This is a genomic window from Acinetobacter sp. UBA6720, assembly GCF_002454215.1.
Taxonomy (GTDB): domain Bacteria; phylum Pseudomonadota; class Gammaproteobacteria; order Pseudomonadales; family Moraxellaceae; genus Acinetobacter.
Genome location: NZ_DKIK01000044.1, coordinates 1 through 49210, shown reverse-complemented (window position 1 = coordinate 49210; position 49210 = coordinate 1). Strand labels below are relative to the sequence as shown.

The 49210-nt window shown below is 39.1% G+C and carries 47 protein-coding genes and 1 pseudogene; 20 read left to right on the top strand and 28 right to left on the bottom strand.

All coding sequences use genetic code 11. From position 1 onward, the window contains the following. Window positions 1-123 (top strand): annotated as a pseudogene (locus B4F08_RS03915) (TetR/AcrR family transcriptional regulator); the annotation flags it as partial. Window positions 124-199: 76 nt separating this feature from the next. Here B4F08_RS03915 and cysK read toward each other — a convergent pair. The 8 genes from cysK to rutD all read right to left on the bottom strand — a co-directional run bounded on the left by cysK (window position 200) and on the right by rutD (window position 7680). Further along, complete coding sequence (cysK, locus tag B4F08_RS03910) at window positions 200-1198, bottom strand: cysteine synthase A (protein WP_291373292.1); 999 nt, start codon at window positions 1196-1198, stop codon at window positions 200-202. A 162-nt stretch (window positions 1199-1360) separates the two neighbouring features. Then, entirely contained in the window at window positions 1361-2197 is an 837-nt protein-coding gene (locus tag B4F08_RS03905; protein WP_414632443.1) for an NAD(P)-dependent oxidoreductase, read from the bottom strand. A gap of 45 nt (window positions 2198-2242) precedes the next feature. After that, window positions 2243-3598 (bottom strand): pyrimidine utilization transport protein G, encoded by a 1356-nt coding sequence (gene rutG, locus B4F08_RS03900; protein WP_086210037.1) that lies wholly within the window; start codon window positions 3596-3598, stop codon window positions 2243-2245. A gap of 36 nt (window positions 3599-3634) precedes the next feature. Beyond that, window positions 3635-4159, bottom strand: coding sequence for an NADH-dependent FMN reductase RutF (gene rutF / locus B4F08_RS03895; RefSeq protein ID WP_086210238.1), 525 nt, complete (start codon window positions 4157-4159; stop codon window positions 3635-3637). Between the two features lie 103 nt (window positions 4160-4262). Then, the gene (rutC, locus tag B4F08_RS03890; protein ID WP_086210038.1) at window positions 4263-4646 is read right to left on the bottom strand and encodes a pyrimidine utilization protein C; all 384 of its coding nucleotides are present in this window, start codon (window positions 4644-4646) and stop codon (window positions 4263-4265) included. Between the two features lie 31 nt (window positions 4647-4677). After that, a complete protein-coding gene (gene rutB / locus B4F08_RS03885) occupies window positions 4678-5427 on the bottom strand; it encodes a pyrimidine utilization protein B (RefSeq protein WP_151707444.1) in 750 nt (249 codons plus the stop codon). Next, a complete protein-coding gene (gene rutA, locus B4F08_RS03880; RefSeq protein ID WP_110974003.1) occupies window positions 5424-6536 on the bottom strand; it encodes a pyrimidine utilization protein A in 1113 nt (370 codons plus the stop codon). Before rutA ends, rutB begins: the two co-directional genes overlap by 4 nt. A 340-nt stretch (window positions 6537-6876) precedes the next feature. Continuing rightward, window positions 6877-7680 (bottom strand): pyrimidine utilization protein D, encoded by an 804-nt coding sequence (rutD, locus tag B4F08_RS03875; protein WP_291373286.1) that lies wholly within the window; start codon window positions 7678-7680, stop codon window positions 6877-6879. A gap of 392 nt (window positions 7681-8072) precedes the next feature. Between rutD and B4F08_RS03870 the strand changes: the two genes are divergently transcribed. The 11 genes from B4F08_RS03870 to B4F08_RS03820 all read left to right on the top strand — a co-directional run bounded on the left by B4F08_RS03870 (window position 8073) and on the right by B4F08_RS03820 (window position 20195). Beyond that, entirely contained in the window at window positions 8073-8390 is a 318-nt protein-coding gene (locus B4F08_RS03870; RefSeq protein WP_291373284.1) for an ArsR/SmtB family transcription factor, read from the top strand. Window positions 8391-8490: 100 nt separating this feature from the next. Then, the gene (locus tag B4F08_RS03865; protein WP_291373282.1) at window positions 8491-10230 is read left to right on the top strand and encodes a SulP family inorganic anion transporter; all 1740 of its coding nucleotides are present in this window, start codon (window positions 8491-8493) and stop codon (window positions 10228-10230) included. A 224-nt stretch (window positions 10231-10454) separates the two neighbouring features. Then, on the top strand, window positions 10455-11648 hold the full coding sequence (sstT, locus tag B4F08_RS03860) for a serine/threonine transporter SstT (protein ID WP_086210044.1): 1194 nt from the start codon (window positions 10455-10457) through the stop codon (window positions 11646-11648). Between the two features lie 39 nt (window positions 11649-11687). Next, window positions 11688-12356 carry a YoaK family protein gene (locus tag B4F08_RS03855; RefSeq protein WP_086210045.1) on the top strand — a complete coding sequence of 223 codons (669 nt, stop codon included), beginning with the start codon at window positions 11688-11690 and terminating at the stop codon, window positions 12354-12356. Between the two features lie 20 nt (window positions 12357-12376). After that, window positions 12377-12913, top strand: a complete 537-nt coding sequence (locus B4F08_RS03850) for a DUF2058 domain-containing protein (protein ID WP_110973999.1) — start codon at window positions 12377-12379, stop codon at window positions 12911-12913. A 267-nt stretch (window positions 12914-13180) separates the two neighbouring features. After that, window positions 13181-14419, top strand: a complete 1239-nt coding sequence (locus B4F08_RS03845) for a mechanosensitive ion channel family protein (protein WP_086210047.1) — start codon at window positions 13181-13183, stop codon at window positions 14417-14419. Between the two features lie 279 nt (window positions 14420-14698). Continuing rightward, window positions 14699-14881 (top strand): hypothetical protein, encoded by a 183-nt coding sequence (locus B4F08_RS03840; RefSeq protein ID WP_291373278.1) that lies wholly within the window; start codon window positions 14699-14701, stop codon window positions 14879-14881. Window positions 14882-15125: 244 nt separating this feature from the next. Next, window positions 15126-16979 (top strand): ABC transporter ATP-binding protein, encoded by a 1854-nt coding sequence (locus B4F08_RS03835; protein ID WP_086210048.1) that lies wholly within the window; start codon window positions 15126-15128, stop codon window positions 16977-16979. A gap of 309 nt (window positions 16980-17288) precedes the next feature. Next, window positions 17289-18317 (top strand): AraC family transcriptional regulator, encoded by a 1029-nt coding sequence (locus B4F08_RS03830; RefSeq protein ID WP_119063467.1) that lies wholly within the window; start codon window positions 17289-17291, stop codon window positions 18315-18317. A gap of 70 nt (window positions 18318-18387) precedes the next feature. Beyond that, complete coding sequence (gcvH, locus tag B4F08_RS03825; RefSeq protein ID WP_086210050.1) at window positions 18388-18762, top strand: glycine cleavage system protein GcvH; 375 nt, start codon at window positions 18388-18390, stop codon at window positions 18760-18762. 251 nt (window positions 18763-19013) lie between these two features. Further along, window positions 19014-20195, top strand: a complete 1182-nt coding sequence (locus B4F08_RS03820; RefSeq protein WP_414632442.1) for an MFS transporter — start codon at window positions 19014-19016, stop codon at window positions 20193-20195. A 43-nt stretch (window positions 20196-20238) separates the two neighbouring features. Here the strand turns inward: B4F08_RS03820 and B4F08_RS03815 are convergent, their stop codons facing one another. The 6 genes from B4F08_RS03815 to B4F08_RS03790 form a co-directional block, all read right to left on the bottom strand. Then, entirely contained in the window at window positions 20239-21432 is a 1194-nt protein-coding gene (locus B4F08_RS03815) for a PilT/PilU family type 4a pilus ATPase (protein ID WP_291373275.1), read from the bottom strand. A 237-nt stretch (window positions 21433-21669) separates the two neighbouring features. Next, window positions 21670-22731 carry a 3-deoxy-7-phosphoheptulonate synthase gene (locus B4F08_RS03810; RefSeq protein ID WP_291373274.1) on the bottom strand — a complete coding sequence of 354 codons (1062 nt, stop codon included), beginning with the start codon at window positions 22729-22731 and terminating at the stop codon, window positions 21670-21672. A gap of 471 nt (window positions 22732-23202) precedes the next feature. Further along, complete coding sequence (locus B4F08_RS03805; protein WP_291373272.1) at window positions 23203-25305, bottom strand: EAL domain-containing protein; 2103 nt, start codon at window positions 25303-25305, stop codon at window positions 23203-23205. Window positions 25306-25777: 472 nt separating this feature from the next. After that, window positions 25778-26944, bottom strand: coding sequence for a fatty acid desaturase family protein (locus B4F08_RS03800; protein ID WP_291373269.1), 1167 nt, complete (start codon window positions 26942-26944; stop codon window positions 25778-25780). A gap of 12 nt (window positions 26945-26956) precedes the next feature. After that, window positions 26957-27985: a flavin reductase family protein gene (locus tag B4F08_RS03795; RefSeq protein ID WP_291373267.1), complete on the bottom strand. Its 1029-nt coding sequence runs from the start codon at window positions 27983-27985 to the stop codon at window positions 26957-26959. 228 nt (window positions 27986-28213) lie between these two features. Then, complete coding sequence (locus tag B4F08_RS03790) at window positions 28214-29329, bottom strand: S-(hydroxymethyl)glutathione dehydrogenase/class III alcohol dehydrogenase (RefSeq protein ID WP_151706416.1); 1116 nt, start codon at window positions 29327-29329, stop codon at window positions 28214-28216. A 118-nt stretch (window positions 29330-29447) separates the two neighbouring features. Between B4F08_RS03790 and B4F08_RS03785 the strand changes: the two genes are divergently transcribed. Beyond that, entirely contained in the window at window positions 29448-31001 is a 1554-nt protein-coding gene (locus B4F08_RS03785) for a phospholipase D family protein (protein WP_119063460.1), read from the top strand. Window positions 31002-31259: 258 nt separating this feature from the next. Continuing rightward, entirely contained in the window at window positions 31260-31697 is a 438-nt protein-coding gene (locus B4F08_RS03780) for a hypothetical protein (RefSeq protein ID WP_086210059.1), read from the top strand. Between the two features lie 36 nt (window positions 31698-31733). On the opposite strand, the gene B4F08_RS03775 is transcribed toward B4F08_RS03780, so the two are convergent. The 7 genes from B4F08_RS03775 to B4F08_RS03745 form a co-directional block, all read right to left on the bottom strand. Next, window positions 31734-32327 (bottom strand): uracil-DNA glycosylase family protein, encoded by a 594-nt coding sequence (locus B4F08_RS03775; RefSeq protein ID WP_291373264.1) that lies wholly within the window; start codon window positions 32325-32327, stop codon window positions 31734-31736. Between the two features lie 8 nt (window positions 32328-32335). Continuing rightward, window positions 32336-33055, bottom strand: coding sequence for an SGNH/GDSL hydrolase family protein (locus B4F08_RS03770; RefSeq protein ID WP_110973989.1), 720 nt, complete (start codon window positions 33053-33055; stop codon window positions 32336-32338). A gap of 252 nt (window positions 33056-33307) precedes the next feature. Continuing rightward, window positions 33308-33631: a pyrimidine/purine nucleoside phosphorylase gene (locus B4F08_RS03765; RefSeq protein WP_086210062.1), complete on the bottom strand. Its 324-nt coding sequence runs from the start codon at window positions 33629-33631 to the stop codon at window positions 33308-33310. 152 nt (window positions 33632-33783) lie between these two features. Beyond that, window positions 33784-34527 carry an SDR family oxidoreductase gene (locus tag B4F08_RS03760; protein WP_086210064.1) on the bottom strand — a complete coding sequence of 248 codons (744 nt, stop codon included), beginning with the start codon at window positions 34525-34527 and terminating at the stop codon, window positions 33784-33786. A gap of 15 nt (window positions 34528-34542) precedes the next feature. Next, the gene (locus B4F08_RS03755; RefSeq protein ID WP_086210065.1) at window positions 34543-35241 is read right to left on the bottom strand and encodes a histidine phosphatase family protein; all 699 of its coding nucleotides are present in this window, start codon (window positions 35239-35241) and stop codon (window positions 34543-34545) included. After that, the gene (locus B4F08_RS03750; protein ID WP_119063456.1) at window positions 35238-36359 is read right to left on the bottom strand and encodes a phosphotransferase family protein; all 1122 of its coding nucleotides are present in this window, start codon (window positions 36357-36359) and stop codon (window positions 35238-35240) included. The genes B4F08_RS03755 and B4F08_RS03750 overlap by 4 nt, the downstream gene beginning before the upstream one ends. A gap of 94 nt (window positions 36360-36453) precedes the next feature. Continuing rightward, the gene (locus B4F08_RS03745) at window positions 36454-37695 is read right to left on the bottom strand and encodes an acyl-CoA dehydrogenase family protein (RefSeq protein WP_291373260.1); all 1242 of its coding nucleotides are present in this window, start codon (window positions 37693-37695) and stop codon (window positions 36454-36456) included. A gap of 94 nt (window positions 37696-37789) precedes the next feature. Between B4F08_RS03745 and B4F08_RS03740 the strand changes: the two genes are divergently transcribed. After that, the gene (locus B4F08_RS03740) at window positions 37790-38707 is read left to right on the top strand and encodes a LysR family transcriptional regulator (protein WP_110973985.1); all 918 of its coding nucleotides are present in this window, start codon (window positions 37790-37792) and stop codon (window positions 38705-38707) included. A gap of 522 nt (window positions 38708-39229) precedes the next feature. After that, the gene (locus B4F08_RS03735) at window positions 39230-39769 is read left to right on the top strand and encodes a lecithin retinol acyltransferase family protein (RefSeq protein ID WP_086210069.1); all 540 of its coding nucleotides are present in this window, start codon (window positions 39230-39232) and stop codon (window positions 39767-39769) included. Here B4F08_RS03735 and B4F08_RS03730 read toward each other — a convergent pair. From B4F08_RS03730 to B4F08_RS03720, 3 genes are all read right to left on the bottom strand, one after another. Further along, complete coding sequence (locus B4F08_RS03730) at window positions 39766-40224, bottom strand: SRPBCC domain-containing protein (RefSeq protein ID WP_291373257.1); 459 nt, start codon at window positions 40222-40224, stop codon at window positions 39766-39768. The genes B4F08_RS03735 and B4F08_RS03730 overlap by 4 nt on opposite strands. Window positions 40225-40338: 114 nt before the next feature. Then, the gene (locus B4F08_RS03725) at window positions 40339-41250 is read right to left on the bottom strand and encodes a bestrophin family protein (RefSeq protein ID WP_291373255.1); all 912 of its coding nucleotides are present in this window, start codon (window positions 41248-41250) and stop codon (window positions 40339-40341) included. 108 nt (window positions 41251-41358) lie between these two features. Beyond that, on the bottom strand, window positions 41359-43077 hold the full coding sequence (locus B4F08_RS03720; protein ID WP_291373253.1) for a glutamine--tRNA ligase/YqeY domain fusion protein: 1719 nt from the start codon (window positions 43075-43077) through the stop codon (window positions 41359-41361). 233 nt (window positions 43078-43310) lie between these two features. Here B4F08_RS03720 and B4F08_RS03715 point away from each other — a divergent pair, with 233 nt between their 5' ends. Beyond that, window positions 43311-43820, top strand: a complete 510-nt coding sequence (locus B4F08_RS03715) for a peptidylprolyl isomerase (RefSeq protein ID WP_110973981.1) — start codon at window positions 43311-43313, stop codon at window positions 43818-43820. Between the two features lie 89 nt (window positions 43821-43909). After that, the gene (locus tag B4F08_RS03710; RefSeq protein WP_291373304.1) at window positions 43910-44629 is read left to right on the top strand and encodes a UDP-2,3-diacylglucosamine diphosphatase; all 720 of its coding nucleotides are present in this window, start codon (window positions 43910-43912) and stop codon (window positions 44627-44629) included. A 66-nt stretch (window positions 44630-44695) separates the two neighbouring features. Here B4F08_RS03710 and B4F08_RS03705 read toward each other — a convergent pair whose 3' ends face one another. Then, on the bottom strand, window positions 44696-45505 hold the full coding sequence (locus tag B4F08_RS03705) for a helix-turn-helix transcriptional regulator (protein ID WP_291373251.1): 810 nt from the start codon (window positions 45503-45505) through the stop codon (window positions 44696-44698). 138 nt (window positions 45506-45643) lie between these two features. Beyond that, window positions 45644-46165, bottom strand: coding sequence for a YbhB/YbcL family Raf kinase inhibitor-like protein (locus tag B4F08_RS03700; RefSeq protein WP_228147013.1), 522 nt, complete (start codon window positions 46163-46165; stop codon window positions 45644-45646). Window positions 46166-46503: 338 nt separating this feature from the next. Between B4F08_RS03700 and nfsB the strand changes: the two genes are divergently transcribed. After that, window positions 46504-47157 carry an oxygen-insensitive NAD(P)H nitroreductase gene (gene nfsB, locus B4F08_RS03695; RefSeq protein WP_086210076.1) on the top strand — a complete coding sequence of 218 codons (654 nt, stop codon included), beginning with the start codon at window positions 46504-46506 and terminating at the stop codon, window positions 47155-47157. 123 nt (window positions 47158-47280) lie between these two features. Beyond that, entirely contained in the window at window positions 47281-47514 is a 234-nt protein-coding gene (locus tag B4F08_RS03690) for a hypothetical protein (protein ID WP_086210077.1), read from the top strand. Here the strand turns inward: B4F08_RS03690 and B4F08_RS03685 are convergent. Next, entirely contained in the window at window positions 47474-48331 is an 858-nt protein-coding gene (locus tag B4F08_RS03685) for a DMT family transporter (RefSeq protein ID WP_291373248.1), read from the bottom strand. The two genes, B4F08_RS03690 and B4F08_RS03685, sit on opposite strands and share 41 nt — an antisense overlap. A gap of 93 nt (window positions 48332-48424) precedes the next feature. Next, window positions 48425-49210, bottom strand: a 786-nt coding sequence (locus B4F08_RS03680) for a class II fructose-bisphosphate aldolase (RefSeq protein WP_291373246.1), incomplete at its 5' end; no start/stop codon positions are given.

Here is a 49210-nt window from a genome sequence, read left to right as displayed (position 1 = left end):
GCCTCTTTGTTGCTCAATTCAACGTATTATCAAAAATCAATTGGTTCACGCGAACGCCTGATTAAACTGTATGTTAATCAAGCCCTCATGACACCTGATAAAATTTCACACGCAGTCCTTTAAGTTTCAAAACTGCTTAAGCGACTAAAATAATAAAAAGCCAAACAGTTGATGTTTGGCTTTTTACATTTACATCCAATTAATCAGTTGAAATATCTTCAAACAAAACTGAAGATAAATAACGCTCACCACCATCAGGTAAAATCACCACAATGGTTTTACCCGCATTTTCAGGGCGTACTGCAAGTTCTGCTGCAGCAGCCATCGCTGCACCACTTGAAATACCCACTAAAATACCCTCTTGACTTGCTGTTTTACGTGCCCAATCAATTGCTGTTGCAGCATCAATTGGCATCACTTCATCGACCAAGTCAAGGTCTAAGTTTTTAGGAATAAAATTAGCGCCAATCCCCTGAATCTTATGTGGTCCAGGTGCCAAAGCTTCGCCACGTTTGGTTTGCCCTATAATCGGCGACTCAGCAGGTTCTACCGCAACTGAGTACAAGGCTTGTTTTTTTACTTTTTCAAAATAACTTGAAATCCCAGAAATCGTACCGCCTGTTCCGACACCAGCCACTAAAATATCAACTTTACCACCTGTTGCTTCCCAAATTTCAGGGCCTGTAGTTGCTTCATGGATAGCTGGGTTTGCTGGATTTTCAAACTGCTGTGGTAAAAAATAAGTTTCTGGGTTTTCATCTACTAAACGCTGTGCTTCTTCTACCGCACCACGCATGCCTTTTGCAGGGTCGGTAAGCACCAAGTTAGCACCTAAAGCTTTCATTACTTTACGGCGTTCGATACTCATACTTGATGGCATAGTCAGGGTTAATGCATAGCCTTTTGCTGCAGCAACAAATGCCAAAGCAATCCCAGTATTCCCACTGGTAGGCTCTACGATGTGCATTCCCTCTTTAAGTACACCACGCGCTTCAGCATCTGCAATAAGTGCAGCCCCGATACGGCATTTGACTGAAAATGCTGGGTTACGGCTTTCAACTTTGGCTAAAACGGTTGCTGGGCTTTGTATAATTCGGTTGATACGAACCAATGGGGTATTACCAATCGCTTCTGCGTTATTACTATAAACCGCTATCCCTAAATTATGAGGCGTTGGAAAAGCTGAATCCGTACTCATAGCAATGTTTCCTATGTTGTTTTTAATGATGTATTGATTATCATACCCTGATTTTTAAATGCAAACTGACATTTGGTCGTGCATATGTTTTTATTTGATAAATAAATCATTTAAACGGAAAAAGTATGGGTTTCCCCATACTTTTAGTACCAAGTGAGCCACTTATATTAGTGTTAGGCTATTCCACTTTTCTAACTCCGTGACTGCCGCGCTAAAATCCACTTGCGTAGCCTGTTCTCGATCTGTCTTTAAAAACAGTTCCTGCGTTGTATGAAAAACAGGAGTTTTCATCTGTCCTTCCTCCGCCAAATCCAACGCAATGCCAATATCTTTTTGCAACAGGTTTAAAGCAAAAGTTTTTTGAAAAGTTCGGCTCAAAACTTTTTGCGCCATCACCGTTTCAGACATCGTACTTTTACCGCTAGAGTGATTGATACAACTCAATGCTCCGACCAAATCAACGCCTCGATGCTTCAAAATAGACAAACCCTCGGACAGAGCCCATAAGTGTGTTGCCATGAGTGTATTGTTCACCGCCTTAACTGCAAAGCCTGCACCACTTTCCCCGACGTATTCAATCAGCCCCGCAAATGCCTGAATGATCGGTTTTGCCCTTTCAAATCCAGCGATATTGCCACCTACCATAACCGTTAAAGTACCGCGTTCAGCACCAATGGTTTGACCCGAAACAGGTGCATCTAAGTAAGTTACACCACGTGCTGCCAAATCAGTGGAAATTCGCTGCGCAGACTCAGGCACGCCACTGGTACAGTCCACCCATAAACTTTCAGACTTAGGTGGATGTAATGCAATTAAAGCTTCAACATCTGCGCTGGTCGGTAAGCATGAAAATATAATATCGGCTTGCACCGCTTGTTGGATTTGAACGGGCTCAGTGCCAAAGGTTTGCGCATGCAATGCAGCTTTTTCCGATGTGCGATTCCACACCCAAACATTATGACCCAGTTTTGGCAAATGGGAGGCCATATGCCAACCCATTGCGCCCAGTCCTATAAATGCAATATTCAGACTCAAAACGTACTCCTAACCGTGTGCAATAGTGCTATTGATTTGGTCATCCGACTTTTCTATGGCCTGCTCATTTTCACTGCCTCGGTTTAAGAAAAGATTAAGAAGAATAGCTGCTAGTGTTGCGGTGCCAATACCACCTAGGTCAAAACTACCAATTTGTAAGCTGTAATTACCTGTTCCCATAATCAGACACACCGCACCAATCATTAAAGTACTGTTCTTGGTAAAATCAATTTTGTTATCGACCCAAATTTTTGCGCCCGCAACCGTAATCAAACCAAAAACAACAATGGATGCACCACCCAAGAGTGCAACGGGAATCGTACTAATCACTGCACCAAACTTAGGGGAAAGCCCCAATAAAATGGCAAACACACCTGCAAAAACAAAGATTGTGGTTGAATAAACTTTAGTGACCGCCATGACTCCAATGTTTTCAGCATAAGTCGTCATCCCTGTTCCACCAACTGAAGCTGAAAGCGTAGTGCACACGCCATCCGCAAAGAAACCACGCCCCATATAAGGAGACAAATTTTTCCCAGTCATCGCTGAAACTGCTTTGAAATGTCCTAAGTTTTCCGCCACCAAAATAATTGCAACAGGTGCAATCAACATCATGGCATTTACATCAAAGGTTGGGCTATGGAAAGTCGGTAAACCAAACCATGCTGCTTGACCAACTTTGGCAAAGTCAATTGCAGTACCAAAACCCATGACATTGGTCAGTAAGAAGTAAATAAAATAGGATGCAACCAAGCCTAAAAGAAGCAATAAGCGGCGCACCATCCCTTTGGTAAATACCGCAATCACACTAATACAAATAATTGTGATTAAGGCCATCCAAGAGTCAAATTGATTGGCCGATACACTTTTAATTGCAACAGGTGCAAGGTGTAAACCAATGATCATTACGATAGCGCCTGTCACAATAGGTGGCATCAACTTTTCAATCCATGCTGTGCCTGTACGCATCACAATTAAGCCAATTAAAGCGTACAATACACCACATGCTATGGTTCCACCTAGTGCTAGCGAAAGATTTGGATTTGATCCGACACCCGTGTAGCCTGTGACTGCAACCACTGCACCAATGAAGGCAAAGCTAGACCCCAAATAACTTGGCATACGTCCGCCAGTCATTAGGAAGAAAAGTATCGTACCAATCCCTGTAATAAAGATAGTTAAGTTCGGATCAAAACCCATCAGCAATGGCGCAAGCACAGTTGCACCGAACATGGCGAAAGCATGTTGTAATCCTAAAATAATGCTTTTGCCTACAGGCAAGTACTCATCTGTTTGCACAGCAGTTGTATCTAAATCGCCTTGATAAGGCTTAAATTTTGGAAACCACGATTCTTTTGTTTGCATGGGTTTCCCCTCCCTTAAAAAGTAGGATTTTTTGAATTAACACATTGGTAATGGCTCGCAATAACCACGCTTAAAATACATAAGTGCATTCAGTCCACAACTTTGCTTCATGGCTTTGACTTGGCAAAACAGAACATCATGACTCCCCACAGACATACTCTGCACCACTTCGCAGTCAAAACTCACCAAGGCATCATCCAAGACTGGAGCATTGGTCAAAAGTGTGGACCATGTGCCTTGAGCAAAACGTTCAGACATTGGAGTTTTGCCTCCAAATACGTTAGATAAATGTTGTTGCTGGCTCGATAGCGTATTCACACACAGTACTTGATTTGTTTTAAATGTATCAAACACAGAAGATGAACGGTTTAAACAGACCAATAAGGTCGGTGGTGTATCTGTCACACTACATACTGCCGATGCAGTAAAACCTGCCTGACCCGCTGCACCATCCGTCGTAATCACATTAACCGCAGCACCAAGATTCGCCATGCCTTGACGGAACAGGTGTTGATCCAATATCACTTCCGCTTTTTCTTCAGGCACTATAGTGTTTAGCATGGCTTCAACCTGATCTTGGTGTAATAGTTTTGCATTCATCGTATTCTCCATGTCCTGAATGTCAAATTCCTCCATTCAGGACGTTAAAATTTGATTATTCAACTCAAGCCACATGTGCAACCGAAGCAATTTCAACTAAAGCATCAGGCTTAACCAATCCAGTTTGGACACAATAGCGCGCGGGCTTATCACCTGGAAAATATTCGGCATATACAGCATTAATCGCGCCATAATCCCCCCAATCTTTCACAAAAATATGGTTAAAAGTCACGTCATCCATCGTACCGCCAGCTGTTTCAAGGACTCGTTTAATAGTCTCTAAAATATGTCGAGTTTGTGCAGCTGCATCGCCCACATGGACAACATTGTTCTGTTCATCAAAAGCTAAAGTGCCTGATACATAGACGATATTGTCAGCCTTAGTCGCAGGTACAAATGGAGCCAGTGGTTTCGCTGTGCCTTCTGGCACAATAATTTCTTTAGGCATGAGACTTCCTTTAATTTACTATATGTTTGGCTTATGCTGTTTTTGCCAGAGGCTTATTGCCAGAGGTCTGAAAGGTGTTTACAAAACTTTGTGTATCAGATACCCAACCAAAAAAGGTTTTGATGTTATAGAGACTTGCTTCTTGTGCTTCGACGGGCCCAGCCTGATAGCACGCATCCTTAAGAGCTACCCCGAAATACTCCAAGAAAAAACCATCCCTGAGAGTTGACTCAACACAAACATTGGTCGCAATACCAACAAAAACTAAATTTCGGATTCCACGTACCCGCAACATGCTGTCCAGTGCGGTATTAAAAAATCCGCTATAACGAGGCTTTTCAATCACCAAGTCTTGTGGTTCTGGCTTTAGTGCATCAATCAACTCAAAGTCCCAACCACCTTTTGCCAATAGCTTTCCCTGTAGCTCAGGATTTTTGCGCATGGTTTTTAAAGCATTCGACTTATGGAAATTCGGCGAATCAATCCCTCCTGCTTCGCGATATTGATCATCCCAACCATTTTTAAAGTAAATCACCTGTATACCCGCTGCATGTGCAGCAAGAACGGACTTTTGAATGTTTTCAACCACAGGTCTAGTTTTAGATACATCAAACCCAGCTAAATCCAAATAGCCACCTTCTGAGGTATAGGCATTTTGCATATCAATCACAATCAATGCCGTGTGCTCAGGTGCCAATGCAATATGTTCAGGTTCGGCTTTCAATGTTTTTGCGTGCAGGCACTGTTTAGTAAATTCTGTACAGACAATCGGCTCATTCATGCACTTTTCTCCAAAATAGCTTGGGATACGTCCTCTTCAACCACGATATGTTCACGGCATTTCATTAAAGGTTGTATGCGCTGACCAAAGTCTTCGACCCCTTGTACAAAATCATCAAAGGTAAGCAAAATGCCTTCCGTCCCTTGGATCTCACCAATTTCATCTAACATTTGTGCAACATGCTCAAACGAGCCTACTAAGGTTCCCATATTGATATTCACAGGTGAAACTGAAGAGGCCATTTGACGGATGTTCGTATCTGCTCCAGATTTGGTATCTTTACCACCTTGATTCATTAGCCAATTGATGGCCTCCATATCTGCACCAGCATTATATTTTTGCCATTTTGCATGTGCCTCTTCATCGGTTTGTGCAGCAATCACCATGAACAACACATAGGTTTGCACGTCACGGCCTGTTTTATCCGTTTGTACTTTTAAGCGGTCATTGATTTCTGCATAGGCTGTTGGTGTATTCAACCCTTTACCAAAGACAAAGTTGTAGTCGGCATATTTGGCAGAAAACTCAAGTCCTGTATCAGACTGACCTGCACAAATAATTTTCATGTCTGCTTGTGGACGTGGACTGACACGACAATCTTGCATGGTAAAATGCTCTCCTTTGAAGTCTGAACGCCCTGTTGCCCAAAGTTCACGTAGAATTTCTACATATTCCGAGAGATATTCATAACGTTGTGCAAAATATTCATCTCCTGGCCACATCCCCATTTGCGTATATTCTGGAGCTTGCCAACCTGTCACCACATTTAAACCAAAGCGCCCATTTGAAATAGAATCAATCGTTGATGCCATACGCGCCACAATTGCAGGTGGCATTACCAATGTCGCTGCTGTTGCATAAATTTTGATTTTGCTGGTTACTGCTGCAAGCCCAGCCATCAAAGTGAATGTCTCAAGGTTATGATCCCAAAACTCAGTTTTCCCGCCAAAACCACGCAGCTTAATCATCGACAAAGCAAAGTCGAAGCCATAATGCTCAGCGCGTTGAACAATTTTTTTGTTTAGTTCAAATGAAGGCATATACTGTGGGGCGCTTTCCGAAAGCAGCCAGCCATTATTTCCAATCGGGCAAAACACACCTATTTTCATCTCTTTTATCCTCTGGCCTCGGTGAATGCTGATGAATTAAAAATATTCAATCAGCGCAAAGTTTTTACTCTTTGTTTGATAAAAATACATTTGCATAAGCCATGCCAATTTATTTTTATTATTTATTTTCAAATATTTATTGTATTTAAGTTATTTTTATTTTTTACCAAAAAGTAAAATAATAATTATCACCATGCACTATATTTGTGATCTATGGTCGAACATTGTGCAGAAAATGAACCAAACTAGTTTTTTTAGATGTATTCGCCTAAAGAAAAAGGTGTCTAGATATAAAATCTAGATACCTTTATTTTATAAAGTTGAATTAAACAATTAACATTTAAACCAAACTTTCCTGTGCTATTAAAAAGCCTAATATTTCGTTATTCATCAGTACTGTCTCAGTTACAGTCGCCGCATGAGCGCCCTGCCTTAAAAGAGTCAACTGCGCATGCGGAAACAACTGTTTTAGCTTTTGTGAGCGTTGGTAAGGCACAAGGAAATCATCTTGGTTCGCGATCAAATGCATAGGGATATTCTGCAAAGCCGCTCGTATCTCCTCGCTCAGTTGGAAGGCCATTAAAGCACTCAGTCGTCGTAATACATTTTCATGTGGTGGAAAGTTTTGAATTTGGAGCTGTTCTTGTTGTTGAATACTTTCTATATTTGCTGAAATCCAAGCGGGTGGATATAAGAACAATGCTTGCGCTTTGACATAAGCTTCTGTTCCAGCCCATTTTAAAAGATTGATTCGTGTTTCAAAGCATTTATAAGTATGCGCATCTAGCGTATCCCAGCCATTTAAAATCGTGATGGACAACATACGATACGCTGTCAGTTGGCATAAATATGCTAATTCGGCACCAATAAAGCCGCCCAATGCATGACCAATAAAATGAAATCGTTGAATATGATGTTGTTTTAAAATCAGCAAAAGTTGCTGCCCCAAATCTCGCATACAATAATCTGGTTTTAATAATGCTGCATCAGCACAGCAGCCTTCTTGATCGTAAATCAATACATGAAACTTAGACTGTAGCACTTGAATTTGGGGTTGCCAAAACTGACCATGTCCGCCTAAACCAGACGATAGAACCACATATTCTGCACTTTCTTCATTTGAGGGAAAAATTTGTACATTCATCTTAAAATTTACTTATTGGTCAAAAAAAATAAGTTGCAATAATTATGCCTTTAATAAATACATATATTTTTAAATTTTATAGTGCTATTTTATAAATAGATGAGAGATTATGCTGTCATAAGACTCATATATGAAAAAATAATAAAAGCTTATTATAAATAATCATAAAGAATACAAATATTATTAAATTTTTATCCTTAAATTATATAAATATCGAGAACTTAAGTGATATTCAAGATAACTATTTTTGATGTAAATAGAACGTATATATAACTTTAACTAATATTTTATTTCACTAAAAGCCATGCATATTACACATGAAAACACAACATTATGAACTGCTTAGTTTTATACTAAGCGCACAGTTGTTTTGTTTTATGAGTAGGTTTTAAATGAACACAGGACTTGAAATCACGTCTATGCGCGACTCTGCTGAAGTTGTTGTGAGTATTTTAAAATCTCTAGCCAATACCGATCGTTTATTAATTCTATGCCATTTGTCACAACAAGAACTTAATGTTTCACAAATTGAAGAAATTACTGACATCAAACAGCCAACACTTTCTCAGCAATTGATGATGCTACGCAAAAGCGATGTCGTAAATACACGTCGTGACGGTAAGCAAATTTACTACTCCATTAAAGACGAACGTATGATAGAAGTCTTAAATACTTTATATCAGTTGTATTGCCCTAAACCACGTCTTTAAAATCAAATAATTATGCTATTTTTGATGTGAGTATAATGAATGCTAAGACTTCTTAGCATTTTTTATGCATAATATCTAAATTTATGATTTAGATTTTTTTATGTCTGATTGGAATCGTCGTCTAGGCCTTTATCTCCCCGCATGGCAGTGGCTCAAGCACTATGACACGCCTACTTTTAAATCAGATTTACTTGCATCCTTTATTGTCATTGCCATGTTGGTTCCTCAAGGTATGGCATACGCCATGTTGGCAGGTTTACCTCCAATTACAGGATTATATGCCAGTATCATCCCGATGATTATTTATGCCATCATCGGCGGCAGTTCCACGCTTTCGATTGGTCCCGTTGCCATCATTTCCATGATGACCTTTGCGACTTTGAATTCGATGTTCGAAGTTGGTTCACCTGTCTACATACAGGCAGCCTGTCTATTGGCGCTCATGGTCGGTGTTATTTCTCTGTGTTTGGGGATACTACGCTTTGGTTTTTTAATTCAACTCATTAGCCATCCCGTTATTCAAAGTTTCATTATTGCTTCGGCCTTACTCATTGCTTTGGGTCAGTTGAAGTTTATTGTTGATCTGCCTTTAAAAGCCAATAATATCCCCGAGTTTGCAACTAGTGTTTGGCAATACATTAGTCTCACTCACGTAGGGACGCTAGTCTTTGGACTCTGCGCCATCGCTTTTTTAATTTACACTCCCAAACTATTAAACAGCCATGCCATTAAGTCTTGGTTCGGATCGACTGTATTACTTTCGCGCACCATTCCTTTATTTTTAGTGGTTGCGTCGATCGCCTTAGTCTATTTTTTCCAACTGCAAACATTTGGAATCAAAACGGTCGGAGTAATTCCATCTGGTATGCCTCCGCTCGATATGCCGTATTGGAACTGGGCTCTAGTTCTGCAACTGTTGCCAGGCGCCACCATGATCGCAATGATCAGTTTTGTTGAATCATTGTCTATTGCCCAAGCAACAGCGCTACAAAATCGTAGTCAACTGAATAGTAACCAAGAGCTGATCGCTTTGGGATTAGCCAACATCAGCGCTGGTTTGAGTTCAGCCTTTCCTGTCACAGGCAGTTTATCTCGTACTGTCGTTAATGCAGATGCAGGTGCTCAAACCCCTATGGCAGGAGTGATATCATCATTATTGATTATTGTAGTGAGCTTATACTTTACTGGTTTTTTTCAAAACCTGCCTTTAGCCATTCTGGCTGCAACGATTATTGTCTCTATTTGGAAATTGGTAGACTTTAGACCCTTTATTGAAGCATGGAAATATTCAAAAGCAGATGGTATTGCTATGTGGATCACGTTCTTTGGGGTCGTATGTATAGATATTTCAACAGGTCTGATCATTGGCATGATCTCAACATTTGTTTTATTGCTTTGGAGAATTAGCCGTCCACATATTGCGGTGATTGGTTTGGTCGAAGGTACACAACATTTTCGCAATGTTGAACGTCATGATGTTCAAACAGCTGCACAAGTGCTTTCCATGCGTATAGATGAAAACCTAAGTTTTCTCAATGCCAATGTCTTAAAAGGTGAACTGATTAATGCAGTCAGCCAGCAACCTACACTGGTTCATGTAGTGATCAATTGTTCAAGTATCAGCAGTATCGACCTAAGTGCTTTAGAAATGTTAGAAGATATCAATCTAGAGTTATCTAAACAAAACATTCAGCTGCATTTATCGGAAGTTAAAGGCCCTGTGATGGATCGGTTACAAGGCTCAAAACTGTTAAAGCATTTAAGTGGAAAAATATTCTTGACTCATTATCAAGCAATTCAAACGCTTGCACCACAGCTTCTATCGACACATTCAATATGATCTATATATGAAAGTTTTTTGGCATAAATGAAAAACTTTCTATGTCTTTTTATGATAAAAACCCATTAAATATGTCATTTTTATGAATAAGAATGAATAATAAAAACTGAAATTACAATAACTTAATTTTTATATTTAAATATTTTTCAGTCAGTTAGGAAATTAGGTATAAAATGGCGCACTTAAAATCCGTATTTTGTCCTCGTAATTTTCAAGGCGCCTCTATGTTCTCTGTTTTAGCGCGAATGAGTTTAGTTACTCGAATTATCATTGCCATTATTTTAGGTATTGGTGTAGCTCTTGTTTTTCCCGGTGTTGCACCTTATTTGAGCCTACTAGGCGACTTGTTTATTAAAGCGTTAAAATCTGTGGCGCCTGTACTTGTTTTCGTTTTAGTTCTTGCCTCTATTGCCAATTTTAGAGTGGGCCACAGTGCAAATCTACGTCCAATTATCATCATGTATGCAATTGGTATGTTGCTCGCTGCGTTTGCAGCGGTTGCCGTCAGTATTATTTTCCCAAGTACATTATACTTAAATTTACCTGCAAATACGGATCTACAAGCACCAAGTAGCCTGATTGAAATTTTTAAGAATTTACTGCTCAGTTTCATCGCTAACCCTGTAACTGCAATTAGCGAAGCAAACTTCATTGGTATTTTAGCTTGGGCTGTTGCTTTAGGCGTAGCTTTTCGCCATGCAAAAGACACGACTAAAGACTTCTTAAATGACACAGCTCATGCGGTAAACAGTGTTATCCGCCTCGTAATTAACTTTGCACCAGTGGGTATTTTTGGCTTAGTGGCCGTCACTTTTGCTGAAACGGGTCTAAGTACTCTAGAAAGCTATGCTCAGTTGCTTGCAGTATTGCTGGGTACTATGGCTTTTGTGGCACTGGTAATTAACCCACTTATGGTTGCGGTTGTAACACGCAGCAACCCCTATCCTTTAGTATTCCAGTGTTTACGTGAAAGCGGTATTACTGCATTTTTTACACGTAGTTCTGCTGCGAATATTCCAGTTAACTTGGACCTTGCAAAGCGCTTAGGCGTTCCTGAGTCTACGGCAAGCGTAGCAATCCCTTTGGGCGCAACCATCAATATGGCTGGCGCATCTGTGACCATTACTGTACTTACACTTGCAGCAGTCAATACCTTGGGGATTGATGTTGACTTTACTACGATGATGATTTTATCAGTACTTGCGACAGTGTCAGCATGTGGTGCTTCTGGTGTTGCAGGTGGTTCTTTGCTGTTGATCCCTGTTGCTTGCGGCCTGTTTGGTATTTCTTCTGATATTTCGATGCAAGTCGTTGCTATCGGGATGGTGATTAGCGTATTGCAGGACTCAACTGAAACAGCGCTTAACTCATCAACTGATGTATTATTCACTGCAGCAGTTGACCGAGCTTCAAAATAATATATTGTAGAATCAGTACATTGTTTCATTTTTGAAGTTATGCCATTTCAACACTTACCATTTTGGATACAACTGGGTGCATTCTTTTTAGCAATTAATGCTGGAATGATTAATGTTTTAGGACTGGTCACAGTATTACACCAGTCCGTTTCCCACATGACAGGTAATATCAGTGTTTTAGCCATGTCACTTGCGAACTGGCAACCTGAGCACATCTTATACCTTGCACTTGTTACATTATGCTATGTGGTAGGGTCATTTTACAGTGGTATCATTTTAGGAAATAGCCACTTTCAGTTGGGTCGCCGTTATGGCTTACCCCTTAGTCTGGTGGCTTTTTTTATTTTTCTATGCTGGTTGTTTCTGCCGTACTTTCCGCGCTATGCACTGCTCTGGGCATGTGTTGCAATGGGTGTACAAAATGCCATGGTCAGCCACTACAAAGGAACCATCATTCGAACCACACACTTGTCTGGTGTCTTAACCGACTTAGGTTTAGCACTCGGCTATCGGGCAAGAGGTCTCGTGGTCGAACGACGCCGTGTTGTATTACATCTTCTTATTTTAATTGGTTTTTTCATTGGTGGACTCAGTGCAAGTTTGATCTACCCTTATTTCAAACTCAACTCTTTCTTAATCCCGACAGCATTAAGCTTGATCCTTAGTGTTGTATATTGGATCATCTATTTTCGATATCGTCGTATTTAAACACAATTGTGGAATTCGTTATGGTTAAAAATGCATTACAGGCTCAGTTACTCAAAGCCGGTTTAGTTGACAATAAAAAGGCAAAAAAACTCTCTAAACAAGCAGTGCATGAGCAAAGAACTGGTCAAAGCAATGAAGCTGAGATTAAGGCAAAAATTGCGCAAGACAAACAGCAAAAATTAGAGAAAGATCAAGCCATAGAGCTTGAGAAGAAAGCTCTGTTGCAAGAAAAAGAGCTCAAAGCAGCCATTGTTCAAATGATCTCACAACATAAAATCCGTGATACGGATGGCGAAGTCATCTACCAATTTATTGATGATGGCAAAATCAAAAAACAATATATCAATCAACAAATTTATAATGCCCTAGTTGCAGGCAGTTTGGTGATTGCTCGTGATCATGACAACTATGCTTTCTTACCAAAAGCTTTAGCTGAACGTATCAATACTAAACTTGAAGGTTTTATTATTGTCAATAACTCAGAAAAGAATGAAGCTGTCACTGATGAAGAAGATCCTTATGCAGCCTATGTCATTCCAGATGACTTAATGTGGTAATGATTTGACCATTTAACGTTCAAGAAGCTTCCGACAAGGAGGCTTTTTTACAATAAAATGATAGTGATAAATCCCTCGTTTTCATGTTGGTCTTTTTTCTTTCAATCCAACACATCTATTGAATCTATCTATAATTCAGCCAACGCTCCCAACAACGAGTAAATAATCAAGTCGTTGAAAACGTGTATAAATTTAGTGACATGATTTGATTAATCTGTATAGCTGATTACACTATTTTCAGTGTTTTAATCAAAAGAAGACTAAATTTTGGATAAATTTCATTTTATACAGAACTTAAAAGACTGGTCAGATCAGTATCCTTGGATCGAAATGCTCACAGGGTTTTGCATACTGATTTTAATTGCAATATTGGCCTATATTATTGCTAAACATGTTGTTGTCCGTGGTATTCGGCATCTCATCACTAAGCTAAAATTTGCCAATCATGACATCATGTCGCAGCATAGTGTGATTCGTCGAATTGCGAACATTGTCCCAGCAATCGTCATTATGAATGGTATTGTCACCGTCCCCCACCTGTCTGCGAAAATGGTCAGCTTTGTGCAAATGGCAGCGCAAGCATTCATCTTCCTGACCATCGCCTTAGCCATCGGTGAATTGCTTAATATCTTCAATTTGGTGTATCAGCGTAATCCTAAATCACGCAATAAACCCATCAAAGGTTATTTGCAACTCATCAAGCTGATTATCTTTATTGTCTGTGGTTTGATGATTCTAGGGACTTTCCTGAAAAAAGATGTCTTCACTTTGCTTGCAGGTTTTGGTGCAATGGCTGCAGTGTTGATGCTGGTTTTCCAAAATACAATTTTGTCATTGGTGGCTTCTGTGCAGATTTCATCTTATGACATGGTACGTATTGGAGACTGGATTGAAATGCCCTCACTTAATGCCGATGGCGATGTGATTGATATGTCATTACATACCATTACCGTACAGAATTTTGACAAAACATTCACCACCATTCCAACCAACAAATTGGTCACTGACACCTTTAAAAACTGGCGTGGAATGTCACAGTCTGGCGTTCGGCGTATTAAACGCTCCATTTATATTGATCAAAGCAGTGTTCATTTCATGTCAGAAGAAGAGCAAGTTAAACTGCGCGATTTCCTGTTACTAGATCAGTATTTAGATCATAAGAGTAGTGAATTGATTGAGTTTAATCAAAAACTTGACAATACATCACCGTGTAACCAAAGACGCTTGACCAACATCGGAACGTTCCGTGCTTATGTCGAGTTATACCTTAATCAGCATCCCAATATTTCAAAACACCAGTCCCTCATCGTACGTCAGTTACAGCCAACGGAAAAAGGTTTGCCACTAGAAATTTATGCATTTAGCAACCAAATTGCATGGAAAGACTACGAGGCTATTCAGTCAGATATTTTTGATCATTTAATTGCGATTATTCCAGAGTTTGGACTCAGAATTTACCAAGCACCTTCAGGGCATGATATGCAAGTTGCACTATCTGAACATTAAATTTCTTATTTAGCACACTCAAATAGTTTCAATTTGAGTGTGCCCAAACTTTTCAAATATATAAAAATACTGACTAAGTCTATTGGCTTAATTTTCATCCTTTCCCGGGAAAATCTATTCTGCTTTAACATTAATGATTAAAAACTGTGTTAATTAGATTGAGTATTGTGTAAATAAATTACATGAATAATTACATGAAATATACGTCTTTATCACAACATCCACCTTTTCTCTTCATTAAATTAGCCATTCCTTTTAACTTTAGTAAGACATTCTAAAATGAATACTTTAAATAAAACTTTCATGGCTACTCTTTTAGCTGTTGCAGCGACTTCTTCCTTTGCAGCAGAAGCGCAATCTGTAGAAACAACTCAAGCGATAGTTACAACTGAAAACACGACTTCTGCTTCGGAAGCTACTGCAGCTGATGTTACGGCGACTTCGGAAGCTCAAGCAAACTAACACATTAAGTGTTTCAGGGAGTCCAACTTAAATTGGATTCCCTTGTATAAAACACCATGTCTAAGCACAAAATTTGTATTAAAAGCAATTCTCTCTGGACAAAACTACCATTTCCTAAACAGACACATGGTCTTGTAATTTACAAACAACTGAACGACCTTTTCATGCTAAAATTCTCGAACTCTGATTATCTATAAAACAAACTGTTATTCCCTAAACAGCTTATTTTTACAAGGTTTTATTTATGTTCAAATGGTTTGAAAAGCGTGTTGATCCCTATCCAGAAGAAGGACTAAACCAGCCTTTACCAACCACTTTCTTTCCATTTGTTTGGCAGGCAGCTAAAGGTGTCCGTCAATATTTAGTGATTTTAGTTTTATTCACTGCTGGTGCGGCCAGTTTTGAAGCACTCCTTTATGCAAAAATTGGTGAACTGGTAAATTGGCTCAGCAAAAGTCAGCCTGAAACCTTTTTAGCAGAACACAGTTCAAACCTTAGCCTGCTGTTTTGTATTTTGTTAGCCAACATTTTCTTTGCCAGCCTCCAGTCCATTATTAAGCACCAAATTTTGTTTAGTTCTTTCCCAATGCGTTTGCGTTGGCGCTTTCACAATCTTTTACTGAAACAAAGTCTCGACTTTTTTCATAATGATTTTGCAGGACGATTGTCTGCAAAGGTCATGCAAACAGCTCTCGCCGTACGCGAGTTCTGGGTCATTTTAGGCGACATGTTGGCCTATGTATTGATTTACTTTATCACTGTCAATCTAGTCCTTGGTGCTATTTCACCCTTGTTAATTGTGCCTTTGCTAGTTTGGTTGGCTTTATTTATTTGTGCTGCGTATTACTTTATTCCACGTTTAAGCAAAGTCTCTAACGAACAAGCTGATGCTCGTGCGGTGATGACAGGCCGTGTAACCGATGCTTATACCAATATTCAAACCGTTAAACTCTTTGCCCATGCTGGGCGTGAAAGCCAATATGCCAAAGCCTCGATGCAAGAGTTTATGGTTACGGTCTATAAGCAAATGCGGTTGGGCGCAAAGTATGAAATTAGCATCCTATTTTTAAATGTCGTGCTCTACGTTGGTGTCCTCGGCACAGCTGTCTGGTTATGGATGAATGGACAGGCTGAACTTGGTGTCATTGCAGCAGCAACAGCCATGATTTTAAAGCTGAGTAGTATTGCTGAGTTTATCATGTGGCAAACCTCAGCCTTATTTGAGAATGTCGGTACCATTCAAGATGGGATGAAAACGCTTGGTCGCCCGATTAATATCCAAGATAAGCCTAATGCTAAAGACCTTGAAGTTAAACAAGGTGTGATTGAGTTTAATGACGTAACTTTTGCGTATAACAGTAAAAATGTCATCGACAATTTAAACTTACATATTCGTGCAGGTGAAAAAATTGGGATTGTGGGTCGCTCTGGTGCAGGTAAATCCACCCTCATTCAACTTTTATTACATTTTTATCAGTTAAAACAAGGTGAAATTTTAATTGATGGACAAAATATTGAAGACATTACTCAAGATAGCTTACGTCGCAATATTGCTTTAGTCACTCAAGATACCTCCTTACTTCATCGTAGTGTCGCTGAAAACATTAAATATGGTCGTCCAAATGCAACAGATGAGGAAATGTTTGCTGCCGTACGCAAAGCCAAAGCTGAAGAGTTTATCCCACAACTAACAGACTTACGTGGCAAATCGGGTTATGAAGCCTATGTCGGTGAGCGTGGGGTAAAACTTTCAGGTGGACAACGTCAGCGTATCGCAATTGCTCGAGTATTCTTAAAAGATGCGCCTATTCTGATTTTAGATGAAGCCACCAGTGCCTTGGATTCTGAGGTTGAAGCTGCGATTCAATCTAGTTTAGATGACCTCATGGAAGGTAAAACGGTAATTGCAATTGCACACCGACTCTCAACCATTGCACAAATGGATCGTTTAATTGTGCTCGATGAAGGTCATATTGCTGAGCAAGGGACGCATGAGGAACTGATTGAAAAAAATGGCATTTATGCACATTTATGGCAGCGTCAGACAGGTGGTTTTTTAACAGAACAACATCCGATCAAAGCGCAAAAGGAAGCTTAATATACTAAACAATATTATTGACTGAATGATCGTTTAAGCCTAGATCTCCTTAGAGGTGATTTAGGCTTTTTAATTTATCTATAGTCACGATTAGCCTATTTATAACAATCGTTATAAGCACAGTAAAATACTTATGTGTGCAACGAAAAATTATGCTATTTATTATTTACTTAAAAGGAATTCAACCCCCGATAAACTGAACCTATATTTGCTCAAAGTATATTGTCAAACAATATACTTCATGGATTTTCATTATTCATGCCAATATAACTTCAGACCGAAAAGAAAGAAAAATGCAATGGATCGCGCATGAAAACAGTTTCACTTCGCCAAGATCAAGGAATTCCTGGTGTTTATGGCTTATTGTTATTAGATGTTGTGTCTCGCTGGGGCTATAACGCAGAGGCACTCTTTTCCCCTTTTCAACTCACCAGCGAACAACTTGCTGAGCCTGATTTTCGTATCCCAGTGCATACTGCGAATGAATTGGTTAAATTAGCCAGTCGTCTGACTGGTGAGCCCACTCTAGGCTACCATCTTGGTACGCAGATGCGTATTTCAATTCATGGTTTCATTGGCTATGCCATCATGACCACACATGATATTGGTGAAGCTTTGGTTCTGGCAAATCGTTTTATTCAACTACGTATGCCTTTTTTGCAGCTTTTCTTTTCTACCTTTGGCGAAAAAGCAACTTTACAATTACGTTGCGATGTTGATATTGAACCTTTGCGTACGGATATTGCGATCAGTATTATTTTTGGGATTGTGTCAATGAGTAAGGCACTCACTGGTATTGAGGCTCTGGCAGGTGAAATTGATTTCGATTTTCCAGAGCCAGAAGGCTTTGACCGCTACCGCGCAAAGCTGCCTAACCATAGTGTTCGTTTTGATCAACCTCATTTACTTTTAAGCTTTGATAAACATTACTTAGGCTTTAAAATGGTCAATGCCGACCCACTTGCAAGCCAAATTGCGATTAATCAGTGTGAAGCCGAACTCTCCGCTATGGGTGAACGCCGAAGATTATCTATGCGAGTTCGTGACATTCTAACCCGATCGGAACAACACTACTTAAGCATCGAGCACGTGGCTGACCTATTACACATGTCTGATCGAACACTGAAACGCCAATTGGCTGCTGAAGGTACTTCATTTTCCACCATTGTTGACGAAGTTCGATACCGCCATGCCACCTCACTACTTTCTCGTACTGACTATAGTCTGGAACAAATTGCAGATGAACTAGGATACAGCGATGTAGCCAATTTTAGCCGTGCATTCAAACGCTGGAGTGGTCGCAGCCCAAGTAATTGGCGTAAAGATCCCTATTTATAAGCCTTTTGTTTTTATAAAAAAGCATGTATAAATCATGCAAAAATGTTTTTTGTATTTTAAGGAGTTATTCATGAATCATCCTTCAGAATTGAAGTATGCAAGTACACATGAATGGGTGCGTATTGAAGGTGATCTGGTTGTAACTGGTATTTCAGACCACGCACAGGATGCTTTAGGCGATTTAGTCTATGTTGAAACCCCAGAAGTTGGTCAACAGATCACAGCTGGTCAACAAGCAGGCGTCGTTGAATCAGTCAAAACAGCTTCTGACATTCATGCACCTGTATCAGGCACCGTTGTTGAAATCAATGCAAATTTGGAAGATGACCCAGACTTTGTCAATGATGACCCATATGGTAAAGGTTGGATTTATAAAATTAAGCCTGACAATATGGCCGATGTTGAACAGCTTCTATCAAATACAGCCTATGAAGCTGGACTATAAATAAAACTGAAGCGTTTGAAATAAGCAAAGTCAGTCTTCGGACTGATTTTTTATTATCCTGCTATTTTGAGAAATAAATCATTTTCTATAGCACAGTGACCGTCTATTTATTTCCATTTATCACAATAACTACACTTTTCACGTTTTTTGTACTATAATTAAACAATTCTAAACTGTACGATAGCGTCTCAAGATCCCTGCATAAAAAAATAAAAGCGCCTTGTGACTTAGCCTCAAACCAAAGGTTCAGCATGTCCACGTCCAATACCCCAACGCTGTGGAATAAGTCTTTTATTCTTTGCTTATTCAATAATTTGTTCTTATTCATTTTTTATTTTGCACAAACCACCATTCTACCAATTTATATTTTAAAAGATTTGGGCGGAAATCTTACGCAAGCAGGTTTAGCCATGACCTTGTTTATGGTTTCATCCATTGCTGTTCGACCTTTTAGTGGACTGATTATTGAAAAATTTGGTCAAAAGAAAACACTTTTCATTTCGGAAGCCTTATTTTGCCTATTTTCCTTAGCTTATCTCTTAGCTGATAACTTACAGGTGCTTTTATTGATTCGTTTTCTGCACGGCATCTGGTTCAGCATTGTTACAACTGGGGCTGTTCCTATTGTGAATGAGTTTATCCCAGAGAAACGTAAAGGCGAAGGTATGGGCTATTTTGTCATGTCAATTAACCTAGGTATTGTTCTAGGACCATTCATCGCTTTGACGCTTATTCAGTCTATGTCTTATCAAATGGTTGCAGGATTTTTGGCATTTAGTGTCTGGCTTGGTTTTCTCTTTTGCTTTTTTATCCCAATTCCTTCGAAGCCCAAACATTCTAAATCTAGTAAAAAACATAAGCTCAGTAGAGATGATTTTATAGAAATAAAAGCCTTAAACATTTCAATTATGGCCATGATTATCTCTTTTTCCTATGCCAGCATCATGTCGTTTATCTCTACCTATGCAGAGTCTAAGCATCTTCTTAATTATGCAAGCTTGTTTTTTATTGTCTTTGCTATTGCTATGATGAGCCTACGCCCTATTACAGGCAAGATTTATGATCAACATGGTGCAAATTATGTAATTTATCCTGCTATTCTCTTGTTTAGTTTAGGTCTTGTAATCCTAAGTCAAATTCAATCATTAGCGGGCTTGCTCATTGCAGCGGTATGTGTAGGTATGGGCTTCGGTTCAGCTCAACCCTGCCTACAAACCCTAGCCATTCAACGTGCTGAAAAGCATCGGATTGGACATGCAACTTCCACATTTTTTACCATGTATGACTTAGGTATTGCTTTAGGTTCAATTTTGCTGGGACTACTGATTTCAAAACAGGGCTATAGTTTCACCTATTTACTGTGCGCAGCAACGACAGCATTAAGTTTATTCTTCTATACTTATGTCATAAATCGTAAAAATATATCTAAATAGAAGTGTCCGCAGGTTCTGATCATTAAACATACGGACTCAAAACTTAGCTTTCAGCTTGTGTTTCTTCTAAGTCTTTTGACTTCTCAGGAGTTGTTTGATCAAAAGATAAAACACTACTTGTATTCAAATGTGGATTTGCTCTACTGCTTTTGAGTTTAATTTGTAAGCGCAATTCATTTACCGAGTCTGCATTGCGTAACGCTTCTTCATAGGCAATTGCACCTTGATTATACAAATCAAATAAAGCCTGATCGAATGTTTGCATTCCAAGCTCTCTTGACTTTGCCATCACTTCCTTAAGCTCATGAAAATTCCCCTTTAATATCAAGTCTGACATCAAAGGCGTATTGAGCATGATTTCCACTGCTGCACGGCGACCACGACCATCTTCAGTACGGACTAAACGCTGCGAAATAATCGCCTTCATATTTGAAGATAAGTCCATCAAAAGCTGATTTCTTCGTTCTTCTGGAAAGAAGTTAATAATACGGTCTAGGGTTTGATTGGCATTATTGGCATGCAAAGTTCCAAGACACAAATGTCCTGTTTCTGCAAAGGCAATTGCATGCTCCATCGTTTCAGTATCTCGAATCTCACCAATTAAAATAACATCAGGTGCTTGGCGAAGTGTATTTTTTAAGGCATTGTGCCAAGAACGGCTGTCCACCCCTACTTCTCGGTGAGTAATCATTGATTTTTTATGCTTATGTACATACTCGACAGGATCCTCAACGGTAATAATATGCCCTGCTGAGTTTTCATTTCGATGGTCAATCATGGCTGCTAAAGAGGTTGATTTACCAGATCCTGTACCACCAACAACCAATACCAGACCGCGCTTTTCCATAATCACATCTTTTAAGGACTCTGGAAGCTGCAACTTGGTAAAATTCGGTATTTCCGCAGCAATCGTACGAATAACCATCCCTACTTGCAGTTGTTGCTGGAATACATTGACACGAAAACGAGAAACATTGGGAACACTAATTGCAAAATTACACTCAAGCTCAGTTTCGAATTCTTGACGTTGCTTTTCGTTCATTAAACTATAGGCAAACAGCTTAGTTTGATCTGCTGCTAAGTTCTGTTGCCCTAAAGGCTTCATCAAGCCTTGATGCTTGATACTCGGAGGAAAGTCCGCAGATATAAATAAATCTGAACCGCCATACTCAACCACCTTGGTGAGCATGTGGAACATCATTCGACGAGCTTCTTCTAAGAGTTCTGCAGTATACATAGTGTTCTCTAAAAATTAGTGCAAATAGCTGACCCTAAAAAGCATTTTTGTTAAAAATACAATTTGTTATCATGTTTCTAAGGTTACTGATTGTGCATAACTTTAACCGCCAGCTCAACCTCATTTATTCTTTCATAAATCATTTTTAACTTATTTTTCAAATTATTATCAGTATTTTCTGAACTACATCACAAAAAAAGACCTTCAAATCTGAAGGTCTTTTTATAGGTACTTCAATCATGCGCTACGCTGTATAGCATGCATTCTTAAAGTATCAGCAATATCTAATAGTACCTGTTGTGTTTTTTCCCATCCTAAACATCCATCCGTTACCGATTGGCCATAGACCATATCTGATGAGATCTTTTGATGACCATCTACCAAGTAACTTTCAAGCATGACACCACATACATTACTTTGAGCACGCTCTTCAACAATACTACGCAATACCTCAGGTTGATTGAGCGGATTTTTGGCACTATTACCATGACTACAGTCAATCACTAGAGCCGGTAATTCGCCTTTCACTTTATCCTGCATTTGGCGAATATGTGTTATGTCATAATTAGGTCCAGAATTTGCACCGCGTAAAATTAAATGAGGCTTCGGATTTCCAGTAGAGTGCAACATGCATGCCATGCCTTGCTGCCCCACCCCCATGAACTGATGCGGATTTGTCGCTGACTGAATCGCGTCCAATGCAATTTGAATAGAACCATCTGTCCCGTTTTTGAAGCCTATGCTGAATGGCATGTGACTTGAGATTTCACGGTGAATTTGCGACTCACTCGTACGTGCACCAATCGCCCCCCATGCCAACAGATCATCAAAATATGCTGTTGCCATTGGACTTAAAATTTCTGAGGCAATAGGCAGTCCTTTTTCAATAATGCTTAAATACAATGCACGAGACTGCTCTAGGCCTAACTGCATATTTGAGGAACCATTTAACATTGGGTCGTATAAAAAGCCTTTCCAGCCAACGGTTGTCCGTGGTTTCTCGATATAAGCACGCATAACGAAGAAAATTTGGTCTGCAACTTTGCTCTGTAATTGTTTTAATTTTTCAGCATATTCTAATACTGCAATCGGGTCGTGAATAGAACATGGTCCTGTAATCACCATAAGACGATGATCCTGCCCACTCAAAATCTTTTGAATCGTTTGACGCTGTTCAGCAATTTGTAATTTTAATGCTGCTGAAAGTGGTAGCTGTGTTTTGAGTTGCTGTGGTGAACTTAAAGACGTTTCTTGAGCTGTTTGTTGAGCTTGTTGTAGTGCAGTATTTAGAGCATTCATTGGTTTGTATCCTTTGGACTGTGGTCTCAGTCCGAGCTTTTATTTGAGCGTTATGGGTCTAATGGATTGTTCGGCTGAAGTCATAAATTGACTAAAGTAAAACCAATAAAAGTTGCTAAAGTATGAATAGTTAATCGTTTTCATGAAGTTCTCCAAAATTTATTAAAATAGCAGATATAAAAAAACCTGATCAGGGTTGCCGATCAGGTATTAACTGGGTGGGCAACCTTTTGATGCCCGAACGCGTTCAGGCAACTATCTAAATTGCCAAAAATAATATGTCGCGTTAGAAACTACAGGTTGCTTTAACATTTTTATATCTTCAAAAATATGTTATCTGAAATTTAAAATACGCTGATTTTTTTGCTTTTACAACACTTTTTTATAGAAAAGTGTTGTTCTATCTCCATAAACACAACCCTCCAGGAAAATCGGAAATCATGCAAGCTGTCTTTGTCTAAAGATCAATGTTTAGTGTCGTTTTAATAATTGCATTTCAGCCTGTTGAGCCGAAACTGGAGGGCTAAACAAATAGCCCTGCCCAATATGACAACCCATTTCCCTTAAAAGTTGTAATTGAGTAGCTGTTTCAATGCCTTCAGCAATAATATCCATAGATAATAAGGGGCCCAGTTTAGCTAATCCCTCAACAATCGCATAAATTGATTTATCTTCACTTAATCGCTGTACAAATGAGCTATCAACTTTAATGATATCAACAGGATAGTCTCGTAAATGAGTTAGTGAAGAATGCCCCGTGCCAAAATCATCTAATGCAATTCTCACACCATTGGCTTTAAGTTTTTTTAAAGCTCGAATAACGTACTCATAACCCCGTTCTGCTAAATGGTACTCTGTGACTTCTATTTCAACAAATTTTGCTGGAATAGCATGTGTTTTAAGCCGTTTTAAAAATATTTCTGCGAAGTTATCTCGCATAAATTCAACAGGTGCAGCGTTGATTGAAATAGGAACAACCTTTAACCCTTTTGCTAGCCATTCAGTAATCTGTTTAAAAACCTGATTCTGCATAATTTCACTTATACGACTAGATAGCTCATAATCATTAAACGCAGCAGCAATTCTTGCAGGGCTTTGAATATTATTATGTTCATCTCGCCAACGTAATAGCGCTTCATAACCAATAATTTTTTCAGACTTTAAACAGACTTTAGGCTGAAAATAAGCCTCAATAGTCAAGTTACGAATAATTTGATGTGCGCAATTCAGTTGTGCTGAATGCTCTCGAACAGCATTAAACATGTCTTGATCAAACATTCGCATACCGCCACGCCCTTGGGCTTTAACATCGGTAAGTGCGGTATCTGCACACTTCATTAACTCGACAATATCACTAGCATCATCTGGATATAAGCCACAGCCGATACTCATGCCTCCATTAATATAATTACCTGCGAATGTAATCGGGATCTCTAATTGCTTTAAAATCAGTTGAGCAATTTCATTGAGTTCACCAATATCTCGTACATGTGGAATAATGACTCCAAACTCATCACCGCCAAGACGCGCCAAGAATGCTCGTCCTTCAAGAGTCTGTTTTAAGCGTTTAGATAATATGCGCAAAAGATGATCGCCTGCAGCATAACCCAGCGTATCATTAATTGTTTTAAAGTGATCTAAATCCAACAACATCACAGCAAGCTTTTGCTTTTTATCCCGTGCATTTGTATATAGTTTTCTTATTTTTTCTTTAAACGCTCTACGGTTATTTAAGCCTGTAAGTTCATCCCGTTCATTTCCTTGTTTAAGCTTTTGTTCTGCCAAGTATTGTAAAGTTACATCACGTGAAACACATAAAATACTTTGGGTTTTACCATCGACATCTAGTACAGGTGTAAGCACATTATCCCAGTAATAGACACTGTCTTTAGAAAAGCTCATGCCATTAAAACGTGAGTTTTTTCCATTGTTAGCATCGAGCATCGCCTTTTTAGCTTTTTTACGAATCGCTTGTGGCAAAATTTCGATCCAAGACATGCCAAACTCTTTTAAATCTGCACGCCCAAAAAAATTTTCACATGCTGACTTATTCATGTGTGTGATTGTGCCATCAGGGTCAACCACAATAATACAATCCACACTAGCATCCAACATATCGGCATGAGCTCTTAAAAGAGCCAATGATTCAATATGGATTTTCATGCCCTGATGAATATTGGTACAACTGATTTTAAAACCACCGATTGGACTATTTTCCAACTCAGCTTGAATTAAAAACCAGTGATACTCGCCTTGTTGGTTACGAATTCGGCAGGATTTTTCAAATTTATGTTCGACTACAATTGCTTGATGCAAAAAATCATCGAGTACTTGAACATCTTCAGGATGAATATAATGAAGTAAATTAAATTCTTGTTCTGATATATTCATCACACCCAAATATTGGCGTAGCGGTAAGTTTAGGTACTTACATACATGACTATGCATCCAAAAAAGCTGAGGAATAGAATCAATCAATAAACTGTCATTTTTAGAAATGGCAGTTTTCCCTGCCTCATGTTCATAAGCAAAATTTTTAGATTTAATTTTCGGCTGTGATTGGATTCGCGACATAATAATTATCTGCAACTTAAACTAGCTGATTTAATCCGTAATCAGACATATTGTTTAAAAAAGAAATCAAGCAAAGTCATAAATATAAATTAAAAAAACAAAGAAAAACAAATGTGAAGTGACGTTGCGTGATTGCCATCACACCATGCATCATATACAACTTATATGAGCCTATACCAATGAAAAATTGCAACATTTACACAAATCCGACAAATAAACAAAAGCGATATTTGGAATTAAACTCAGCCTATCCTTGCTGGGGAAAAGAGCATATAAAAAAAGTAATAAAATTTAAATAATAACAACTAGATAAAATAAAAGTTCAAACATGCAGACAGATCACTGATTATTTTTAGTTAGAATGAAACATTATTTATCAGTATTTTATGCGCTAATTTTGAGCAAAAAAAGAAGTCTAATTGGTAGATCCATTCCAATTAGACTTTTACTGAATTAATGCATTTTAAATACATTAATTCAGTAGCGCTTTCTTCAATAAATTTAGATTGTGTTTAATAAATGAAAATGAATTTTCATTCTTCGCATAGCACTGGTTTGGTAATGAATATTTCGCCAATTTTGCCCAAACAGATGAAAACTGTTTGATAAAACTGGCTTCATTGTAATGAATCCCATAATCCGCACATAATTCTTTAACTTTTGGGGCTACTTGTGCGTAGCGATTTGCAGGCATATCTGGAAAAAGATGATGTTCAATTTGATGGCTCAAGTTGCCACTTAAGATATGGAGCCACTGTGTTCCAGTAAAGTTACTCGAACCTCGAATTTGACGCAGATACCACTCGGCCCGTGTTTCATTGTCGATATTGTCCATTTCAAAATTTTCAGCGTCTTCGGTAAAGTGACCATTAAAAATCACCGCGGATGCCCACAAGCTACGAATAACATTCGCCACAGCATTTCCTGCAAAGACAGGCAATGCATTTGGCCCAGCGATGATGGGGAAAAAGACATAGTCTTTAATCACTTGGCGTTTCATTTTCTGTCTAAAATTATATGACTCTACCCAAACTTCACGCCATGTTTTGGTTTTATAAGCGACCACATCTTCGATATGCAGATTTTGTATGCCAACGTACCACTCAAAAAATACCATCAACTGAGCAGCTAAAGGCAAATTCAGCAGAAAGCGAGGTTCCCATTTCTGTGCATCACTCACACGGACTAAGCCATAACCGACATCATGATCCATCCCGACAATGTTGGTATAGGTATGATGGATGTAATTATGTGTATGCTTCCAGTCGGGACCTGTGGCCATAGTATCCCAATCATAATTGCTACCATTGAGACTCGGATCATTTAGCCAGTCAAACTGACCATGCATGACATTATGCCCAAGTTCCATATTTTCTACGATCTTAGAGACCCCCAATAAACCTGTGCCCAGAAGCCATACTGGAGGTAACCACCCTGCAAACATGAGCATTGTACGTGCGCCTATTTCGCTATAGCGGACAAAATTTCGGATTGTGTAAATATATTCGGCATCTTTTTCATTGAGGCTTTCCATCACTTCACGGCGGATCGCTTCAACCTTTGAGCCAAACTCTTCGATTTGTGCAGGACTTAAATATTTGGATTTACTGCTTTCACTAAAATATACGGGAAGATTCATATCTATACCTTCTTAAAGGTTAATTACAACAGGACTAACCGCCTGTGAAATGCATAACTTAATTTGAGTGTTATTGTTTTGATCCAGTTCACCTGTGAGTAGATTACGCACCACACCCTGAACTTTGGTACATGAACAAGTATTACAAATCCCCATACGACAGCCATGTGCGGGACGTAACCCCGCCTGTTCGGCACTTTCTAATAAATTGCTTTGAGCTTGAAACTGTTGCTGCGAACGTTGAAATGTGACCATTTGAGCGTTCTGAGTGTGATCGACAGTAATTTGAAAGTATTCGGTATGCAGATGGTCAATTAAGTCTAAAGCCTGATAGATTTGTGTCAGACTTTGCATCATATTGGCAGCACCGCAGGCATAACATTTGCGTTGTTCAAAACCTTCAACCTTTTGGCTAAGCAAGTCTTGGCTCAGATGTTGTTTATCCAGCAAGGTATTTATATGATGATATTTAAACTGCGGATAATGTTCCGCTAAACGTTGCAGTTCTACGTGAAAGGCATCATCCCGCGTAAAGTAAATTAGATCAATATGGGAAACTATTTGTGTTTGTTTTAATGCAGCATTAATCAATGCGTAAATTGCAGTAATGCCACTTCCAGAGGCAATCATCAGTGCAGAATGAGGCTGTGTTTTTAAAACAAATTCACCCTGCGATTGGGAAATTTCAACTACACTTTTTTCGAACTGCTGAGTAAGCGTATTTGAGACTTTTCCCTGTTTTTTTACAGCAATCACAAGATTATCATTGTCTAAAATTTCAACAATCGAATAGCTACGTTGCCAACGTACACCACCTATAAGCACCGTCACTAAGATGCTTTGCCCAGCTTGATAACCAGCGACTTTAAAATGACGATTTGGCTGTAACTGCATGCACACGAAGTCATCTGACAAATGATGCTTTGCAACAATCTGTGCTTTGGCCTTTTTCCAAGCCCACAGCGGATTTATTTTTTCAGCTAGAAAATCCACAAAATCTTCTCGAACCCATTCTGGGTGGTACTCAATATGCTTTCCCATAGTCACCCTCTGATCTAAATTTATTTTTATACAAGTGTGCATTATTGAATCATCAAGATACGGTTAGAAGTTGTTTTCAGCTATGTCATAAAAGGACAAAATCTAACAAATTGACATTTTCTATCATTCTTGTCTAACAATATGAACAGTTTTGCCACCCCACTTTTCGTTTCATTAAAAACAAAAAAACCAAGCCTAAGCTTGGTTTTCTAAATGTATTACACTGAATTAGTCTTCAAAATGAATCACTGTACGGATAGATTTGCCATCATGCATCAAATCAAACGCTTCATTGATTTTGTCGAGCCCCATAGTATGAGTAACAAATGGAGCTAAACGAATGTCTCCACTCATTGCTTCTTCAACCATACCCGGCAGTTGTGAACGACCTTTTACACCGCCAAAAGCAGTCCCTTTCCAAGTACGACCAGTAACCAGTTGGAACGGACGTGTTGAAATCTCTTGGCCTGCACCTGCTACACCAATAATCACCGACTGTCCCCAACCACGGTGAGCACATTCCAATGCTGAGCGCATGACATTGGTGTTACCAATACATTCAAAAGAGTGATCAACTCCCCAACCTGTCATTTCAACAATCACTTCCTGCACAGGACGGTCGTGCTCTTTCGGGTTTACAAAATCCGTTGCTCCAAATTCTGCTGCTAATTTATATTTGTCAGGGTTCGTATCAACCGCAATAATACGACTGGCTTTAGCCTTTTTTGCACCTTGTACAACTGCTAGACCAATACCACCTAGACCAAAGACAGCAACGGTATCGCCCTCTTGTACTTTGGCTGTATTTTTAACTGCACCTAAACCAGTGGTTACGCCGCAGCCCAATAGACACACGTGCTCTGGGTTCGCATCTGGGTTAATCTTCGCCAAAGATACTTCAGCCACTACAGTATATTCAGAAAAAGTTGAACAGCCCATATAGTGGTAAATCGGTTGACCATTGTATGAGAACCGAGTGGTACCATCTGGCATCAAACCTTTACCTTGAGTTGCACGAACAGCTACACATAAATTGGTTTTACCTGACTGGCAGAATAAACACTCGCCACACTCAGCTGTATATAGTGGAATAACATGATCGCCCGGCTGAACGCTAGTGACACCTTCACCCACCTGAACCACGATACCCGCACCTTCATGGCCTAAAACCGCAGGAAAAACACCTTCAGGATCATCACCAGATAAAGTAAATGCATCGGTATGGCAAACACCTGTATGCGTAATTTTGACTAAAACTTCACCCTTTTGCGGTGGAGCAACATCAATTTCTACAATTTCCAGAGCTTGTCCTGGTCCAAAGGCAACGGCCGCACGTGATTTCATTTTCGCTATCCTTAACAGCTATTTAACAGATGAGCTACAGTAACCGCTTTTTATTCACGGTTTCAACCTATAACATGTGAAATATATAACTTATAAAAATTAGGTCTTTAAAACCAATATGCAGATATCAACTTTTTGTAGACCACTAATTGTACTGAGTACAGCTTTTACACTAGCGGGATGCCAACTCGCCCCCAATCAGGCTAAGCCCTCAGCCCCAGTCGAAGTTTTTGCACAGCATTGGCTCAATGAGCAAGACGTATCTACACAGCAAAAGCAAGGGCTTACAGCCTATTTGGCGCTTGATGAGGCCTTCATGAGTATTGCTTCACGTCTACATTTGATTCGCGAAGCTAAACACAGTCTGGATGTTCAATACTATATTTGGGGGGATGACTTTATTGGTCATATGATGTTACATGAACTGCTAAATGCTGCGGATCGTGGTGTAAAAGTACGCTTATTAATTGATGACCAAAACGGCACTGCATTAGATGAAACGTTCAAAACATTAGTCGCTCATCCCAATTTTGAAATTAAATTGTTCAATCCTTACAAATACAGACATTTACGTGTGATTGATTATGCTTTCCGCTTCAAGCACATCAACCATCGTATGCATAATAAACTTATCATTGCCGATGGCGCCATTGCCGTAACTGGTGGTCGTAACATCAGTAGTGAATACTTTGACGCCAGTGAAAACTTCCAATTTACCGATTTAGACATTTTGTTTTATGGGCAAGCTGTAGAGCAAGCCAATCGTGTATTTCTAGACTTTTGGAATGATGACTTAAGCTACGCTGTACCACAATTAATCGGTCAAGGAACTCAACAAGCGCTGACTGATTTGAGACAACATTACGAAGCTGATGCTTTAGATAAAAACGTCATTGAGCGAAAAATTGATCGGGCACGATCAGAAGTCAATACAGAGCTGAATCAACACCCTGTAAATTGGGCTAAAGCACATTTTATTGCAGACTCTCCCAATAAAATTCGTGCGAATGCAAAGCCTCATGAAATGATTGTCAATCAAATGTTTAATTTGATGGGCAAGCCCGAACAGCATATGGAGTTAGTTTCAGCTTATTTTGTTCCAACAACGGCTGGTACGGAGTATCTTTCAAGCCTTGCGAAAAATGGTACTCGCGTTCGCGTTCTGACCAACTCTTTATTTGCCAATGATGTGGCAATCGTTCATGCATTTTATAAAAAATATCGCCACGATTTACTTAAAAATGGCGTAAAGCTGTATGAGTTTAAACCTTATATTGAAAGAGAAAATCGAACATGGTATGAAGTTGCTACAGGTAATGTGATTCCAGCAAAAGGCAGAAGCTCATCTCGATTACATGCCAAATTTTTTGACATTGATGGAAAAGTATTCATTGGTTCATTTAACTTCGACCCACGTTCAGCTCATTTAAATACAGAAGTGGGCTTAGTCGTGGAGTCGGATCAATTACAAAATGCAATTTCTGAAAAGTTAGATCAGTATTTGCCTCATATTGCCTATGAATTAAAACTCGATAAACAAGGTCAACTCATTTGGCTCGACCGTCAAAGAGATGGCACTATTATTGAACACCATAAAGAACCCGAAACAACCAAATTCCAAAGATTTATGATGAAAACTGTCTCATATTTACCTATTGAATGGATGATGTAATGACAAAGAGATGACGATCAAACATTTTAACTCACTTACTCCGACTCACTATACACTGCACAAAGTCTTCATATTGATCATTTGGTTTAAAAATAAGTTGAGCTAAAAGCCAAATGTAGTGAACGTTATGAAAAAATGAGCCCAAACTCATCTTATTTAATACTTAAATTCGCTCATAGCTTTGAAAGATTTTACTCACTCCAGACTTTGATTTAACATATCCAACTTTCGTTATATCCCTCCTTTTAAAGCTCAGTAATGCAATTTTTTGATTTAAGCCAACAGTTTAATTTAAGCAATATTTTAACCCCATATAAAACACTTGATGATTTGGCTAAGCAAGAGTGGGTTCTAAGTAAAGTTCGTGTAGAGCATGATTGTTTAAGTGATCAAGACAATATAGAAGGACAAGTGGTTTTAAAGTCCAACGAAAATATTCAAATCGAACTCGAATGGCTCATCCAAGATACTGGACATGAACTATTGATCCAGTTTAAAGGAATAGAAACGCCAGTAACCGAAGAAACCTTTGTTCTCATCAAAGGTGCCCAGTTAATAGATGAAAGTCGAAGTCCTCTTTCCTCAAGTGCACTCAGTCTCTGGTTAGATGGAACTTTATTTCCCTTACTACCACAACTACGCCAGCAAATTAAAGCACGATTGAATTTATGGGACTATGTTGAATATGATGATTAATACAAATCATTTATCCATCAGATCAACTAAAATGACTTAAAGTAAGCCTATTTCTTTAAATAAGCATTGATAAGCATCAGCTTTTTTCTCTAAAGCCAAAGGATAAGCGCGCGAAGAGGATGGCATGCGATACAGACTCAAGTCTCGTCCTGCAAAATGTGTCTCAGACTTCATTCCAATTTGTGGTTTTAAAGTCCCATTAGGCATAGACAGCATGAGCGTATCAGTGGCTTTATCACCGGTGGTCATGACATTATGACACTCGGGCATTTGTTTAAGTAAATGTTGTAGATTAGTCGGGGTAACGATTTGTAGAAACTTATCCGAAGCATTGCCTTTTTGGCGGATCACTTTATAGGCTGTATCAAATATCGCAATACCTCGTTCATTTAAAAAAGTACGGATTTGTTGTTCTTTAAATGTCTTCTGCTCGATATTGAGAAAATAGTTTTTATCTTGAAAAAAACACAGACCAAATATTTTCCACATATCATTTTGAAAATTTGGATAATAAAAATCCATTTTCCAGCGTGTTTTCGGTGGAGGAAAACTACCTAGTATTAATAATTTGGCATTCTGTGGTAAAAACGGTTTGAGTGGATGTGTTTCAATTTCAACTGAGGTCGTCATAAATTATTTTAAACCCGTTCAAAATGCTGACGTATTTTTTCAGCTACTTGTTTACCCCATAGCTGATAAATTTCTTTGCTCGGGTGAAAGCCATCCTCTGCCATATCCAAATTCAGATTTTTAAATTTCTCTAAATCGTATTCAATCCAATCCATCTGCTGTTCTTGCGCAACAAATTGACTGAGTTTTAAATTCATCGCTTTAGCATATTGACCAAATAACCATGCAAGTGGGTTTGGAAGTGCAGGAAACTGATCCATCGGAGGTACTCCCGATGCAATCGTCAGTTGTGGGCTAAATTTATGTTTGAGTATTTGATAAAGTTGTTTCTGTTTTACGATCCAAGCCCGTGGCGAGGTAAATTTTGTAATGTCATTGACACCGACAGAAGTAATAATCACATCAAAATGTCGTGTCTCAAGTGTTTGAATGGCATGAATGACTTGATCTGTGGTGAAGCCAGTCGTTGCATGTAAATAAAATTGAATACTAAATTCAGATGACAGCTCAGTTAAAATTGAACCCAATAACGCATCATCCTGCACATTTACACCAACACCTGCTGCCGCTGAGTCACCCAAAATGAGTAATGACAGTGTTTTGCCTACACCTTTTTTTCCAACGCGCTCACCAATTGGCTCGGGCAGTCGTGGTGTATTTTTTTTTACTTGGTAACCCTGTAAAAGAATGACAGGAACTAAAACAAGTGTATAAATTTTTAAGCGCATGTTAGCTAACTAGATCTTCGGTAGCCTAAATATAAAAACAGTATACGTTGAATTGAATCCATGCAAAGAATGAAAAACTGTAAAGTTAAAAAACATATTTAGAAAACTGCCATAACACACAAAGTAAACATGTGGCATTTCCTACATTCAAATTCACTATTTTTAATATATGAACGACCATAAACATGCCAGTCGAGCGATTTATACTCTCAGTAGATCAAGTCAAAAATCCATCTCTTTTCAGCTTATTTTTTATTTTTCTAAATGACAAATATAATCAACCACTTCGCTTGCCATCATACTAAAGCGACTATTGGCAGGCACATCAAAACTTTCACCCGCATGATAAAGCATCATCTCAGTCTGTAACCCAATTTTGACTTGGCATTGACCTGAAACAATTTCAATATGTTCCGCAACATGTGTTTCAAAAGTTAAAGGTTGATCTGTAGGCAAAATAACCCCTAGGGTCTTTTGTGAACCATCTTCACATTGAATGACATGACTGATTGAGCGCCCACCAAAGTGAACATTGGGTTTTTTTCTTACCGAAACAAAGTCGAACTGATTTGACATCTTCATCACCTCTTTTCTTCAATGCTACACTGATTTTATGACTAACTCATGAATCCATTCAAATGCTCATCTGACATAACAGTATTTGTTTAGAAATACCCTGACATTGTTCAAGATAAAAAGGCTGATTTACAGCCTTTTTATCTCAAGGATTAGCCCAGTTTATTAACCAATTTCAGTGGTAGAACTTTCATCGCTAAACCGAGCGGTAACCAAGGCCATTTAGGAACATAGGCTTTTACGGGAGCTTTTTCAATTTCTGCTGCCAAGAGTCGTGAACCTGTTTTTTCATCCACTTCAAAAGGCAGTGGTTTAGCACCCTCGTTGATTTCGGTACGAATATAGCCAGGGAAAATCGTGGTGACTTTGATTGGGGTATTCAGCAGTTCTGCACGGATCCCTTCAGCCAAATGTGCAACACCTGCTTTACTTGCACCGTATGCTGTCAAATGTTTCGGCATACCACGGACTGCACTCATAGACGAGATAACAACCAAATGTCCTGCATTTTGCTCACGGAAAATTTCAACCGCAGCTTCACACTGTGCCAAAGCTGAAATAAAGTTGGTTTCTACCGTAGCTTTATTAATTGCAAAACTTCCTTTACCAATACGACGCCCATCACCAATTCCAGCATTGACAATGACTCGATCTAAATGACCAAAGTCTTGTTTAAATGCGCGAAACACTTCGAAGACTTGTTCATAATTGGTCACATCTAAAACTTTAGTTATGACTTTTACCCCGTACTGGCTTTCAAGTTCTTGCTTTAAGCTTTCAAGGCGTTCCAAGCGCCGTGCACAAATAGCCAAATTGTAGCCTTTCTGTGCAAATTCGCGTGCCATACCTGCACCAATACCAGAACTTGCCCCTGTAATTAAAATTGTTTTAGCCATGTCTTAATCCTTCCCTTAGATCCATGTCAATAAGTTTGAGTTTTCGGCTTTAATAAAATGATGTTCATTGAGGCTTAACAGTTGTGGTTCATTCCCCACCAAGCGCAAAGTGGTCATACTACTGTTGGCAATGGCCCAATTTAAAGCGAAGGTTTTATTTGGACTCAGTCCTAACAGCTTACCAGCCACCACAGAAATTACGCCGCCTGACGTAAATACCACTGCATAACGAGGCTTAGTTTGTGCCAGTTCATCACACAAATCTTGTAAAGCACCTTCAATACGACTTTTAAAAGCAGGCCACGATTCATCATATTCATGATGATAGTCACCACCTGTCCAGCGTTCAATTGCCCCTTCAAATATCTTGGCCAAATAAGCACGTGGATTGGATTCTTTGGCCACATCAGCTTTGAGTAAGTGCGGCTCATTAAAACGCGGTTCATAGTGAGCAAAGACTTGCTGATGATTAAACTCATTCCATGCAGAATTGGTCAAAACATCCACTTCAGGAAAACATTCCGCCAAAGAAATACACGCGGTTTGCTGATGTCGTTGCATAGAGCCAGACACCGCTACAGGTGCTTCTTTTAAAATTTGATCAAAATATTGACCCAAAATTTTGGCTTGCAACTCTCCATTTGGTGAAAGTTGGTCATAACTTTCAGCACCAAAAGATGCTTGTCCGTGGCGAATGAAATAAATAGTGGTCATTTACCTAAAATTTCCTTCATTTTGACAATATATTTTTGTGCCACATCATTGGCCTCAATTTTCTGTAAACCAATCAGTTTGAGCGCGCGAATGTGTAAAGCATGAATGACTATCCAAAAATCTTTAAAGGCAGGGTTATTGGTCTGTTTATGGTGATAACGATAATAAATCTGTTGTGCAATTACAGCTAAACGGAAAATGCCAAAGACTTCATAGAAAGTCCAATTGTCCGTTTCTAAGCCTGTTTTTTCTAAATAATAATCCACCACTTGTTTACGTGTGAACATTCCCTTTAAGTTAGTCGGCTGGCGACGTGTCGCTTTAAACAAAGCATTGTCAGATTCTTCAACCCAATAAGCCAAAGCCGAACCTAAGTCCATGAGTGGATCGCCAAGCGTTGCCATTTCCCAATCTAAAACGCCAATAATTTGCGTCGGATGATTCGGATCTAAAATGACATTATCAAAACGCCAATCATTATGAATCACACAGGTTTTTGAATCCGCAGGAATGTTGTCTTTGAGCCAATTCCGCACATATTTAAATGAAGGCACATTAATGGTTTTGGCTTTCTGAAAGCGTGCATCCCAACCTTCAACTTGACGGCGGCAGTAACCCTCACCCTTGCCTAGGTTTTCCAGTTCTGTGCCTTGATAAGGTACTTGATGCAACTCGATGAGTTTATCAATCACATTGACACATAACTCACGAACTTGGGTTTCACTGAAATTCAACTCTCTAGGCAAATTAGCACGTGGAATAATGCCTTCTACGCGTTTCATTACATAGAAGTCACAGCCAAGAACAGATTCGTCCTGACACAATGCAACCATTTCAGGTAAAACAGGATAAAAAGGACTTAAGTTTTTTTGTACATGATATTCACGTGCCATGTCATGTGCAGATTTGGCTTTGGTCCCTTTAGGCGGGCGACGTAAAATCAGGTCAAGATTGTCGTATTTCAACCGATACGTCCAGTTCGATGCACCACCAGAGTATTGTGTCACCTCGACCTGCCCTTGTAAGTCGACACCTTGTGCTTTGAGCCAGTTTTCTACGGCTACAGCATCCAGTTCTTCACCCGCCCGAACTGTTCCACCTACATCAATCGCTGACATTTTCTTTTTCCCAAACTATCAATCTTTTCTTCACGGTTTAGAAGATCATCTATTCTTTTCAAACTGCGAACCAAATAGATGATCTATCCCACTCTTATTTTTTACGACGTGTACTATGTCCACGTTTTGCTAACTCTAATTTGGCAATCATGCCTTTATGCACTTCATCTGGTCCATCTGCCAAACGCAGTGAACGAGCTTGAGCAAAGAAGCCAGTCAAAGGTGTATCTCGTGATACTCCTGCACCGCCGTGAATTTGAATGGCCATATCAACCACTTTTTCAAGCACACTTGGTGCAACCACTTTGATGGCAGAGATTTCTGTTAATGCCGCCATATTCCCTAAAGTATCCATTTTATACGCAGCATACAAGGTTAATAAACGTGCTTGATCAATCGCAACACGCGCATCTGCCACACGCTCTAGGTTCCCACCTAGTTTTAAAATTTCTTTGCCAAATGCAGTACGGCTCATCCCACGGTCAATCATTAACTCTAAAGATTTTTCCGCAGCCCCAATACAACGCATGCAGTGATGAATACGTCCAGGCCCTAAACGACCTTGCGCAATCTCAAAACCTTGACCTGCGCCACCAATAAAGTTAGAAACAGGTACACGAACATTATTAAAGCTAATTTCGCCGTGACCATGTGGAGCATCATAGTCACCAAAGACTGGTAACATCCGTTCTATTTTGACTCCAGCAGTTTCAACAGGCACTAGAACCATCGAATGTTGATGGTGGCGATCTTTGGTTTCATCGGGTGTATGCGCCATAAAAATAATAATTTTGGCATTTGGGTCACCTAAGCCTGAAGACCACCATTTACGTCCATTTAAGACAATTTCATCGCCTTCGATCACAGCTGTTGCTTGCATATTGGTCGCATCAGATGAAGCAACAGCAGGTTCTGTCATACAGAAAACAGAGCGAATTTTTCCATCTAGGAGTTGAGTCAACCATTGTTGCTTTTGCTCTTCTGAACCATAACGCCATAATACTTCCATATTGCCACTATCAGGTGCATTACAGTTAAATACGGTCGGCGCAAGAAGACTCCGACCTGTAAGTTCTGCAATGTGAGCATACTCTTGTACGGATAGACCTTGGCCCAATTCTGGACACGGCAAAAACATATTCCATAAACCCGCAGCTTTTGCTTTTGCTTTTAGCACTTCAAGTTGTGCAGGCCACTGCCATTTAGTCCAGTCCCCACCTTGATTGAGCTCATGTACTTCATGCCAGAACTCGATTTCAATAGGTTCAATTTCATTTTGAATAAATTGTTTAGTACGTTGTACATAATCTTGAGCACGTGCTGATAGTTCAAACATGACGACTTCCTTCGATATATTTTGATATTTCCGCTTTACATCAACATAACCTGAAAACTAATATGAACAAAATGATTTTATTTTATAGACAAACATGACTAATATTCATAGTAAGTCTCCTATCGACATGGGACTTTTTCATCGTATTGATATTAATTTATACCCACTTTTTATTGCCATTTATGAGCAAAAAAGTATTTCAAAAGCAGCGCAGATCTTGTCGATTACACAATCTGCGGCAAGCCATGCCTTGCAACGCTTACGGGGGCATTTAAAAGATGATTTGTTCGTTCGTTCGGGCAGCCAAATGCTTCCAACCCCTTTTGCCGAGCAAAGTTATCCCATCATTAAAAGTGCTCTAATTGCAATTCAAAGTATCTCTATTCAGCAGCAAAGCTTTGATCCAAACATGGTAAACAGCTTAAAAATTGCCATTCATGATGAAATCGAACCTATTATTTTCCCAAAGTTAGTTGCTCACTTTCAGAAACTTGGCTTAAGTATTCAATTCGTAAGTAGCAAACTCGACCGCAAAACAGTCGATGCTGATTTGGTTTCTCAGCAAATTGATTTTGTGATTGACTTAGAGCAAAATTTTGGTGAAAGAATTCAATTTAATAGCTTAGTTAAGGACCAATTTGTCGCATGTACACTACTTAAACAGATTGATGCGAATACTTACTTGGCTGCCCCGCATATTGGTGTGTCTTCGCGGCGTACTGGCGTTTTGGTTGAAGACATTTATTTAAATCGGAAACAACTATCTCGGCAGGTCTTTTTACGCTGTCAACACTATTCCACTGCATTGCAAATTTTAGAGCAATACCCCAATGCAATTTTAACGATTCCTAAAAATATTCTGACTCATCTCAATATCTCTCCGTCTCTCAATATTTTTGATGTGCCTATTGAACTGCCGAAAATGAATATTGGTATTTATTGGCATAAGAATTTGTCTGAAAATAAAAGACATCTTTTTTTGAAATCTGAAATTTTTAAAATTTTTGCTTAGGCTATTTGTTATTATATCTTTTTTTTGCTTAGGCTATTTTATAGAGCCAAGCTAACCTGTATATAGATGCTTTATAGAAAGATTTTTTGTACCTTGATTAACAAAACTATCATCCCTTGGTTTAGTTTATTCATTATCGAGGCAGTGACAAAAAATTGTATCTGTATCCTAAATCACCATGTCAGTGTTCATGGTGAGACCGTATGGATGATGTAGTTGTGAATGTAGATAGATGTAAAAGTAGGCGATGAAATATGCATATTAAGCTTTGGTTGAAATCAAAGCATACACATCAGGATTGTGTTTTTTATGAAAATTATCTTAAATTATAAGCTTTCAGCTTTGCTTTCCAGACTGCATATCTAATGAAAACGTGACTTTAAATTTGATGCTAATTCGCTTTATTGAATAACAGTATCGTAAACTCAGATCAAAGCTAATCCTACTAAATAGTCGCTTATTCTAAGCAGAAGCTTTAAAATAGAGATAAAAGACAACTGTAATGAATTAGCACATATAGGTATGCAACAACAAAAACCACACTATCCTTTGGGAGCTCATCTCATAGTCAAGCATTTTGGCTATACGCATCACGGCATCTATGCTGGGCGTGGGCGTGTGATTCATTATTCAGGTTTTGCTCATCTTTTTAGAAAGCACCCCATTGAAATGACCTCGATTGAAAATTTCAGTCATGGACGTAAAATTATTGTTAATCAATACCAAAACCCAAAGTATAAGGGCCGTAAGGTTGTGCGACGAATGCGGTCACGTATGCATGAAAACAACTATCATCTTATTATTAATAACTGTGAACACTTGTGTACCTGGGCCATTACGGGCGTTGAAAGCAGCCCACAAGTCATTAAGATGATGAACCGACTGACGACTATTGGTTACGTCAGTTCTGTAATGAGCTTTATGAACAGCCTCATGTTAACGCTCACCACGACCTGTTTTGCTTTGGTACTCTATATCAAGAAAAAATTACGTGATAAAGCCAAACGGCAGATTGGTAGCTATCTTGAGTTTAAAGAACAACGCTCTAAAAAAAATCACTAACGCGAACGAAGTTGAAATGGCGGAAACTTGTCTTCAACCAAATTGAGTTGAATATCATACTCTAACCAAGCTTTCGCACCATCAAGCACGGTCGTAAAACCACCCGTAGCATCCATCACGTAATGCATCAACTCATTGCCCTGAAGCTCAATGTCATAGTTTCGAATCATGACATAGGTATTCATACTGTCGATTTGCTCAAATACGAAGTCAACTTTGGTTTTAGGTGCTTCCCATTCAATACTAATAAGTTCATGCTCAACGACTTGTAATACATGAATAGAGTGCGTAATTTGGTATTTATCCCATGTCCAATCCACAACAGCCCCTTTTTCAATATAACCCGATGACTGACTGAACCAAAATTTAGTGGTAATGAGTGGGTCAACGAAGGCATTAAACACAATATTCACGGAACGCCGAATCAACATTTGGGTTTCGATTACTGTAGTCATTTTTATATCCTAATCATTTTTAAGCTTAGTGATAGCACATCTTGATGAACCAAGAATATCGAAGAATTGTTATGGCTTAGATGATGCCGATCTTCTCTTGAGTATTTGTTTTAGTTAACGCAGATTCGCTTTATGTGGACTCATTTCAGGGGGTAGAGGATGTTTGAGAGAGCTGAGCATTTCACGTTCTATTCCACGAACAATTGCATCCAAAGCCAAATCGTTTTCCTGAAGCCCAAAAGGTTCTTCTAACTCTGCACTTAACGCATCTAAACCTAAAACAAGATAAGCAATTAATGCCACGATCACGGGTGACCAGAAACCTAAACTGGAACTTAGGCTAAAGGGCAAAATCACGCAGAAAGAATACACGGCGCGATGTAATAGAACAGAATAAGAGAATGGTAATGGCGTCGATGAAATACGATCGCAACCTGCATGAATATCTCCCATTGCAACTGTATGCTGGCGTAAACCACTGTAAATAATGTCGCTAATTTCTCCTTGCTTATAAAGGACGGTCAAATCTTTTTGTGCAAGCTCTAATACGTATTGAGGTTGATTTGAATGATTCTTTAACACTTGCCACTCTTCATCTTTGAATTGTGTTTTTTCTCTATAATGTTCAAATGCATAGCTTTGTTTGCGTAAACGGTCACGGAGTAAATGACTAAATAACATGACGCGATACATTAAAACTTCACGCGCTGTATCATTTAATACATAGCTATCACGAATTATATGTCTCGAATTGGCAATCAATGCACCCCACAGCTTGCGCCCCTCCCACCAACGGTCATAACATGCCGTATTTCGAAAACTTAAAAATATAGAAAGAATCACACCAAACACGGTGAAACCAATAGTTGGTACCGCAGGAACAGAAACAAAATGCTGTGTAGATAAATAAACCAATAGCGTTGAGATCAGAACACCAACCATTAGTGCAGGAAAAACCTTGGGGAGTATGGTGCCACGCCATGCAAAGAGTAATGCAAAACTATTGGTTTTATCTCGAACAATCACAGTTCATTCCTATTGATTTCGCTACGAAAAGGCTCAACCGAAGTTGAGCCTTATATCTATTTCCACATCCATAAAAGCATAGCTTTATTTACTGTTTAAGCAAAAGCCTTATTTCGGCTTAAAACTATCTTTTAAGTCCAAAATACGGTTAAACACTGGTTTATCACTGCTATGGTCGTACTGATCTGCAACAAAATAACCTTCACGTTCAAACTGGAAGCGTTCTTCAGGCTGTGCTTGTGCAAGTGCAGGCTCAATCACTGCTTGTACAGTTTTCAATGACTCAGGGTTGAGATGTACAAGGAAATCATCATCCGCATCAGGTGCTGCTTCGTTAAATAAACGATCATAAATACGGACTTCAGCTGAAATACCTTTTGTCGCAGATACCCAATGAATCACACCTTTAACTTTACGACCTTCAGGGTTTTTACCTAAAGTTTCAGGGTCAATTGAACATTTCAATTCAACCACTTCACCGTTTTCATCTTTAATTACTTCATCGCACTTAATCACATAAGCATGACGTAGACGAACTTCACCACCCGGAATTAAACGCTTGAAGCCTTTTGGTGGTTCTTCTTCAAAGTCTTTACGGTCGATATAAATTTCAGATGTTAATGGGATCACACGCTCACCCATGTCTACATTTGGATGACGTGAATGAGTTAAATCTATATCGTTAGGCAAATTTGTGAGTGTGACTTTGAGTGGATTCAATACTGCCATACCACGAGCAGCTGTATTTTCCAAAGACTGACGGATGCAGTATTCAAGCATTGCAACATCAACAATACCATCTGACTTCGATACACCTACACGCTTACAGAAGTCACGTAGACCTTCTGGGGTAAAACCACGACGTCGCATACCGACAACCGTTGGCATACGTGGGTCATCCCAGCCATTAACATAACCACCTTCAACCAATTTACGTAATTTACGCTTAGAGGTAATGGTGTAGTCTACATTTAATCGACTCGACTCATACTGACGTGGTACTGCTTCCGAGTGAACTTTTTCAACCACCCAGTCATAAAACGGACGGTGGTCTTGGAACTCTAGGGTACACAATGAGTGAGTAATCCCTTCAATTGCATCTGATAATGGATGCGCATAGTCGTACATTGGGTACATTTTCCATTTATCACCTGTTTGGTGATGCTCTGAATGGAGTACACGGTACAAAATAGGGTCACGCATATGCACATTTGGAGATGCCATATCAATCTTGGCACGCAGAACAGCTTCACCTTCTGCAAACTCACCATTGTTCATTTTTTCAAAACGCGCAAGGTTTTCTTCAACTGAAGTATCACGATAAGGCGAGTTTTTACCTGGCTCAATAAAGTTACCGCGGTTCAAACGAATTTCTTCAGGTGACTGTAAATCAACGTAAGCATCACCCTGTTTAATCAGTTGAATCGCCCATGTATGGAGTTGATCAAAATAGCTTGATGCATAACGCGGTTCACCATTCCATTCAAAACCTAACCACTTAACGTCATTGGCGATCCCATCGACATATTCTTGTTCTTCTGCATCAGGGTTGGTGTCATCAAAACGGAGGTTACAAGAACCATCAAATTCGTTAGCAATACCAAAGTTTAGGCAAATCGCTTTCACGTGGCCAATATGTAAATAACCATTCGGCTCTGGTGGAAAACGTGTGACAACTTTTTGCGTACGTCCTTCGGCCAAATCTTCGGTAATCACTTGGCGCACAAAGTCTAAGCCTGGCTGTTGTTCTTGCTGCGCTGCGACAGAGGCATTGTTACTTGGTGTCGGGTTATTTGGCAGTGTTGAAACAACATCATTCGGCTTCATAGTTTAAAAATCACTTTGATGAAAAAATTGAGGAAAAATAGGCTGCGCTACATGAGCATAATTCTAACCGATCTATCGGCTAATTTATGAATATTTTACAGCCCCTTAAACGATATTTGATCTATTTTACAAAGAAAATAACGTTTTTACTTGCCTTGTAGTTTACAGTTTGCTTATGCTTCTCACAACCAAAAAACCCATGGCTTTGATGTCCATGATCAGGAGATTACACAATGAGTTTTCCTCAAGTCGAATTAAACACCAATAAAGGTCGTATTGTTCTTGAACTTAACAACGAAAAAGCACCGATTACTGTTGCTAACTTCTTAGAATACGTACGTGACGGTTTCTATGACGGCGTAATTTTCCACCGCGTGATCGACGGCTTCATGATCCAAGGTGGTGGTATGGATGAAAACTTCAAAGAAAAAGCAACACGTGATGCAATTGAAAACGAAGCTGATAACGGCTTAACCAATGACCTTGGTACAATTGCAATGGCACGTACACAAGCACCTCACTCGGCATCTGCTCAGTTCTTTATTAACGTGGGTAACAACTCGTTCCTTAACCACTCGGGCAAAACGGCTCAAGGTTGGGGTTATGCAGTTTTCGGTAAAGTAACTGAAGGCCTAGACGTAGTAAACGAAATTAAAGGCGTTCGTACTGGCAACCGTGGCTACCATGCTGACGTTCCACTAGAAAACGTTGTAATTGAATCTGCTAAGATTATTTCTGAATAAGAATCCCTCCTAACCTCCCTTTAAAAAAGGGAGGAAGTCCCTCTTTTTAAAGAGGGATTTAGGGAGATTAAATTAAAATGGAAACTTCCGTGACCTATCTGTTTATCGCCGATTTACACTTGTCACCAGATCACCCTCGACTCATTCGGGGGTTTTTAGATTTATTAGATGCTTATAAAAACAAAAATACCCAGCTGTATATTTTAGGCGATTGGTTCAACGCATGGATTGGCGACGACTACACAGCTCCTTGGCTAGATGAAATCGTAAGTGCGCTACAACAATTTTCAAATGCAGGCAATCATATCTACTTCTTAACAGGTAACCGTGATTTTGCTCTTGGACAAACATTTCTTGATCAATTCAATGGGGAACTTTTATCTGAAATCACGACACTTCATATTGCAGGAAGTATCATTCGTATTGAACATGGTGACCTACTCTGCACGGACGATATATCTTATCAGCGTTTCCGGAAAATTATTCGTAACCCACTATTGCTGAAATTATTAAAAAATACACCTCTTAGCTTTAGACAAAAACTAGCCAACGGCTTTCGTAAAAAAAGTCATCAAGCACAGCAGTTGAAAAGCTATGAAGTGATGGATGTGAATCAAGACGCGGTTCAAACAGCCCTAAAAAATGTCGATTTACTCATCCATGGACATACCCACCGTGCCAATATTCATGATGTCGAAGGTAAAAAAAGAATTGTGTTAGGTGACTGGAAAGAAGATTCCGCTCAGATTTTAGAAATTGATCCGACACAAAATGATCATGCATTGTATTTAAACACGTGGCGGTATTAATCATCTTTTAAACATCTAATCCAAGTACACTATGTCGCCATTGACTTAAAGTACTACAATGATTCATTACTTATGTGTCCGTGTTTTTCTAAGTTCGGTGGGTGTAATTCCAAATAACTGTTTAAATTTACTGGTAAATTTTGATTGTGAATGATAGCCGCATTGCTCTGCAATTAGTCCTATTGGCTCCATTGTTGTTTGTATCAAATGTAAACCATACCCTAGTTTGGTTTGGCGAATCAAAGATAAAATATCAATTTCTTCGGCAATAAGTTTTCTTCTTAAGGTCGATTCACTCATTGCAAGTTGCGTTGATAACCGCTTCATATTCCATGCAATACTCACATCATGACTGATAATGTCATGTATTCGATGCCCAAGAGAAGAATTTCTCGCAATCGCGCCCACATCTGCATACCCTAAACAGTAAAGTAGCTGTAGTATCTCCTGCCTTCTAAAGTGCCATGTCTCAGGTGGAGAGACGAGTGACCATTCAATCAATTGCATTAACGTTGTTTTTAAAATATCGTGTATTTCCCCTTGAAAATAATTTTTCTGACTCGCCCCTGCATGTTTGAATTGAACAAAATCCTGATAATCAAATTCTATAAGCACTGCAACATATTCATCATGTTCATTTGGAATATTTCTCATATCTATTTTTGGGCTATTCGATAAAAATACAAAGGAGCCTTGTGGGCATACAATCTCACCACTAGAGCCGAGCTGCTTTTCACCAGAAAGTACAAATATGATTAACGGTTTTATAATCGGAGCACTCAATATAAGTTGCTCTTGTTTAGATGAATACAACGAAAAAGGTAATTTTTTCTTTTCATTTACGAGTTTTTTTACTAACCCTAATACTTCTTGCATACATCAATAATCATATTAATTTTTGATAAAATACAACCTAATGTGAATAAAGTCATATTAAATTCAAATTTTCCCAAAAACACTGTCTAAAGCAGAGTAAATGCTTGAAACAGTGTGAGATGTATTTGGCTATATAGATTAATCACGCTGATATAAAGCAGTTATTGTGCTGGAAGCCAGAGCATTTGCCCGAACCATATACCCTGTTAAAGCACCTGATGCATTTTCAGGTAGATCCAACTTCTTAGATAAAGCAAAAACTGTAAATTGATAACGATGTACACCATGTCCTTGGGGTGGGCATGCACCGCCAAAGCCTGCTACACCATAATCATTTTTAATACTTAGACTTCCCTTCGGCGCCAAGTTTCGACTAAGATCACCTGCCCCTGTCGTTAATACAGTCACATCTTTCGGAATATTAACAATTTGCCAGTGCCACCACCCACTCCCCGTTGGAGCATCGGGGTCATACGCTAGAACAGCAAATGCTTCCGTTCCTTTTGGCGCGCCATGCCAAGAAAGTTGTGGTGATAGATTTTGACCATTACACCCAAACCCTTGAAACTCCTGAGCTTGACTCATCAATTGATCTTGTGAAATATCGGTACTTTTCAGTATGAATTCATCGGCCCAAGATGTTGCACCAATACCCAACATACAACTAGAAATCAATAGCTTAGAAAATAAATGACGCATATAAGATAGCCCTATTGTTATACCTCTTGATATGTAAAGTATAAAATATCTAAATCCAGTCACTTATCCCAAAACCTAGCAACTTTTATCCTTTTAGGTGTCAAATACAAATCAATTTAAATCAATTGCCATAAGCCCGATAGATTACGGCTATCTCAACCATTAACGTTTTACAGTGACCAAGAGAAAACTTGTAGATATAAAGCAACTCTAAGCCATTGCGAAAAATATGCTGAAATTGGACCTAAAACTTATTTTATCTATTACAATTATTTTAAGTTCGATTTGACTGATGACTAATGGACACTCTGATTACTGCAAAAACACGATATACAACTAAAGCTTATGACCCGAATAGAAAGATCCCTCATGAACAGTTTGTTCGATTATTAGAAATTCTCCGCTTAACGCCATCATCTATTAACATCCAACCTTGGCACTTCTTCATTGCAGAAAATACAAACGCCAAAGAGCGAATTGCCAAAGCATTGGTGGGTAAATATGCATACAATGCACCCAAAGTTTTAGATTCATCACATACCATTTTATTTTGTACCAAAGCCGACATTTCTGAACAGCATTTAGAAAATTTACTTCATCAGGATGAGCTCAACGGACGTTTTAAAGACGATGCCGCTAAACAAGGACAAAAAGACAGTCGCTCTGGTTATGTAGACTATTATCGTAATGAAAAAGGCGATATTCAGCGTTGGGCGGAAAACCAAACCTTTATTGCTTTAGGCCAAATTCTATTAGCAGCCGCTAGTGAAAAAATTGATGCAACACCGATCGGTGGCTTTGATGAGTCAATCATTAGTGAAGAACTCGATTTAGTCGCGAAAGGTCTAATTCCCTCTGTACTACTCACATTGGGCTACCGTAGCGATGCCGACTTTAATGCCAAATTACCCAAGTCTCGACTAAACAACGTAGATATTTTCACGCAGCTGTAATGATAGCTATATATAAAGAAGGGACTCTAAGTCCCTTCTTTATATTTTAGGTCTGAAAATTGCTTATTTATTTTTAAGCTAAATCATTTCAATCTAAACAAAACAAAAATAGTGAGGTTACTGATGTCAGTTACACCGTATATGCCAATGAAGTTTGAGTGTGCTCGTTGCAATAAAATCTATTTACGTCAGTATGAAAATAAAATACACACCCATTACCCTAACTGTCCCAGTTGTGAGCAACCAGGTTTATTACTCGGTATTGCTGTGCTTGAAGATCTACTCAAACACCCTCAGTCTTTTGTCCGCAATTTTTTTAAACAGACATTGCATAAGCTAAACAAGCTACACTGGTAATACCCAATACAAGTCCAATCGCTGTTGCGGGCTTCAGCTTTTCTTTAAATAAAACCAGTCCGCTCAGCACACCTAAAAGTACCACCATAATATTCATGCCCGCAAAAACCACCGCAGGGCTGTCCTTGAGTAGCAGATGTGCTTTGACATACAGTGCGATGTTGGCAAAGTTCAACACGCCAAGACATAAACCAGCCACAACGTTTTTGGTTAAGCCGACATTTTTTGTGGTCACGGCAACATAACTAACTGACAATAAAAATGCACAAATAAACATCAGGTTTAATGCAACAGAAAATTGGACACCTAAGCCTGTAGTATATTTGAGTAAAATGTCTATCAGCGCATAACCAAACCAAACAAGTGCTAAATACCATACAGCCTGCTTTTGCCCCTCTCCGCCACCCGATGCATTGGTAAATAAAATGCACATCACGGCAGCAAGACCTAACCCTACCCCAACAATTTTCAGCTGATTAAACTGTTCTTGAAAAATAAAATAAGCCGCCAATAAAGACAAAATTACCGATAAGCGTTGTGCGATTTCTGTTTTGACAATACCCGCATATTGCAAAGACTTGGCTAAAAATAAAAATACACTCGGCAACAAGACACCAAGCGTTATAATCAGCCACCAAGGTGTATTTGAAATAGAAACGTGGCTAAGATCAGGTTTAAACCAGAAATAGCATAACAAACTGGCTGAAGCATAGTTCCAGCTGATCATCTGAATTGGATCAAAACCTTTGTTTTTACCCCATTTTAAAAGAATGGAGACCACCACACTACAACAGGCCGCAGCAAATATCAGTTTCATAGCACACTCTTATTATTGTCGCCTTGAATATAAACACACATAGAAAAGCCCACATCAAGGTGGGCTTTTCCAATATAAATCATTCAAAATGAATTATTTATAATGTTCAACCATTTTCTCTAAAGAAATTGGACGAATCTTGTCAGCATTGCCCGCTGTACCAAATGCTTCATAACGGTCAACACAAATTTGTTTCATTGCATCTACAGTTTTTGCGAAGAATTTACGTGGGTCAAATTCACTTGGTTGTTCAGCCATCATACGACGCATTGCACCTGTTGATGCTAAACGCAAGTCTGTATCAATGTTGATCTTACGAACACCGTGCTTGATTGCTTCAACCAGTTGTTCAACAGGAACACCATAGGTTTCTTTGATGTCACCGCCATACTGGTTAATGATCGCTAACCATTCTTGAGGAACAGAGCTTGAACCGTGCATAACAAGGTGGGTATTTGGAAGCGCCGCATGAATTTCTTTAATGCGGTCAATCGCCAAAATATCGCCTGTAGGTGGACGTGTAAACTTATACGCACCATGTGAAGTACCGACTGCAATTGCAAGTGCATCGACATTGGTATCTGCAACGAACTGACGAGCTTCTTCAACAGAAGTAAGAAGTTGAGAATGATCGAGCACACCTTCAGCACCCACACCATCTTCTTCACCCGCCATACCCGTTTCAAGGCTACCTAAACAACCGATTTCACCTTCAACTGAAACACCGCATGCATGCGCCATTTGTACTGTACGACGTGTTACATCAACATTATATTCATAAGTTGTTGGTGTTTTACCGTCTGCACCCAATGAACCATCCATCATCACTGATGAGAAGCCCAATTGAATTGAACGTTGGCAAACGTCTGGATCTGTACC

What these genes read in the sequence shown, in the direction of transcription:
- cysK (WP_291373292.1), bottom strand. Translation starts at nt 1,198, where the DNA reads ATGAGTACGGATTCAGCTTTTCCAACGCCTCATAATTTAGGGATAGCG.
- B4F08_RS03905 (WP_414632443.1), bottom strand. Translation starts at nt 2,197, where the DNA reads ATGGGTTGGCATATGGCCTCCCATTTGCCAAAACTGGGTCATAATGTT.
- rutG (WP_086210037.1), bottom strand. Translation starts at nt 3,598, where the DNA reads ATGCAAACAAAAGAATCGTGGTTTCCAAAATTTAAGCCTTATCAAGGC.
- rutF (WP_086210238.1), bottom strand. Translation starts at nt 4,159, where the DNA reads ATGCTAAACACTATAGTGCCTGAAGAAAAAGCGGAAGTGATATTGGAT.
- rutC (WP_086210038.1), bottom strand. Translation starts at nt 4,646, where the DNA reads ATGCCTAAAGAAATTATTGTGCCAGAAGGCACAGCGAAACCACTGGCT.
- rutB (WP_151707444.1), bottom strand. Translation starts at nt 5,427, where the DNA reads ATGAATGAGCCGATTGTCTGTACAGAATTTACTAAACAGTGCCTGCAC.
- rutA (WP_110974003.1), bottom strand. Translation starts at nt 6,536, where the DNA reads ATGAAAATAGGTGTGTTTTGCCCGATTGGAAATAATGGCTGGCTGCTT.
- rutD (WP_291373286.1), bottom strand. Translation starts at nt 7,680, where the DNA reads ATGAATGTACAAATTTTTCCCTCAAATGAAGAAAGTGCAGAATATGTG.
- B4F08_RS03870 (WP_291373284.1), top strand. Translation starts at nt 8,073, where the DNA reads ATGAACACAGGACTTGAAATCACGTCTATGCGCGACTCTGCTGAAGTT.
- B4F08_RS03865 (WP_291373282.1), top strand. Translation starts at nt 8,491, where the DNA reads ATGTCTGATTGGAATCGTCGTCTAGGCCTTTATCTCCCCGCATGGCAG.
- sstT (WP_086210044.1), top strand. Translation starts at nt 10,455, where the DNA reads ATGTTCTCTGTTTTAGCGCGAATGAGTTTAGTTACTCGAATTATCATT.
- B4F08_RS03855 (WP_086210045.1), top strand. Translation starts at nt 11,688, where the DNA reads ATGCCATTTCAACACTTACCATTTTGGATACAACTGGGTGCATTCTTT.
- B4F08_RS03850 (WP_110973999.1), top strand. Translation starts at nt 12,377, where the DNA reads ATGGTTAAAAATGCATTACAGGCTCAGTTACTCAAAGCCGGTTTAGTT.
- B4F08_RS03840 (WP_291373278.1), top strand. Translation starts at nt 14,699, where the DNA reads ATGAATACTTTAAATAAAACTTTCATGGCTACTCTTTTAGCTGTTGCA.
- B4F08_RS03835 (WP_086210048.1), top strand. Translation starts at nt 15,126, where the DNA reads ATGTTCAAATGGTTTGAAAAGCGTGTTGATCCCTATCCAGAAGAAGGA.
- B4F08_RS03830 (WP_119063467.1), top strand. Translation starts at nt 17,289, where the DNA reads ATGAAAACAGTTTCACTTCGCCAAGATCAAGGAATTCCTGGTGTTTAT.
- gcvH (WP_086210050.1), top strand. Translation starts at nt 18,388, where the DNA reads ATGAATCATCCTTCAGAATTGAAGTATGCAAGTACACATGAATGGGTG.
- B4F08_RS03820 (WP_414632442.1), top strand. Translation starts at nt 19,014, where the DNA reads ATGTCCACGTCCAATACCCCAACGCTGTGGAATAAGTCTTTTATTCTT.
- B4F08_RS03815 (WP_291373275.1), bottom strand. Translation starts at nt 21,432, where the DNA reads ATGTATACTGCAGAACTCTTAGAAGAAGCTCGTCGAATGATGTTCCAC.
- B4F08_RS03810 (WP_291373274.1), bottom strand. Translation starts at nt 22,731, where the DNA reads ATGAATGCTCTAAATACTGCACTACAACAAGCTCAACAAACAGCTCAA.
- B4F08_RS03805 (WP_291373272.1), bottom strand. Translation starts at nt 25,305, where the DNA reads ATGTCGCGAATCCAATCACAGCCGAAAATTAAATCTAAAAATTTTGCT.
- B4F08_RS03800 (WP_291373269.1), bottom strand. Translation starts at nt 26,944, where the DNA reads ATGAATCTTCCCGTATATTTTAGTGAAAGCAGTAAATCCAAATATTTA.
- B4F08_RS03795 (WP_291373267.1), bottom strand. Translation starts at nt 27,985, where the DNA reads ATGGGAAAGCATATTGAGTACCACCCAGAATGGGTTCGAGAAGATTTT.
- B4F08_RS03790 (WP_151706416.1), bottom strand. Translation starts at nt 29,329, where the DNA reads ATGAAATCACGTGCGGCCGTTGCCTTTGGACCAGGACAAGCTCTGGAA.
- B4F08_RS03785 (WP_119063460.1), top strand. Translation starts at nt 29,448, where the DNA reads ATGCAGATATCAACTTTTTGTAGACCACTAATTGTACTGAGTACAGCT.
- B4F08_RS03780 (WP_086210059.1), top strand. Translation starts at nt 31,260, where the DNA reads ATGCAATTTTTTGATTTAAGCCAACAGTTTAATTTAAGCAATATTTTA.
- B4F08_RS03775 (WP_291373264.1), bottom strand. Translation starts at nt 32,327, where the DNA reads ATGACGACCTCAGTTGAAATTGAAACACATCCACTCAAACCGTTTTTA.
- B4F08_RS03770 (WP_110973989.1), bottom strand. Translation starts at nt 33,055, where the DNA reads ATGCGCTTAAAAATTTATACACTTGTTTTAGTTCCTGTCATTCTTTTA.
- B4F08_RS03765 (WP_086210062.1), bottom strand. Translation starts at nt 33,631, where the DNA reads ATGTCAAATCAGTTCGACTTTGTTTCGGTAAGAAAAAAACCCAATGTT.
- B4F08_RS03760 (WP_086210064.1), bottom strand. Translation starts at nt 34,527, where the DNA reads ATGGCTAAAACAATTTTAATTACAGGGGCAAGTTCTGGTATTGGTGCA.
- B4F08_RS03755 (WP_086210065.1), bottom strand. Translation starts at nt 35,241, where the DNA reads ATGACCACTATTTATTTCATTCGCCACGGACAAGCATCTTTTGGTGCT.
- B4F08_RS03750 (WP_119063456.1), bottom strand. Translation starts at nt 36,359, where the DNA reads ATGTCAGCGATTGATGTAGGTGGAACAGTTCGGGCGGGTGAAGAACTG.
- B4F08_RS03745 (WP_291373260.1), bottom strand. Translation starts at nt 37,695, where the DNA reads ATGTTTGAACTATCAGCACGTGCTCAAGATTATGTACAACGTACTAAA.
- B4F08_RS03740 (WP_110973985.1), top strand. Translation starts at nt 37,790, where the DNA reads ATGACTAATATTCATAGTAAGTCTCCTATCGACATGGGACTTTTTCAT.
- B4F08_RS03735 (WP_086210069.1), top strand. Translation starts at nt 39,230, where the DNA reads ATGCAACAACAAAAACCACACTATCCTTTGGGAGCTCATCTCATAGTC.
- B4F08_RS03730 (WP_291373257.1), bottom strand. Translation starts at nt 40,224, where the DNA reads ATGACTACAGTAATCGAAACCCAAATGTTGATTCGGCGTTCCGTGAAT.
- B4F08_RS03720 (WP_291373253.1), bottom strand. Translation starts at nt 43,077, where the DNA reads ATGAAGCCGAATGATGTTGTTTCAACACTGCCAAATAACCCGACACCA.
- B4F08_RS03715 (WP_110973981.1), top strand. Translation starts at nt 43,311, where the DNA reads ATGAGTTTTCCTCAAGTCGAATTAAACACCAATAAAGGTCGTATTGTT.
- B4F08_RS03705 (WP_291373251.1), bottom strand. Translation starts at nt 45,505, where the DNA reads ATGCAAGAAGTATTAGGGTTAGTAAAAAAACTCGTAAATGAAAAGAAA.
- B4F08_RS03700 (WP_228147013.1), bottom strand. Translation starts at nt 46,165, where the DNA reads ATGTTGGGTATTGGTGCAACATCTTGGGCCGATGAATTCATACTGAAA.
- nfsB (WP_086210076.1), top strand. Translation starts at nt 46,504, where the DNA reads ATGGACACTCTGATTACTGCAAAAACACGATATACAACTAAAGCTTAT.
- B4F08_RS03690 (WP_086210077.1), top strand. Translation starts at nt 47,281, where the DNA reads ATGTCAGTTACACCGTATATGCCAATGAAGTTTGAGTGTGCTCGTTGC.
- B4F08_RS03685 (WP_291373248.1), bottom strand. Translation starts at nt 48,331, where the DNA reads ATGAAACTGATATTTGCTGCGGCCTGTTGTAGTGTGGTGGTCTCCATT.